Origin of the sequence: Rhodococcus sp. NPDC060086, assembly GCF_042730275.1 — a bacterium.
In the GTDB taxonomy this organism is placed as follows: domain Bacteria; phylum Actinomycetota; class Actinomycetes; order Mycobacteriales; family Mycobacteriaceae; genus Rhodococcus.
The window spans coordinates 15,653-73,323 of record NZ_JBHWWZ010000016.1; the positions used below are offsets into that span (position 1 = coordinate 15,653).

The window sequence follows — 57,671 nt, forward strand, 5'->3', positions numbered from 1 at the left end:
CGCGGGTATTTTTTTCCCCCGGCGACGGGGGGTCCACCGTGTTGAACAGCCACCCCCGCGGGGGCGGGGGCGAGCGGGGGTGGGGGGGGGGTGGCGGGCCCGCCACCAACGCCGGACGGTCCCCCGAGGCGCCGTCGCGGATCGCCACGGCCAGCGCCGCGACCGTCGGGTTCTCGAAGAGCGCACGTACCCCGAGCGACGAGTCGAGTCGCGCGATGACCCGCGTCGCCGACAGCGAGTTGCCGCCGAGCGCGAAGAAGTCGTCGTGCGCGCCCGCCCGGTCGATGCCGAGGACCTCGGTGAACACGTCGGCCACGCGTTGTTCGTCTGCACCACGAGGTGCGACGAATTCGGTTGTGGTGAAGACGGGTTCGGGGAGGGCGCGGGTGTCGATCTTGCCTGCGCCGGTGCGCGGGAAAACATCGACGACGGTGATCGACGACGGCACCATGTACGCGGGCAGCACCTGCGCGGCGTGCACGGACAGCTCGGCCGGATCGACCGCGCCGGTCGCTGTCACATAGGACACGAGGCTGCCGGTCGCCTCGTGCGACACGGTCACCGCCGCATCGACCCCCGGATGGGCGGCGAGCACCGCGTCGATCTCCGAGAGTTCGATCCGGTGACCGCGCACCTTGACCTGGAAGTCGGTGCGTCCCAGGTATTCGAGTTGGCCGTCGACCCACCGGACGAGGTCGCCGGTGCGGTACATGAGCCCGCCGTGCAGCGGATTCGCGACGAATCGGGATGCGGTGAGCGCCGCCTGACCGTGGTATCCGCGGGATAGGCCGGCGCCGTACACATACAGCTCACCCGGGACGCCGACGGGGACGGGATGCAGGCGCGCGTCGAGCACCACCGCGCCGGTGCCGATCACGGGCCGGCCGATCCGGACGGGTTCATCGGTCGCCATCGGTCCGAAGTGGGTGGCCATGATGGTCGACTCGGTCGGTCCGTAGGCGTTGAACATTGCGCGGCCGGGCGCCCACCGTTCGACGAGCGACGGCTCGCATGCCTCGCCGCCGACCACGACGACTCGAATATGTTCGAGCCGTTCGTGGTTCAGTGTCGCGAGGGCTGCGGGAGTGAGGAACAGGTGTGTCACCGATGCGAGGTACTCCTCGAGTTCGGTGCCGCCGTAGACGTCGGTCGGGACCAGCTCGAGGGCCGCTCCCCCGCCCGCGGCCATGAAGATCTCGAGCAGCGACGCATCGAAGCTCGGCGACGCGAAGGCCGCGACCCGGTCCCCCGGCTGCACCCGGTAGTGGCGCTGCTGCTCGGCAACGAAGGCCGCAAGCCCGCGATGGGTGACGACGACGCCCTTGGGCACACCCGTCGACCCGGAGGTGTAGATGAGGTAGGCGGCGTCCGGGCATCGCACGCGACCGACGATCGGCCTGTCGTCACCGCTGGCGTGCGGCGACACCCAGGTGATGTCGCCGGGCAGTGCCGAGTCGGCAACACCCAGGCGCGCACCGGAGTCGGTGAGCATGTGCTCGATACGCGCGGCGGGATAGCCGGGGTCGACAGGCAGGAACGTGGCACCGGTCTTGGCGACGGCCCACAGTGCGATCACCGATTCCACCGACCGCGGCACGGCCACCGCAACGACCGACCCCGGCGCAGCTCCGACGTCGATGAGGTTGCCGGCGAGGATGTTCGAGCGTCGATCCAGCTCGCCGTAGGTCATGGTCGCGGAGCCGGAGACGAGAGCGAGCGCGTCGGCGTCGCGTGCGGCGTCGGCGAACAGGTCGGGCAGCGACCGGTACGGAGCGTCCTCCGGTTCACGCACCAGCGCGACACGTTCGTCGTCGGACAACAGATCGACGTCGCCGACGACCGTCGACGGATCGGTTGCGGCACCGGACAGCAGTCGCACGTATCGCTCGAGCATCGCGGCGGCGGTGCCGTCGTCGAACAGGTCGCGTGCGAAGGTCAAGGCGATGGTCGCGTGGTCGTCGTGTTCGGTGACGGCGAATTCGAGATCGAACTTGGCGATACCGAAATCGACGGGGAGCACGTCGATTTCGAGTCCCGGCAGCGACACGGACGTCGGGCGGGGTACCTCGAGCGCGAGGACGGTCTGGAACACCGGGTTGTGCGAGGTGTCCCGCGACGTGCCGAGTGCGTCGACGAGCCGCTCGAACGGCAGGTCGGAATGCTCGTAGGCGGCCAGGTCGACGTCGCGTACCCGTGCCAGCACGTCGGCGAACGACTCGCCGGATGCCACCGGCACGCGCAGCGGAAGCGTGTTGACGAACATGCCGATGACGTCGTCGAGGTTCGAGTGCCCGCGACCCGCGACCGGTGTGCCGACGGTGACATCGTCGGTGCCGCTCAGCCGCGCCAGCAGCACCGCGAGGGCCGCGTGCAGGACCATGAACAGCGATGCCCCGCTCTGCCGGGCGAGTTCTTCGAGCCGCGAGTAGAGCTGCGGGTCGAGGGCGGTCTCGACGGTGCCGCCGCGGAACGACGGGACCGCGGGGCGTCGACGGTCGGTAGGTACGTCCGACACCTCGGGCGCACCGGCGAGGGTGTCGCGCCAGAATTCGAGCTGGCGGGCACCGAGCGAGTCGGGATCGTCGACGCTGCCGAGCAGATCGTGCTGCCACATCGCGAAGTCGGCGTACTGGACGGGCAGCGGCTCCCAGGTCGGGGCGTTCCCGAGGACGCGGGTGCCGTACGCGGCGACGAGGTCGCGGGCGAGGGCCTGCATCGACCAGCCGTCGATCGCGATGTGGTGCACCACCAGCACGAGGACATGGCTGTTGCCGCTTTCGCGCAGCACCGTCAACCTGACGGGTGGTTCGAGGGTGACGTCGAATCCGCGACCGACCACCTCGCTCAGCCGCTCCTCGAGCGGGCCGTCGAGCGATTCGATCGTGGGGGCGCGACCTGCCTCGACGACCGGAATTATCTGCTGGTGCGGGCCGTCACCGGAGTCGGGATAGCGGGTGCGCAGCGTCTCGTGGCGTCCGACGATGTCGACGACGGCTGCGCGCAGTGCCCCCTCGTCGAGCACACCGGTGAGTCGCAGTGCGACCGCGACGTTGTAGGCGCCGGACGTGGGGTCGAAGCGGTTGACGAACCACATGCGTGCCTGCGCGGGCGACAGCGGAATGCGCTCGGGGCGTGGGCGCGCGGTCAGCTGGGGGCGCTGCTCTCCGCGCCGACCGTCGATGATCCGGGCGAGTCCGGCGACGGTGGGATTGTCGAACAGATCGCGCACCTGCAGGCGGATGCCGAAGTGATCGTCGAGCCGGGCGAGGAGCCGGGTCGCGGTGAGCGAGTTGCCGCCGAGATCGAAGAAGCTCGTCGTCGCTCCGATGCGGTCGTGGCCGACGAGTTCGGCGATCGCCGCCGCGACGATGTGTTCGGTAGCCGAGGCCGGTGCGACGTGTTCGGCGGATCCGAATTCGGGGGCAGGCAGAGCTTTTCGGTCGAGCTTGCCGTTCGCGGTGACCGGCATCGCATCGAGGGTTACGGCGAGGGTCGGGACCATGTGCCGGGGTAGGCGCATCTCGGCGTCGGCGAGCGCACCATCGCCATCTCCGACCACGTACGCGACGAGGTGCTCGCCTGCGATGTCGTCGCGGTGCAACACCACGACCGCCTGCGTCACGGTGTCGTGTTCGAGCAGCACGGCTTCGATCTCGCCGAGTTCGATGCGCTGGCCGCGGAGCTTGACCTGGAAGTCGCTGCGGCCGACGTAGTCGAGCGCACCGTCGGCGCGCCACCGAACCAGGTCGCCCGTACGGTACAGACGTCCGTTGCCCGCGGGGTCGGCGACGAACCGTTCGGCGGTCAGCCGCGATGCACCGTAGTAGCCGCGCGCGAGCTGCACGCCGCCGAGGTAGAGCTCGCCCTCGATACCGATGGGCACGGGGCGCAGGCGCCCGTCGAGCACTCGCACCGACGTATTCCATACGGGCGTACCGATCGGCACCGGAGTCTCGCCGGGCACCGTCTCGTGCGCGGTGACATCGACGGCTGCCTCGGTCGGTCCGTACAGGTTGTGCACCGGCACGCCGAGTGCCTCGACCACCCGCGACACACTCGCCGCGGCCAGCGCCTCACCACTGGTGAACACCTGCCGCAGCGTCGCACACCGCGACACGTCACCTTCCGACAGGAAGACATCGAGCATCGACGGTACGAAATGCACTGTGGTGACGCGCTGTTCGCCGATCACCCGCGACAGGTAGCGGGGATCGCGGTGCCCGTCCGGGGTCGCGAGCACCATGGCGGCGCCCGTGAGCAGCGGCCAGAACAACTCCCACACCGACACGTCGAATGTCGCCGGAGTCTTCTGCAGGACGACGTCGTCGCCGGTCAGCGGGTACCGGCCCTGCATCCACTGCAACCGGTTGACGATGCTGCGGTGCGAGATCGCAACACCCTTGGGCCGCCCGGTGGAGCCGGAGGTGAACAGCACGTACGCGAGGCCGTCGGAGTGCAGGGGTGTACGACGATCGGCGTCGGTGACCGCACCGTCGGAGAACCGCACTGCGTCGGGAAGTTCCTCGAGCACGCGCGCGGGACGAGCCGTGTCGAGCACGTGCGCGGTGCGCTGTTCGGGCTGGTCGGGGTCGATCGGCACGTACGCGGCGCCTGCGGTGACGACGGCGTGGATCGCGACGAGTTGCTCGAGCGACCGCGGCATGGCGACGGCCACGAGGTCGCCGGGGCCGATTCCGTCGGCGATCAGCGACCGCGCGACGCGATTGACTCGGCCCGCGAACGTTCCGTAGCTCAGCGCGGCGCCGCCGTCGACGACCACCGCGGTGGCTTCGGGAGTGCGTGCCGACTGTTCGCCGAGCAGATCGGGGAGGGTCATGGCGGGCAGCGCCACGTTCTCTCCGCGCTCGAACTTCGCGATCACGTCGAGTTCGCCGGGCACGAACACCTCGACGTCACCGAGGTGCGTGTCGGGATGGGCGACAAAGGTTTCGAGCACACCGAGCAGCCGCTGCACGATCCGCTCCACCACGGCGCGGTCGAACAGGTCGGTGCGGAAACGCACGCTCAGCCGCAGAGTGGGCTCGAGGATCGCCATCACGGTGATCGGATAGTGCGTCGCATCGCGGCCGTCGATGCCCGTCACGTGCATCCCGGCGAGATCGGTGGTCTCGTCGAATCCGGCGCGGTCGACGGGGTACGACTCGAAGACGGTCAGCGTGTCGAACAGGGTTCCGACACCGACGCGGTCCTGGATTTCACCCAGTCCAATGTGGTGATGCCCGAGCATCGCGACCTGGTCGTCCTGCACGCGTCGTAGTAGGTCGACGACGGTGTCGGACTCGTCGATCCGTACCCGCACGGGCAGCGTGTTGATGAACAGCCCGAGCATGTTCTCGACACCGGGAAGTTCGGCCGGGCGCCCCGACACGGTGGCGCCGAACACGACGTCGTCGCGGCCCAGCATGCGTCCGAGCAGCAGTGCCCATGCCGTCTGCACCAGGGTGTTGAGGGTGACGTCGGTGTCGCGGCGGTCGACGAGTCCCGTGCGCAGCCACGCGGGCAGTTCGACGTCGATCTGCTCGGGATTGGCGTCGAGCACTTCGCCGGCGTGCGGGGCGACGAGGGTGGGTTCGGTGAGCCCCGACAATGCGTCGCCCCAGGCCTGCAGCGACCGGTCGCGGTTCTGGACGCTCCACCACTGCAGGTAGTCGCGGTAGGGCACGGGTTCGACGAGCGCGTCGGGTGAGACGTAGCAGGAGAGCACTTCCCGTACGAGAAGCGGCATCGACCAGCCGTCGAGGATGAGGTGGTGGTTGGTCAGGACCAGTACGGCACCTGCACCGGTACGGACGAGAACGGCCCGCAGCAGCGGCGGACGAGCAGGATCGAACGGCGCGACACGCTCCGAATCGAGCACTGCCGCAATACTGTCCGAGTCCACCGAGACCTCACGCCACGGAACTTCGACGCGGCCCTGCACGATCTGGGCGGGTATTCCGGTGTCGTCGTGGACGAACGCGGTGCGCAGGTTGGCGTGTCGCGCGACCACTGTCTCGATCGAGGCACGTAGCCGTGCCGCGTCGATGTTGCCGGTGAGGTTCAACGACAGCTGGGCAACGTAGACGTCGAGCGACCCGAGGGCGAGCTGCGAGTGGAACAGCAGCCCCGACTGCAGCGGCGGCAGGGGCCAGATGTCCTGCACGCCTGAGTATTCGGATTCCCACCGTTCGATCTGGCCCTGCCCGACCGACACCAGCGGCACGTCGGAGGGAGTGAGACCACCCGCGCCGGGGCGATCGACGTGTGAGGCAAGCGCTTCGAGCGCGGTGCGCCAGCGTGTCGCGAGGTCGGTGACGAAACCGGCCTGCACCACGCGCGGCACGTACGTGAAGGTCGCGGTCAGGTGAGGTCCGTCGGGGCCGTCCACCACCATGGCGTTGATGTCGACGGCCGCGGCCACCGCGAGCTGCGAGGTACGCGTCGGATCGAGGTCGACTTCCGCGGGCACCCATCCGATGTCGCGGATCTCCTCGGGAATGTGACCGGAGGTCAGGCGTCCGAGATAGTTGAACCCGATCTGCGGGACGGCCGACGCGGCGAGGACGGGCCGTGCCTCATCGTCGAGATGACGAAGGATGCCGTATCCCGCACCGTGATTCGGCACCGAGGCGAGCTGTTCTTTGACCGCCTTCAGGACCGCTCCCGCGGCGGGCCCACCTGCGAATGCGTCGTCGAGGTCGATGGTGTCGGGCACTGCGGGGCACACCGGATAGACGCTGGTGAACCACCCGACCGTGCGCGCGAGCTCGGCGCCTTCGTGGTCGCGGCCGTGGCCTTCGAGCATGATCGGCACCGCGCGGTCGTACTGCGCAAGGGCCAACGCCAGTGCGGCGATCAGCCCGTCGGCGGTACCCGCACGGAACACGTCGGGCAGCCGCGTGAGCACTGCCGCAGTGGTCTCGGGGTCGAGTTCCACCCGCACACGCTCGGCGGACGCGAGCGTGTCGATCCGAGGATCGAGATCCCCGATTCCGGGAAGCGGTGTCACCGCCCCGAGGGTGCGTTGCCAGAATCCGAGTTCGTCGGCGTGCGTACCGTCGCGGGCATCGGAATGCAGCGCGTGCGCCCACCGGCGATAGGACGTTCCGACATCGGCCAGGGTGGGTTCGGCATCTGCCGCGATCTGCAGCCACGCCTGCGCGAGGTCGGGCAGCAGCACCCGCCACGACACACCGTCGACGACGAGGTGATGCGCCACGAGCAGCAGGCGGCCGTGGCCCTGCGCTGCGTCGAACCACACGCATTGCAACATCACACCCGACGACGGATCGAGACGCTGTGCAGCCGAGTCACATTCGGCGTCCACCAGGTCGTCGATCGAGGCTGCGTCCGGAACGCTGACCCGCTCGATCGCCACCGCACCGTCGGGAATCTCCGGCGACACCTGCCACGTGTCGCCGGCGAATGTCGAGCGCAGCATGTCGTGCCGGGCCATGACCGCGCCGACCGTGGCGGTCAGCTGATCACGGGTCAGGTCGACCGGGGTCGTCACCAGCACTGCCTGCGCGAACGTCGAATAGTCGCCGCGGCCGAGCATCTCGTGCACGATCGGGGTGAGAGGCACAGTGCCCACACCACCACCGTCGAGTTCGCGCAGGACCGAGTCGCCCGGCACCGCGGACGCCACCCGCGCGAGCGCCGCAATCGTCTTGTGCTCGAAGATCTGTCGCGCCGTGATGTACAGACCGACGTCCTTCGCGCGGGCCGCGAACTGCATCGCGACGATGCTGTCGGCGCCGAGCGCGAACAGCGAATCGTCGACGCCCACGCGCTCGACGTCGAGCAGTCCCGACGCGACCTGGGCCAGCGAGCGTTCGGTGTCGGTGGCGGGAGCGCGGAACTCGGCCGACGCGAACCTCGGCGCAGGCAACGCTGCGCGGTCGAGTTTCCCGGCGAGAGTGACCGGCACGTCATCGAGTTCGACGACCGACGCGGGCACCATGTGCGACGGCAGGGTGCGTTCCACGCCGCCGATCAGCGCCTCGGCGTCGAATACGGCACCGGTCTCCATCACCACGTACGAGACGGGGACGACGGAATGACCCGTGTCGTGGACGACGGTGGCCGCGTAGTCCACACCATCGAGCGCGAGCAGCGCCGCATCGATCTCGCCGAGTTCGATGCGGAAACCGCGGATCTTGACCTGGAAGTCGGAGCGCCCCACGAAGTCGAGCTGATGATCGGCGGTCCAGCGCACCTCGTCGCCGGTGCGATACAGCCGGGTGCCGGGGTCGAACGGATTCGCCACGAACCGGTCGGCGGTCTGCCCGGGCCGCAGGTGGTAGCCCCGCGCGAGCCCGGCACCGCCGATGTAGAGCTCGCCGACGAACCCGACCGGCACGGGCCGCAGCCTCCGATCGAGCACCACGGCGGTGATCCCGTCGAGCGGGCGACCGATCGTGATCGGCGCGCCGGGAATCAGCGGATCACCGGCGGTGACGACGATGGTGGTCTCGGTGGGCCCGTAGCTGTTGACGAGCCGGCAGGTGTCGCCGAATCGCGCGACGAGGTCGGGGGTGCACACGTCGCCGCCCACCACGACGGCCTCGAGATCGGTGAGGCCGGCGGGGTCGACGGTGGTGAGCACCGTCGGCGCCGACACGATGTGTGTGACGCGGTGACGGCGCAGCACATCGGCGAGATCGTCTCCGCCGAGAACGTCGGCCGGAGCCACGACCATCGCGGCGCCCGAGCTGAACGCCTGCAGCATCTCGAAGATCGACGCATCGAAACTCGCCGACGAGAACCTCAGCATCCGCGACTGCGACGTCAACCCCAGCTCGGGTCGGGCGTCCGCCGCGAATGTCGCGAGCCCGGTGTGGCTGACGACGACGCCCTTCGGTGTTCCCGTCGACCCGGACGTGTAGATCATGTAGGCCGCGTGGTCGGGGCGCAGCGAAGCCGGAACGAAGGACGCGGCGGGACGATCGGCCTCGGAGATCGGATCGTCCACCGCGATCCAGTCCGGCCCGTCCGGAAGCTCGTCGATACGTGCCCGCACGGTGAGCCCGAGCCGGACGCCGGAATCGAGCACCATGTACGCGACACGTTCGCCGGGTAGCGCCGGATCGATCGGCACGAACGCGGCCCCGGTCTTCGCCACCGCCCACATCGCGATGATGGCCTCGGCACTGCGGTCCAAGCTCAACGCGACGAATGTTTCCGGCCCGGCGCCCGCGGCGCGAAGCACCCCGGCGAGCAGGTCGGCGCGCTCGTCGAGTTCGCGATACGTCAGGGTCCTGGCCCCGTCGATGATCGCGGGTCCGTCGGGATTGCACGCGACACCGTCGGCGAGCAGGTCGCGCAGCAGACGCACCGGCCGAGCGGCCGGCCCGTGCGCGGGGACGAGCTCGGCGCGCTCGTCGTCGTGCAGCACATCGAGTGCACCCACCGGCCCGGTGGTCGAGACGAAGCCGTCGAGGAACTCCACGAACCGCGCGTGATGCGAACGCAGCTCCGCCCGCGAATACAGGTTCGGGTTGGCCTCGAGATCGATGTGGGCGGGGTCGTCGGTGTCGCTCGGATAGATGTTGAGCGAGAGGTCCTCGACGGGACCGGTGCTGAGCACGTGCAGCTTGCCGACGGCGTCGCCGAGTCGGACCTGCCCCTGGAACATCATGATGTTCACGGCAGGCCCGAAGAATCCACGGTCGGCGCTGCCGTACCCCGTGTCGCGGCGCATGTCCTCGTGCCGGTACCGCTGGTGACGCAATGCCCCGGTCAGTTCGAGCTGGACCCGTCGCATGAGGTCGGCGGCGGTGTCATCGGGCCCCACCGTCACCCGGATCGGGACGACATTGGAAACCATGCCCCCGGAGCGGCGCAGTTTCGCGGTGGTGCGCGCGGAGACGGGCAGGCTCAGCACCACGTCGCGCTCGCCGGTCACCCGCGACAGGAACGCCCCGAACGCCGCGACGACCACGGTCGCGAACGTGGTGTGTTCATGTTCGATGAGCAGTCGGTCGACGGCGTCGGCCACATGGTCGGGCAGCGGTGCACTCCACCGCACGGGATGCGAGCCGACGGGGGCCGCACGCCCGGCGAGGCTGATGGGGTGCGGCAGGTCGCGGATGCGCTCGGCCCAGTGACTACGGTCGGAGTCGAACCGGGTGGACGAACGGTAGCGGGCTTCGTCCTCGACGATGTCGGGCAGCTCGCTCACCCCGAACGGCGTGGGGTCGCGGCCTTCCATCGCCGCGGTGTAGCGCTCGGCGGTGCGGTTGCTGAAGGTCATCGCACCGAAGCCGTCGAGCGCGATGTGGTGGATTCGGGTGTAGATGAAATGACGCCGCTCGGCGACGCGCAGGACCGCGCACACGATGAGCCGGTCGCGGAGCATGTCGAGGGGTGCGACCCACTCGGCGCGGATCCACGCGATCGCGGCCGCTTCGGGGTCGTCCTCACCTCGCAGGTCGACTATGGTGGCCCGGTCGTGGAGGGTGTCGTCGATGACCTGGAGCGGCTCGCCGTCGATCTCGTAGAGCCGCAGCATCCCGGTGCCGATCTCGCGAGCGGCCTCAGCGCCGGCATCGGCGAAGACCTCGGGGTCGAAGTCGCCTTCGACGTCGAGGTACTGGGCAATCGTCAGCGGCACATCGCCGAGTAGGTGCTGCGCGAACCAGATGCCACGTTGGGCAGTGGATAGAGGAAATCCTTCGAGCGAGGTGTTACCCCCCTGATTTCCATCAGACCCGAAATCCGCTGACACTAGCCTCCCACCCGCGCCTACCCCCGTGCTGCGACACGATCGTTATCGCAAACTCATCTTCTCGTTACAGGATTACCGCGTTGCCCGTACCTCGCAACCAGTGGATCCACTTTGTCCGGATCGATATTGATACGACTCAGATCGTAGTCGTAGTGCTCGAGAAGTTTCGGATCGATGACCCGACGCCACAGCGGGGGGAACAGCGACAACACGATGAGCACCGCATACCCGGCCGGAAGCTGCGGCGCGTCGTCCATCGACCGCAACGTCTGATAGCGGCGCAGCGGATTCGCGTGATGATCGCTGTGCCTCTGAAGGTTGTAGAGGAACAGGTTGGAACACACGTGATTGCTGTTCCAGCTGTGCTCGGGAGCCACACGCACGTATTTCCCGTCGTCACGCTTGCGTCGGAGCAATCCGTAGTGTTCGAGGTAGTTGGCGCCCTCGAGGAACATGATCGCCATGACCGCCTGCACCACGAGCCACGGCGCGATCTGCCACCCGAACGCAGCAATGAGCGCCGCGTACAGCACCACGCTCATCAGCCATGCGTTGAGGACGTTGTTGTGTTTCAGGTTCCACCCCGACACGCCCCGCCGGGCGAGGCGCGCCTGCTCGTAGTTCCACGCAGACTTCAGGCTTCCCCCGACGGACCGTGGCAGGAACTTCCAGTAGCTCTCACCGAACCGTGCGGTCGCGGGATCCTCCGGGGTCGCGACACGGATGTGGTGTCCGAAATTGTGTTCGACGTAGAAATGCCCGTAGAACGACTGGGCGAGGGCGACCTTCGCGAGCCGTCGTTCGATCTTGGTGCGCTTGTGGCCCATCTCGTGCGCCGCGTTGATCCCGACACCGCCGACGATGCCGAGCGTCGCGGCCAGCGCGAACCGTTCGGCCCAGCCCATCGGCTGCGACACCCACATCCAGCAGCCGAAGATCAGACCCGCGTACTGCAACGGTAGATACACGTACGTGCAGCGCCGGTAGTACTTGTCGTTTTCGAGGTCCTTCATGACCTCTTCGGGCGGATTGCTGGTGTCGAGCTTCGTGAAGCGGTCCACCAGCGGGCAGATGACGGCGATCATGATGGCGCCGGTCGCCCAGAAGACACCGAGATGCAGATAGTGGACCAGCGCCCAGGCCAGGAACGGGCTCAGTGGGATGGCCAGGCCGTACAGCCACAGATGCCTCTTGGGATCTCGCCACCGGCGCCGATAGTTCCCCCGCTGTTGATACTTCCCGACAGAGCTTCCGCTCCGGATTCTTGACACGATCAACCCGCTCCAAGCCGTCTGGGAGAACCCTCCCGAACACGATCCGCTTGTCACAGAAACTCTGATTCCTGTGACCCCCCGACGCAGGCAGATGCTACCGAAATTCACTTCACCTGCATCAACTCCGCTGCAGGTTTGTGCCCCAACGCACACCACGCCCCACCGCACACGACGGCGGCGCCGCATCCCAGGATGCAACGCCGCCGACAGAAAAGCTTCAGTGCAGATCAGATGACGCGAACGCCCTGAGCCTGCGGCCCCTTCTGCCCCTGTCCGATCTCGAACTCGACGCGTGCGCCCTCGTCGAGGCTCTTGAAGCCCGAACCCGAGATCTCGGAGTAATGCACGAAGACGTCAGCTCCGCCACCGTCCTGCTCGATGAAGCCGAACCCCTTCTCTGCGTTGAACCACTTGACTGTTCCCTGCGCCATTCCGAGTACTCCTAAATCGTCCCGCTTCATCACCCCGACGAAGCAGATCTTGCATGGAGCCCCAATCATTGCACTGATACGGACAAACGTCGCCCCTGAGTTTCGACTAATTTCGCGTGTCGCGAAAAACCGGGTGAAAATCGTTTGCTCGACAGTGGCACGATGGTGCCCGTGAACAACGAGGATCAGGGCCAACTTCATCATCGAATGACACGCACACTCGAGCAGTCGTCGAAGCTGCAGAACGTGCTGTACGAGATTCGCGGGCCGGTACACGCGCACGCCGCGCGGCTCGAAGCCGAAGGTCACCGCATCCTCAAGCTCAACATCGGCAACCCCGCGCCCTTCGGATTCGAAGCACCCGACACGATCGTGCAGGACATGATCGCGTCCCTTCCGCATGCGCAGGGTTACTCCGAGTCCCGCGGCATCGCCTCCGCGCGCCGCGCGATCGTCACTCGCTACGAACTGGTGCCGGGCTTCCCGAAGTTCGACATCAACGACGTCTACCTGGGCAACGGCGTCTCCGAACTCATCACCATGACGATGCAGGCGCTGCTCGACGACGGCGACGAGGTCCTCATCCCCGCGCCCGACTACCCGCTGTGGACGGCGATGACCTCCCTCGCCGGCGGCACCCCGGTCCACTACCTGTGTGACGAGAACAACGACTGGAACCCGGACATCGACGACATCGAGTCCAAGATCACGGAGAAGACCAAGGCGCTTCTGGTCATCAACCCGAACAATCCGACGGGCGCGGTGTACTCGACAGAAGTCCTCGCGCGGCTGGTCGCGCTCGCCCGCAAGCATCAGCTTCTGCTGCTCGCCGACGAGATCTACGACAAGATCCTCTACGACGACGCCAAGCACATCTCACTGGCGACGCTGGCCCCCGATCTGCTGTGCCTGACGTTCAACGGCCTGTCGAAGGCCTACCGTGTCGCCGGCTACCGGTCGGGCTGGATGGTCATCACCGGCCCCAAAGACCACGCGTCCGGATTCCTCGAGGGCATCGATCTGCTCGCCTCAACCCGCCTGTGCCCCAACGTTCCGGCACAGCACGCGATCCAGGTGGCGCTCGGTGGCTACCAGAGCATCGACGATCTGGTGCTTCCCGGCGGGCGCCTCCTCGAGCAGCGCGACGTCGCGTGGGAACGCCTCAATGCGATCCCCGGCGTCAGTTGCGTCAAGCCGCGCGGCGCGCTGTACGCGTTCCCGAGGCTCGATCCGGAGGTGTACGAGATCCACGACGACGAGAAACTCGTCCAGGATCTCCTGCTTCAGGAGAAGATCCTCATGGTGCAGGGCACGGGCTTCAACTGGCCGAACCACGACCACTTGCGTGTCGTCACGCTGCCGTGGGCACGCGACCTCGCGGTGGCGATCGAGCGGTTCGGGAACTTCCTGTCCAGCTACAAGCAGTAGGAATCGTTGCCAAACGGAGATCTTGGTAGATGTGGTTCGAAAATTAGCAGGTCGGAAGGGGTTGACCCTGAGTCGACATGGGGCATTTGTCCGAGCGTGATCAGACCCACATGCCCAGCTCCTTCCCGGATCGGTGAAAGTACAAGTAACTTGGGTTCTGGCACTTCGGTGCCGGGCTCCCTGGCTCACGCCATCCCCCCTGTGCGAAGCCAGGTGACGGTGGCGGGGACACCCCCTGCTCCCCGCCACCACCAGCCCTTTCCCTCCGTTTCGGATCCACGCGCTCCTATGACTAACCTGTTGCGGTGAGTCACGGACACGGGCACGGACACGGGCACTTCGAGGGCCCCGCTCCACTAGCTCCCCTCGCCGCCAGGATCGTCGTCGGCCTCCTCGTTGCGATCGGCGCGGTCACGCTCGTGGGCACAGCGATGCTGTGGCCGAGCGAGCAATCCGTCGACATCCCCGCGCCGTTCCAGACCTCCGACGGCGGCGCCGTCGTGACGGAAGCCGGAACCGTCGTCGAACAGGACACCGGGTGGTGTGGAAGCGCGTCGATGGGCCGGGTGTTCGAGGACCAGCCGGCACCTCCACCGACCCAGGCGTTCGAATGCGAGCGCAGCATCATCGAGATCGAGTCGGGTCCCAACGCCGGCACCCGCACCCTGCTCGAAGTGATTCCGGGGCCCGGCCAACCGGAACTGCACCTAGACGATTCGATCCGGCTGGTGCGTCAGACCGACCCGTCCGGGGCGACGATGTACTCCTTCTACGACTTCGCCCGCGGAATGCCGCTGGCGCTGATCGTCGCGGCGTTCGCGATCGTCATCGTCGCGGTCGCCCGGTGGCGTGGGCTGCGAGCCCTGATCGGGCTCGGTGTCGCGTTCGGTGTGCTCGTGATGTTCATGCTGCCTGCGTTGCTCGACGGGCAACCTGCCGTCCCGGTCGCGCTGGTGGGCGGGGCGCTGATCCTCTACGCGGTGTTGTATCTCGCGCACGGCGTCAATCTGCGGACGAGTTCTGCGCTCCTGGGCACCCTCGCCTCGATGGCGCTCGCTGCCCTGTTGTCGTATGTCGCGATCGAGATGACACATCTGACGGGTCTGTCCGAGGAACAGAACACCGATGTGCAGCTCTACATCGGACACGTGTCGATCACAGGTCTGCTGCTCGCCGGCTTCATCATCGGGTCGCTCGGTGTGCTCAACGACGTGACGATCACCCAGGCGTCGTCGGCGTTCGAGCTTGCAGCCCTCGACCCGCGGGCGTCGCGTCGGGATATCTTCGTATCGGCGATGCGTGTCGGCCGCGATCACATCGCCAGTACCGTCTACACCCTCGTCCTCGCCTACGCCGGTGGCGCCCTGCCACTGATGCTGTTGTTCTCCGTTGCGGGCCGGTCGGTGTCGGATGTGATCACCGGCGACGCCGTCGCCATCGAAGTGGTCCGCGCGTGTGTCGGCGGTATCGCACTGGCACTGTCGGTGCCGCTGACCACCGGGATCGCCGCGGTGCTCGCGCGCACCGGCGCCCCGGCCGCACCCGCCGGGCGTCACTCGCGCTGATGCAAAAGTTTCCGCCGGTTGCATGGGTTTCCGTGGGTCGTGAGGCAACGGGAAGCCGTGTAGGTGGGGGAAGGTTTCCGTCACGCACGCTTTCGACGGTTCCCGGCGCGCGCGATGCCTGCGGCGACGACGCCGAACCGGTCGAGGTCGTGCCACGTCCAGCGGACGACCTCGAATCCGAGGTCGCGCAATGCATCTTCGCGTCGCTTCTCCGCCACGAGGTCGCGGCGGTCGTCGTATTTGGTGAGTCCGTCGAACTCGCCGATGACCCCGTCGTCCTTCCAGAAGAAGTCGAGGCGGTAGGTGCGTCCGTTGCGGGCCTGGACGGCCTGTTGCAGTATCGGGGCGGGTAGGCCGCACTCGGCGATCCGCACCCGCGACCGAGATTCCCCGACACTCTCACTGCGCCCATCGATGAACGACGCGACCGCACGAGCTCCTGCCGCGCCGTGGCCCCACGACGCGGAGGCGACGGCATCGGGAAGTCGGTCACGCGCCGACGGGTCGTGTCTCAGCGCGGCGTCTCCCGCGACCACGGCCTGCTCGAACGGCAGCGACCGAGCGAGGTCGACGATGGTCCGCTCGATCGAGGTGACGGGAACACCGATGTCGACGACGTCCCCGCCGGAGAACCGAGTCTGGTGCCGATGCACGCTTTCGGTGATCCGCCCCTTGTTTCCCGACACGTGCACTCGACGAAGGTCGACGTTCCACACGTCGAAGCCGTGGACGAGCGCTGCCGAGACATGACTCAGTGCGTGCCCCTGCTCGAGGCAGGCCCCTTCGTGTCGGGCGCGGACGCGATGGTGGCCGGCGGCGTCGAGTGCGTCGTACTCGGTTCGACGGAGATACAGCCCGCGCGCGACCGGTGCGAGACTTCCGCTCCGAATCGCGTGGGTGATGCGGTCGTCGGAGACGCCGCGCGAACGTAGCAGGGCTCGGGTGAGCGGTGTGGGATCCGGCATGCACTGAGCCTGCCCGAAGCGCCGCTACAAAACCCGGGCAAATACGGCATTGTGGATAACTTCGATGCCCTGTGGATAAAATCTCCCCCCACCTACACGACTTCCCGTTGCCTCACGACCCACGGAAACCCGCACAAACGGAGGAAAGTTCTCAGAGCCCGGGCAGCGGGATCTGCGGGAGGGTCGGCAGCTGGATCGTGGGCAGCTGGATGACCGGAAGGTCGACACCCGGGATCAGCTGCGGTGGCGGCGGCGGTTCCGGCTCCGGGGCGGGAGGAACCGGGCGCGGCGCCTCCTGCGTCACCGTCGTGGTGACGGGAGGTGTGGTGGTCACGGTCGCCGGTGCGACGGCAGGCTGCGGGCGCGGCACGGTGCGCGACGTCGTCGGCGTCACGAACGTCTCGGTGGGACTGGTTCCGTTGTTGCCGGATGAGCCGGAGAACAGGCCGTTACCGGCGCCGAGGCCCACACCGATCACCGCAATCACGGCCAGCGCGGTGCCCGCGATACCGGCCCCGGAGATCTGCTTGCCGCTCACCTCCGGTTCCTTGTTCGACGTGTTGCCGAACCGCGACTTCTTCGTTCCGGACGCAGCGACAGCAGTTTCCGACCGGACCGACGACTTCATCGACGCGGTGACCACCGGGATCTGCTCGGTGACCGCCGTCATATCCGCCGAGGCAGGAACGATACGAGTCAGGGAGCTCACCGGCTGCGAGGTCGGTGGCTTCCCGGCGAGGATCGCGCCGCCCTTGGCGAGCACGAGTTCAGGCTCGTGCGGCACGACCAGTGGAAGCCCGATCCACGAGCGCAGCACTTCCTGCACGAGAGGGATGTGCGCGCCGCCGCCCAGGAGCACCACCGCTTCGGGATTGCGACCCGACCGCGCGATGACGTGGTGCACGAACTGCGCCGACGACTCGACGCACTGCCCAATGAGGGGGTCGAAGGTGTCGCGCGACATCAGCACGACACCGGCCGCGCCGGGCACGGCGACGCTGTCGGTCGCCGACAGCTTCTCCTTCGCCTCACGGCACTGCGCCGACAGTTCGCTGTCGGTCGCCGGGTCGTCGGGGCGCCACACTCCGTTGGTGTCGAGCTGGTGATCGCGGATCACCTGGTCGAAGATGCGACCGCCGATGATGTCGGTACGTTCGGCGAGGACCTCGCGGAGGCCGAGGTCGACGACGGTGACCGTGAGGCCGGAGTCGCCGAGGTCGTAGAACACGGCGGTGTCGCTGCCGAGCTCACCGGTCGACTGCAGGTACGCGAGTGCTGCCTCCGGCTCGGAGACCAGCGTGAAATTGTCGAGGTCCTCGACGGCCATCGCCGCACGGATGCGGTCGGCCTGAGCCTTGTCGCGGTAGACGATGCCCACCGCGTCGATCTGCTCACCGGCGATACCGGTCTGGCTCAGCACACCCAGCGTGCGCGCAGCGAGCTGGGCGGGCTCGTCCTTGCCCGTCTCCATCACTTGGAACTGGAACCCCGCAGATGGCGCAGTCCGATCGATCGGACGCACGATCCGGACGGCGCTCTCCCCCACGGTCACACCGAGAACCGAACTCATCAGCCGCCTTCGACAGTCGTTGTCGCGCCGGCTGTCAGCCACCCCCGGCACTTCGCACCGGATCGATGGTACCCAACCGGATTTTCGATACCATTCGGGTCGGCATCCTACAGCGTTCGCCACGCCGAACTACCTGTGACGTTATGTTCCGTCACCACTATGCGGCGACACCGAGTCTCGAATAGGTCCATCCGGAGCTTTCCCACTCGCTGCGGTCGAGGCAGGCCCGGCCATCGAGCACCGCACGGGTGTTGACGACCGAGGCGATCGCCGTCGCATCCAGATCCCGGAATTCGGGCCATTCGGTGAGCACGAGCACCGCGTCCGCTCGGGTGCAGGCCTCGAGCGCGCTCGTCGCATATCCGAGGGTCGGGAAGACCCGCCGGGCGTTGTCCATCGCCTGCGGGTCGAACACCGTCACCGCGGCACCCTCGAGCTGCAGTTGGCCGGCGACGTTGAGTGCCGGTGAGTCGCGGACGTCGTCGGAACCCGGCTTGAATGCGGCACCGAGCACTGCGATGCGCGCGCCGAGTACCGAACCGCCGCACGCGTGCCGCGTCAGTTCCACCATCCGGGTTCGACGACGCATATTGATGCTGTCGACTTCGCGCAGGAAGTGCAGTGCCTGGTTGGCACCCAGCTCACCGGCGCGGGCCATGAGCGCGCGGATGTCCTTCGGCAGGCAGCCGCCCCCGAATCCGAGGCCGCTGCCCAGGAACCTCCGGCCGATCCTGTCGTCGTGGCCCAGGATGTCGGCGAGTTCGACGGCGTCGGCGCCCGCGACCTCACATACCTCGGCGATCGCGTTGATGAACGAGATCTTCGTGGCGAGAAAGGCATTCGCCGACGACTTCGCGAGCTCCGCGGTCGCGAGTTCGGTGACGAGGAAGGGCACGCCGCGGTCGATCAGTGTCGCGTACACGTCGCGCAGGATCGCTTCGCCGCGTCCCGCTCCCTTGCGCTCCACCCCGCACACCAAACGGTCCGGCGACAGGGTGTCCTGTACCGCGAAACCTTCGCGCAGGAACTCGGGATTCCACACGAGTTCGACGTCGACCGGCGCCGCGGCACGGGCCCGCTCGACGAGTTCGACCGCCGTTCCGACCGGCACTGTCGACTTGCCGACGATCAGCGCGGGCTCGGTCAGGAGTGGACTCAGTGCATCGACGACGGCGTTGACGTGCGACAGATCCGCCGCGTACTCGCCCTGTTTCTGTGGGGTGCCGACACAGATGAAGTGGACGTCGGCGAAGGCTGCGGCGTCCTCGTAGGAGGTGGTGAAGGCGAGGCGACCTGCGTCGAGATTCCGGCGGAGTATCTCGGCAAGGCCCGGTTCGTAGAACGGCACTTCGCCCGATTCGAGCTTTGCGATCTTGCCGGCATCGACGTCGACCCCGAGCACGTCGTGCCCGAGTTCGGCCATGCAGGCCGCGTGCGTGGCTCCCAAGTACCCTGTTCCGAACACTGTGCAGTGCATACCCGATTTACTACGCGGGAGATGTGAGCGACGGGCAAACCGCGGGAAGCACGGAGCCAACTGCCGATGTACATCCTGGCGCGAGCGTCCGTTGTTGTCCGAAGGGGGGTGTAATTTGATTCGTCTGAGCCTCCGTGGCCGGGGTGCCGTTGATCGTTCCGGACGACCGCCTTGCTTGCGGTGGCCGAAATGAGGCAGACGGTGAGGGACAGCACGTGACCGAGACGAATCAACACACCCAGGCCAGGCCGTGGCCGGCGCTGTGGGCGCTGTGCCTGGGCTTCTTCATGATCCTCGTCGACACCACCATCGTTGCGGTGGCGAACCCGGCAATCCTGGAAGCCTTCTCTGCCGACATCAACAGCGTCGTCTGGGTGACCAGCGCCTATCTCCTGGCGTACGCGGTGCCCCTGCTGATCACCGGCCGCCTCGGCGACCGCTACGGCCCGAAGAAGCTGTATCTGACCGGTCTGGCGCTGTTCACGGTGGCGTCGCTGTGGTGTGGTCTGTCCGGCAGCATCGACATGCTGATCATCGCCCGGGTGTTCCAGGGCTTCGGCGCAGCCATGATGACGCCTCAGACGATGGCCGTCATCACCCGCACCTTCCCGCCCGACAAGCGCGGCACCGCGATGGGCCTGTGGGGCGCGACCGCCGGTGTCGCGACACTGGTCGGCCCGCTGGCCGGCGGCATCCTCGTCGATGGTCTCGGCTGGGAGTGGATCTTCATCGTGAACGTGCCGGTCGGTGTCATCGCGTTCCTCGCCGCGATGCGGTACGTCCCCGCCCTCGAAACACACCCGCACAAGTTCGACATTCCCGGCGTCGTGCTCAGCGCCACAGGCATGTTCCTGCTGGTGTTCGGTCTGCAGGAGGGCAACACTTATGAGTGGTCGCTGCGGATCTGGCTGATGATCGGGGCCGGACTGGTGCTGCTCGCGCTGTTCGTCCGGAATCAGTCGCGCAACAAGGACGAGCCGCTCCTTCCCCTCGTGCTCTTCCGCGACCGCAACTTCTCGATGGCCAACATCGCGATCACCTCGATGGGTTTCTCGATCACCTCGATGATGTTGCCCCTGATGTTCTACGCGCAGGGTGTGCGCGGGTTGTCCCCGACCGGTTCTGCGCTGCTGATGGTGCCGATGGCCGTGTTCTCCGGTGTGCTCGCCCCGTTCGTCGGCAAGTTGGTCGACCGCACCCATCCTCGCTACATCGCGGCACCCGGGTTCCTGATGCTCGCGATCTCACTGGCGTGGCTGGCGCTGGTGATGACACCGCACGTAGAGATCTGGGAGTTGCTCCTGCCGATCACGTTGATGGGTATCGCCAACGCCTTCATCTGGTCGCCGCTCGCCGCGACGGCGACGCGAAACCTGCCGCCGCATCAGGCGGGCGCGGGTTCCGGCATCTACAACACCACGCGCCAGGTCGGTGCGGTCCTCGGTAGCGCGGCCATCGGGGCACTCATCACTGCGCGTCTGTCTGCCAACGGCTTGTCCGGCGCGGGCGGCGGCATGGAGGGCATGACCGGCGAGATGCCCGAGCCCGTCCGGGAGGGGTTCAGCTCGGCAATGGCGGAGTCGACACTGCTGCCCGCCGTGGTGTTGGTCGTCGGTTTCATTGCGTCGCTGTGTTTCTCACGTCCCACTGCGACGGTTGATGTTCCCGCGCGCTCTTCAGCTTCCGACACCCCCGACAGCACGCGCGGATAGCTGACACGCGCGCGGGAAGCCGGCTCCTCAGATCCCCGGCCTGGCGGCGATTCGCCCCTGCTCGATGGCGTCGACGAGCAGCGCATGATCCTTGATGTTGCGCGCTGCGTACGTCTTCGCGAAGGCCGTCATCGATTCGTCGAATTCGGTGTCCGACCCGAGGTACGCGGCGATGGCGATGCGGTCACCGCTGCGGGCATGCGCGTAGGCCAGTGTCCGTCCGCACAACCGCCCGTACAGCGTCAGCCCGGCCGGCGACATCACCTCGACCGCTGCCGAGCCTTTGCCGTCGCGCAACTGCCGTAGATAGAAATCGCGCCGCACGCCGTCGACGCCGGGTCCTTGTTCCCAGCCGAGGAAGATGTCGCTCGTCGCCTGCATCAGCCGCTGACCGTTGACGACCCGCTCCCCTTCGTTCCGGAACGTGGGCCCCTCGACGTACCCGGACAGCACCGACGCCTGCGCTTCCTTCGCCTGGAGGAACAGCGGGTCTCCGTCGTCGGCACCGCGCAGCAGAAAGATGAACGCCCGGGTGCCGACACTGCCGACACCGACCACCTTGCGTGCTGCCTGGACGAACTCGAACTCCTCGAGCAGGACACGGCGGTCCCACTGCAGTGTCGCCCGATAGGAGCGCATCCGCTGATGCAATTCCTCGTACAGCGCCGCGGTGTCGCCCACCGCCAGTGCTTCCTCGAGCGGGACGATCAGCGGCGGATTGTGGATGATCTTCCGCTCCCCGTCCACGACCTCGGTGAGTTTGCCCAACGCCTGCACGCTGTCGCGGGTCATCGACTTCTCGAGCATCTTCCGGGTGCGCTTCTTCATCGTGGCGTCGAGTTCGTCTCGCAGCTCGATGAGTTCGGTGGTCGGCTCGATGTGCGAGTACCACACCGCGAGAGTGCCGCGGCCGGCCTGGAGGAGCATCGTCTCCCGGTACTCGGCGGCGCACGCCCGTGTGATCCGTTTGATCTGTTTACCGCTGTACCCGTTCTCCAGACCGGCCACGGCCAGGCTCGCCACCAGCCGTTTGACGTCCCATTCGAACGGGCCGGGATAGGTCTCGTCGAAATCGTTGACATCGAACGCCAGCTTGCGTTCGGGGGTCGCGAAGATTCCGAAATTGCTCAGATGCGCGTCGCCGCACAGCTGTGTGTACAGACCCGAATTCGGGGTGCGCGACAGATCGTCGGCCATCACCAGGGCTGCGCCCCGATAGAACGGGAAGGGCGACGCCGACATCCGTCCGTACCGAACCGGCACGAGCTCCCGAAGCCGCGACCGGGCCTGGTGTTCGAGCAACCCGAGCGGGTCGCGCGGGGAGCTCGTGTCGACTTCGGCGAGCGCTTCCAACGGGGTCACACTCCGAGCAGCCCGACCACGCTCCGCTCGTTCTTCACGGGTCGGGTGCGCAGCGACCCCGGCAGAAATCGACATCCTTCTCCTACACCCGGTCGGGATTCCACGTCGCGATCGCCCAGATGACGACGATGTCGAGCGCGATGATCAGGATCGACCACCACGGGTAGTACGGCAGCCACAGGAAGTTGGCGACGATCGAGAGCGCGAGGATGCAGATCGCCGCGAACCGCGCCCAGATGGCACCCGTGAACAGGACCAGACCTGTCAAGGTGACGAGGATGCCGAGGACGAGGTGGATCCAACCCCATGTGGTGAAGTCGAACTTGTAGATGTATTCGATGCCGGTGACGAACACTTCGTCCTCGGCGATGGCCGCGATGCCCTGGAATATCTGCAGGACGCCGACGGTCACGAGAAGGATCGCTGCGCCCATCGAGGTTCCCTTGGCGACAGCCTGCTTGGTACTCGGATCGGACATGACTGTTCCCGTCTCTGATCGGATAGGACGTGATATCGGATGGGACGTGATTCAGTGTGCGCCGATCGTGGCCTGCTCGATGGGTTAACGGCACAATTGCGACGTAGCCGGGAATGCGGGTAACTACCGTGGAATCACCAGTGTTCGAGAGGTGGACCGGTCATGACCGAATCTATGATCGTCGAGGACGCGACACCCGGCCGACGCTGGTGGGCGCGCGCTGCGTTCGCCTTCGCATTCCTCGCCGTCATCGTCCCGTTGGTCTCTGCCGGCGTACTGAGCACGATGGGTGTCCTCCTCATCGGGGTCGGCGGCACGGTGGTGTGCGTGGCCGCTCTGTACTGGTTCCTCGCCGGCCGAGGTCCGCTGCGCTGGACAGCGCTCGCCGTGGCGGCGCTGGTGCCGCTCTCGGTGTTCGTGATGTTCGTGCGGGCGCACCTGCTCGCAGTGGTGATCGCGTCACTGGTCTTCGCCGCACTCGCGACGACCTGTGGCCGTGCGGCGTTGCGACGCAGGAAATCTACCGAAGTGATGCTGGAAATCCCTGCGACACCGCCGAATCGCCCGGTCCTCTTCATGAACCCTCGGTCAGGAAACGGGAAGGTCGCGAGGTTCGATCTTCGGCACAAAGCCGAGAAGCTCGGTGCCGAAGTCGTTCTGCTCGACGAGACGAACTTCGCCGACGTCGACGAGCTCGCTCGCCGCGCGGTCATGGACGGCGCCGACCTGCTCGGTGTGGCCGGTGGTGACGGAACCCAGGCGCGTATCGCTGCGATCGCCGCCGAAACTCGGGTGCCGTTCATGGTGATCAGTGCCGGGACACGCAATCATTTCGCGATGGATCTCGGACTCGATCGCGACGATCCCGCACGGTGTCTCGATGCGCTCCACGACGGCGTCGACATCCGCATCGACCTCGGGCGGATCAACGGCCGGGCATTCGTCAACAACGTGTCGTTCGGTGTGTACGCCGAGGTGGTGCGCAGCCCCGCCTACCGGGACGACAAGACCCGGACGGTGCTGAAGATGCTTCCGGACCTTCTTGCCGGACAGTCCGGTCCGAATCTGGTCGCGCAGATCGGCGACGTCACCGTCCGATCACCACAGGCGGTGCTGGTGAGCAACAACCGGTACGGCGGAAGCGACCTCGCGGGCATGAGCAGGCGGGATCGGCTCGACCGGGGTCTGCTGGGCGTCGTGACCGTGTCGGTCGCGGGCACCGCCCAGGCGGTCTCGCTGCTGCGCCGGGCCCATGCGCGCGGCCTGACTCAGCACGAGACGTCCGAAGTGATCGTCGATGCCGACGCCCCCGAGATCTCGGTGGGGGTGGACGGCGAATCGTTCCTGCTGACCACTCCGGTGCGGTGCGGGATCGAGGCAGGCGCGCTGCGGGTGCGGGTGCCGCGGGAGCGTCCGGGCACACGCCCCGCCGAGCCTTCCGTCGACTGGGTGCGGTTGCGTGCGCTGGCGAGGTTCGGTGCGGTGCGTCGCGCTTCGTCGTGACCGTCAGGCCGTGTGTCTGCCCGATTTCTCTGCGCCCATTCCCGAGAAGCCGACCGAGTAGCCGCCGTCGGCGGGCATCAGGACACCGGTGATGTACGACGAGGCGTCGCTCGCGAAGAACAACGCGGCCGACGCGATCTCGTCGGGCACACCCCAGCGGTCCATCGGGATACCGGGCACCCGGTTGACGCCCGGCGGTGGCGTCGGGTGGTCTTTCGACAGGGCCACGAGACCGGTCCACACGGTTCCCGGGCATACTGCATTGACCCGGATGTTCTCGTCCGCGTAGTCGAGCGCCGCGGTCTTCGTCAGCTGGTTGACTCCCGCCTTCGCTGCGCCGTACACGCCGTGGTGTTTGAAGCCGACCATCGCGGTCATCGAGGAGATGTTGACGATGGAGCCGCCGCCGGTGTTCAGCATCGAGCGGATCCCGTACTTCATGCACAGGAAGACCCCGCGCAGGTTCACGTCGTGGACCTGGTCCCAATCATCGAGCGCCTGTTCGTGCAACGGTTTCATCGGCCCGCCGAACCCGGCATTGTTCACCAGCACATCGACCCGCCCGAACACGTCCTCGGTGGTGGTGATCATGCGTACGACGTCGGGTTCGCTGCTGATGTCGGCTTTGATTCCGATGGCGTTCTCGCCGATCTCGTCGGCGACGTCGATGGCGCGTCCGGTGACACTCACGCACACCACGTTCGCTCCCTCTGCAGCGAACTTGCGCGCGATGGCCTTGCCGATACCGGACCCCGCACCGGTAACCACGACGACTTTTCCGTCGAGCTGCATCTCAGGCACCGACCGTGATCGAGCGGGCACTGGTGATGGGCTCGTCGCCGGCCAGGGTGGTGCGGTGCATGCGGCGCGCTTCGGTGCGGTCGAACGGGCACGCGCGGTGCAGCAGTCCGAGGTTGTCCCAGATGACGAGGTCGCCCACCTGCCATTCGTGTCGCAGCACCCGGTCGGGAGCGGTGGCCCGTCGGCTCAGGTCGTCGAGCAGTGCGCGGCCCTCGTCGAAACCCATCCCCAGGATGTGAGAAGCGCTGTGCCCGAACACCAGCGACCGTCGGCCCGAGCGGTGCTCCCAGACGAGGGGGTGCTCACGTTGCGGCCAGCTCGCCCAGTCCTCGAGCTGCTCCGGCGTCGGGTTCGGGTAGCTGCGGCGTTGAATCGCCTCGAAGGTATGCAGCACCCGCAGCTCCGCGAAGCTTTCCTTCTCGTCGTCGGAGAGGGCGTCGTAGGCGGCGTAGGTACTCGCGAATTCGGTCTCACCCCCGTCGCTCGCGAGGACGCGCGCACTCAGGGTGACGGCCTTGGCAGGAATGTCGTCCATGGACCCGTCGAAATGCCAGTGATCGTTGCTCGGGAAGTAGCTCACGTTGGGGTTCGTCGGGTCGAAGCTGATCTCCATGACGTTCGGGTTCTCGTACTTGGGGAACTGCACCACCTCCCCGAGTCTGCGACAGAACTCGACCTGCAGGTCGTCGTCGATGGGCAGCCCGCGCAGGAGCAGCACGCCGTACCGCTCGAGAGCCTCCATGCACTCGTGCGGAAGGTCGTCGTCGTGGAGGAGCCGGTGAGCGTCGACATCGACGAGCTCGGCTCCCACAGTGTCGGTCAATCGGCGCGCGGTCAGCGTGGCCATTGGGGAACTCACCTTCCATTGCACAGCTCAGATACCAGCATCATGAAGGGAACTTCATGCAATATAAGACTTTTCATCCATGTATGCAATCCTTGCGAGGATAGCACTCGGGCGTGTATGCAGGAATGGGCGGCGCGTGCGGCAGTCGCCCCTTCGACTACATACGGGAGACCTGGATGACCGACGCATTGGGCTTCAGACTCAAACTCGGAGTGGTCACCCCCTCGGTGAACACCATCGTCCAACCCGAATACGACGACATGCGACCCCACGGCGTCACCAACCACATCGGACGTATCCACATCCCCGACCGCGTCACCACCACCGACGACGACTTCGAACATCTCGTCCGCGACATCGACCGCGGGGTCGACGACGCCGTCGAACGGGTCCTGACCTGCAGGCCCGACTGCGTCGTCCTCGGCGTGTCGATCGAATCGGTCTACGGCGACCCGAAGGCAGGCGAGGCGATCCAGCAGCGCCTCCGCGACAAGTTCGGCGACGATCTGCGCCTCGTCCACGCCGGGGAAGCAATCCCCACCGCGTTGCGCGCCGTCGGGGTCGACGACGGGCCGATCGCACTGCTCACCCCCTATCAACCGGTGTCCGAAGCCCACCTGAAGACCTTCGTCGAAGCCTGCGGATACCAGCTGCACGACGCCATCCACCTGCGCGCGCCCAGCGCGGTGGGGATCGCGCACATCACTCGGGACACCGTCGAACGCGGATTCGCCGACCTCGCCGCGACCCGCCCCCGCGCGATCGTCCAGTTCGGTGCCAACATGTGTGCCGGGCGCATCGCCGCCGAGGCCGAGCAGCGACTCGGCCTCCCCGTCATCGCAGTGAACACCGCGACGTACTGGCATGCGCTGCGCAGCAACGGGATCACGGATCGTGTCGAGGGGTACGGGCAGTTACTGGAGCGGCACTGACCATGCACGCCTACCCCACGCTGTTCTCACCGATCGCGCTCGGGCCACGCACGGCCCGCAACCGCATCTGGATGACGGCCCACGCCACCGAGTTCTCCACCGACGGCACCTTCGCCGACGCGAGCGCCGACTACTACGCCGCCCGCGCCCGCGGCGGTGTCGGTGTGATCACCATGGAAGCGATGGCGGTGCACCCGACCACCCAGCCGCGACGCGGGGTGATCCACGCCTACGACGAGGCCGTCGTCGACAGTTACCGGAAGGTGGCCGATGCGGTCCGGCCGCACGGAACACTGCTGCTGGCGCAACTCTGGCATCGGGGACGGCAGACCGACGGCATCATCTCGCGGCTCCCGACGTGGGCGCCGAGCGCGCTACCCGACACCGTCTACCGCGAGATCCCACACGAGATGACCCACCGCGAGATCGATGAACTGGTGGAGCATTACGCGCGGTCCGCGCGTTATGCGATCGACGGCGGCGTCGACGGGATCGAAGTGCACGGCCTCGCCCACGGTTACCTACTGGGCCAATTCCTCTCGCCGGCAACCAATCACCGCGTCGACGAGTACGGGGGTTCGTTCGAGAACCGCATCCGGATCGTGCGACGGATCGTCGAGCAGGTCCGTCAGGTTGTTCCGCAGGATCGGATTCTCGGAGTCCGGCTGAACAGCGACGACGGCACTTTGCCGGGCGGTCTGACCAATGCCGATTGGGTCCGGATCGCAGAAGTGATCGACCGTGACGGCATCGACTACATCTCGACCAGCCAGGGCACCTATCTGGATCGGATGCAGATCTACGGGACGTCGACGGCGCGCCCCGCCGGATACGAACTCGCCGACACCGCCGCGATCACCCGGGCGGTCTCCGTGCCGGTGATGGCCGTCGGGCGCATCACCACCCCCGAGATGGCCGAAGACGTTCTCGTCTCCGGCAAGGCACAGTTCGTCGGCATGGCACGTCAACTCATCGCCGACCCGATGTGGCCGGAGAAGGCGCAGCGGGGCGAACCCGATTCGATCCGTCCGTGTATCGGATCGAACTGGTGCGTCGCGTCGTTCGCACGCGGTCCGCTCTCGTGTATCCACAATCCGAAGGTGGGTCGCGAGAAGGAGTTCGACGGCGACGACACCAGGACGCGAGTGCGCCGCACCGTCGCGGTCGTGGGCGGTGGCCCAGCAGGATTGCGCGCCGTCCTGACGGCCCACGAATTGGGCCATGTGGTCACACTTTTCGAACAGGATTCGACGCTGGGCGGGCAGGTTCGCTGGATCACCGCGGCCGAGCCGTATCGCGAATGGTCGGGCGTCACCGACTGGCTTGCCACACAACTCGCCGAGGCCGGCGTCAAGATCGAGCTCGGCCACCGCGTCACGGCGGAGGAGCTCGCGGGCAGGTTCGAGGCCGCGGTGATCGCAACCGGCTCGACACCGCTGCGGCACGGGTGGACCGCTCGCCGACCCGATCTGTGGGGCGGCGGTTCCCTGCCCGGCACCGACCAGTGGAACGTGTACACGCCGGAGGAGGTGCTCAGTGGTCGCGCCGAGCTACCCCACCGCATCCTCATCGTCGACGACACCGGCGACCGGCAGGCCTTCATCACCGCCGAGTACCTACTGGCGCGGCGACACCCGGTGCACATCGTGTCGCAGTATCCGCAGCTCGGACACGCATTCGCCGACGCCCACGACCTCCCCTTCGCCTTCGGCCGGTTGCGGCGCGCCGGGGCGACGTTCACACCCCACGTGGAGGTCGCGGCGATCGACGGCGACACCGTCACTCTCACCGACGTGTTCACCTCCGAGACCTCGACGCTCACCGACGTCGACGCGGTCGTGCTGGTCCTCGGCAATGCCGCCGACGATCAGTTGGCCCGCGATCTCGAGGGCAGCGGCATCGACGTTCATCTTGTCGGCGACGCGCACGCACCGCGGCGGATCTTCAACGCGATCTGGGAGGGAGAGAACGCCGCCCGGAGACTCTGATCGTCTTGCTACATCACTGGATTCACACGAGAACTTAGCGAAGGTTGGAACATGACTGCTTCACAGAAACCCCGCACAGCCATCGTCACCGGCGGAGGCTCCGGCATCGGCCTCGCCATCGGTCGCCGACTCGCCGCCGACGGCAACGCGGTGGCGCTGTTCGACCGCGATGGAGACAGCGCGAAAGCCGCTGCCGCGCAGATCGAATCCGAGGGCGGCACCGCCATCGGTGTCCCGGTCGACGTGACCGACCGCGCCGCCATCGACGCCGGCATCGACGAGGTGAAGACCCGGCTGGGGATCCCGCAGATTCTCGTCAACAGTGCCGGTGTCACCATCGCAGGCCCGGCCCTCGAGGTCACCCGCCAGGTGTGGGACACCGTGCACGCCGTCAACCTCACCGGTACTTTCGACTGCTGCCAGGCCGTCCTGCCGCACATGATCCACTCCGGGTGGGGCCGGATCGTGAACATCTCCTCGTCGAGCGCACACAGCGGTGTCGCGGGGATGTCGGCGTACGTGTCGTCGAAGTCGGCAGTGATCGGACTGACGAAGTCGCTGGCACTCGAGTTCTCGAAGCACGGCATCACCGTCAACACGATTCCCCCGGGATTCATCGACACCCCGATGATGCGCGACCACGCGAGTCAAGGCCTGATCTCGATCGAAGACCAGATCGCGCGCACCCCGGTGGGGCGTGTCGGGACGGCGGACGACATCGCGGCCACCACCTCGTTCCTCGTGAGCGACGGCGCGAGCTACATCACCGGGCAGGTCATCGGCGTCAACGGTGGCCGCAACACGTAGTGGGCGTAGCCCCCTCCCCGTGGAGTGAGCGAATGTATCATTCATCCTCGTGATCGAGCCGAATGTGCCATTCGCTCAGTTCAAGTGGGGTGAGCAGGCTCAAATCCACCCGTTCTGCTGAGCACGCCGTGCCGCCTCGACCCTCGTCGTCGTCCCCGTCTTCCCGATCGCCGACGACAGATAGTTGCGTACCGTCCCCTGCGACAGGTGCACTGCGCTCGCGATGGCGGCGACGGGCACACCGTCCAATGCCGCGCGCAGCACGTCGCGTTCCCGGTCGGTGAGGGGATTGTTGCCGCCTGCGATGGATTCTGCTGCCAGGGCCGGATCCACGACACGTTCGCCTCGCCGAACTCGCCTCACCGCTTCGGCGAGTTCGGTGGCGGGAGTGTCTTTGACGACGAACCCCGACGCGCCCGCTTCGAGCGCGGAGCGCAGGTAGCCGGGTCGACCGAAGGTGGTGACGATCAGCGACCGCACGCCGGGGAGTTCGCGGGCGAGTTGCCCGGCGACGGCGATACCGTCGAGTCCGGGCATTTCGATGTCGAGCAGGCACACCTCGGCGTTGCTCGACCGTGCCGCGTCGAGCACCTCGTCTCCCCTGCCCACTTCGGCGACGACGTCGATGTCGCCTTCGAGGCCGAGCAATGCCACCAACGCACCGCGGACGAGTGCCTGGTCGTCGGCCAGCAACACGCGAATCATCCGAACACCACTTTCAGTTCTGTGCCCGTCCCGTCGGGTCCTGCGCCGACCGCGAATTTTCCTCCGGCCGACCGGACGCGGTCTCGCAGACCTCGCAGGCCGTTGCCGTCACGGTTGCCCTCGGTGCCCACGCCTTCGGTGCCCACGCTTTCGATGCCCACGCCGTCGTCGACGACGCTCAACGATGTTCCGCCGAGGTCGATCACGCAGGTGCGGGCGTTGCTGTGCCTGACCACGTTGGTGACCGCTTCCCGCAGCACCCAGCCGAGGACGAGCCGGTATCGGGGGTCGACGATCGATGCGTCGCCGCGCTGGTCGACGTCGATTCCGGCGTCGTCGAGGGCAGTGTGGGCGCGGTCGAGTTCGTCGGCAAGCCGCGCGACACGCAGCCCGGTGACGGTGGCCCGCACTTCACCGAGCGCCTCACGGGTGAGCGAGCGGATCGCGGCGAGTTCGGCCTTCGCGCGCTCCGGGTCGACGTCGATGAGACGTTCGGCGAGTTCGGCTTTGACGGTGACCGCGGTGAGGCTGTGTCCGAGGACGTCGTGGACGTCGCGGGCGACACGGTCGCGTTCGTCGGCGATCACGAGTTCGTTGCGCAGTGCGGTGTATTCGTCGTCGCGGTCGCCCACGGCGCGGATCACCGCGGTGATCGCCCCGACCATCACCACGATCAGGATGTAGAAGAAGTCGTCCCGGAGGGTGCCGTTCAGCCACGGGACCAGCAGACATGCGCCGGCGGCCACGACGAAAACCACCATTCTGGGCACCAACGTCAGGGTGAACATCGCGAACGACACCACGAACGCGCCCATGCCCAGTACGTCGGGCCCGATGTGCAGGCCCACCAAGCAGACCAGGAGAACCAGCAGCGGCAGGTGGATCACGGCGATCCGCGACGGGGTGGCCCGCCCCTTGTAGAGCCAACGGAACCCGTGGATGTAGACGACAGCGAACACGACGATGCCCACCGCCCCGAAGGTCTTGCCGAGCGCCGAGCCCGTGGTCAGGACCTCTACCAGCGGGTAAACCAGAAAGACGAGCCAGACGGCTGCCATGAACCATCCGAATCGGCTCCACGGGTCTTCCGCTCTCTGGTCTATCACCGCCATCCCCCTGTTCCTGCCGGCCCCGGCACCCCTGTCACTGCCGACCCCGTCCTCGCTTCACGAGGTATGTCGAGAGAACTACGAAGATCACTGCCCACACCGACAAGTTGAGCACAGGAACCCACAGCGGTTCGGCAGGTAGAGCGTTGCCGTTGCTGTCGATCAGGACACCTTCGGTGAGCGGATACCGCGCCAGCGACACGTAGCCGTAGAGCGGGGTGAACTTCGCGATGGTGAGCATGACGCCCGACAACGGGATGAAGATGTTGCCCAGGAACGCGAGGACGACGAGGCTGCCGCTCGCGGCACCGACAGCGGCCTCGGACCGGAATGCGAGTCCGAACATGAGCCCGTACACGGAGAACACTGCCGCACCGACGAGCACTGCGATCGAACTCAGAATCCACGCGCTCCACTCCCCCGAGGCGCCCGTGAGCACACCCAGGATGAAGATCAGTGCAATGGGGATCGCGGCGAACACGAGCGCGACGGTGGCCTTCATCGCGACGAACCCGGCGTCGGTCAGGGGTGTCAGGCCGAGTTGACGTCCCCATCCCTGCATACGTTCGACGGCTGCCATCCCGCCGATGCCGGTGGTTGCGGTGACGGCGCCGTACGCGGCCATCGAGATCATGATGTACATCGCGACGTTGCCGTGACCGGCCGATTCCAACTTGTACGACTGTGACGCGCCGAAGATGAGGTAGAAGAAGGCGGGAAGAATCGCGATGAAGAAGACGCTCACATAGTCGCGGAAGTGGCGGCGCAGTTCGAGGCGGATGAATGTGGTGGTCATGCCGGCACCTTCTCGGTGAGTGCGAGGAACGCGGTTTCCAATGATCCACTGGCGATTTCGAGGTTGGTGGCGCCGAGATCGACGAGGAGCGTGCGGGCCACGTCGTCGGAGGCGGTTGCCCGGATCTCGATCCGGTTGCCCATCACGGAGATGTCGGCGACACCGGGGTGCGACGCCAGTACCGCGCGCACGTCGTCTTCGCGTCCGTGGGTGATGTCGGCGGAGACGATGCGGCCGGTGGCGAGCGCGCGGATCTCGGAGGTGGGGCCGTCGGCGACGACGCGTCCCTGCGCGACCATGACGATGCGGTCGGCGAACGAATCGGCTTCTTCGAGGTAGTGGGTGGCGAAGACGACGGTGCGCCCTTCGTCGGCTTCGGCGTGCATCGTCGTCCAGAAGTCGCGGCGGGCGCCGACGTCCATCCCCGCGGTCGGTTCGTCGAGGATGATCAGGTCGGGATCGGGAAGCAGGGCGAGAGCGAAGCGCAGTCGCTGCTGTTCGCCACCAGAGCATTTCGACACCATCCGACCCGCGATGTCGGTGATTCCGGCCCGTTCGAGGACCTCGTCGAGGTCGCGGTGTTCGGGGAAGGTCGATGCGATCATCTGCACGGTCTCGCGGACGGTGAGGTCGCGCAGCAGACCACCGGTCTGCAGCACCGCAGACACCTGGCCTGCGGCGATGGCGTACCTTGGCGGCTTGCCGAATATCGACACCACCCCGGCGGTGGGTTCGGTGAAGCCCAGCACCATATCGAGGGTGGTGGTCTTGCCTGCGCCGTTGGGGCCGAGCAGCGCGACGACTTCGCCGCGCTGCACGGTCAGGTCGAGGTGGTCGACGGCGCGCACTTCGTCGCTGCCTCGGGGCCGGAAAGTCTTGACGACGTCGTGCAGCTCGATGGCTGCGACCTCTGTGTGTTCCATGATGGGAAGTCTTGTGGTTCACGAGGCGCGCCGCGATCCCCGGCTGTCACAAGATCACCATGACAAATGTCAGACGGAGACGGCGCGGTACTTCTCCAGCACGTCGTCGGTGTGCTCGCCGTGCGCCGGTGGCGCCGAGCGCAGCCTGGGTCGCACTCCGCCGAAGTTGACGGGGAACGCAATCTGCTCGAGCGGACCTGACGCGTGGTCGACGGTGCCGATCATGCCGATCGCGGCGGTGTGCGGGTCGTCGTAGATCTCGTCGAGGTTCCGGATCGGCGACACGGGCACGGCATGCTCCTCGAGCACCCGGCACCAGTATTCGACGGTGTTCGCGGCGAATACCTCGGTGAGCACCTGCTCGAGATCGTCACGGTGCTCGATGCGGTCGCGGTTGCGGAGGAACCGCGGGTCGGTCGCGAGTTCGGCGCGACCCATCGCCGTGCACAGGTCGTCCCACAGAGAATCGTTCCCGACTGCGACGACGAAGTAGCCGTCGCTCGCGGGATAAGCCTGGTACGGCGCGAGATTCGGGTGTGCGGACCCCATCGCATGCGGGCGTTGACGCGTCGCGAAAAAATTGGTCGCCCAGTTCACGTGCATCGCGAGCTGGCATTCGAACAGCGACGTGGTGACGTACTGGCCGCGACCGGTACGGCCGCGTTCGACCAGCGCCGCGAGCACACCGATCACACCGAACAGCGCCGCACCGAGGTCACCCATCGCGTAACCGGACTTCATGGGCGCGCCGCCGGGTTCACCGGTCAGCGACATCAACCCGCCCGCAGCCTGGGCCACCATGTCGTAGCCCGGCTGGTCGGACAGGGGTCCCTCGTCGCCGAACGCGGAGATGTGCAGGACGACGAGGTGCGGGTGCCGTTCCGACAGTGCGCGGTAGTCGAAGATCTTCTGCAGTCCGCTGCCCGGCTTGAAGTTCTCGACGACGACGTCGGCGTCCTCGAGCATGCGGTGGACGATCCGCTGACCTTCCTCGGATTTCAGGTCGAGGGTAACCGACTTCTTGCCGCGGTTGACGGCGAGATAGTAGGTGGCGTCGTCGCCGACGAAGGGCGGGCCCCACATCCGCGTCGGGTCGCCGCCTTCGGGGTGCTCGACCTTGGTGACGTCGGCCCCGAGGTCGGCGAACGACATCGTCGCGTACGGCCCGGCGAGGATCTTCGACAGATCCACCACCTTGACGCCGGCGAGCGGGGCCGGTCCGGTGGTCGGGTTCTCGGTCATTGCAGGACTCCTGCCAGTGCGTCCGGTGCCGCAGCGCGCGCGACGGACGGGTCGATGTCGGTGCCGTCGACGACGGCACCGAGATATGCGAGCGCAACGGCGTTCGGTTCGCCGCGGAGCCCGGTGAGATAGGCGTTGGCGACGAGCAGCGACCGGTGCCCCCGACCGTGCTCGGCGCTGTGCGACGCGAGGTCGACGAGCAGCGTGGCCATCACGGTCCGCGCCAGATCATCAGCGTAAGTGGCACACAAGGTTTGGGCGCGCACGTCGTCGCCGGCGAGAAGTTCCTCACCCCGCGCTTCGAGCGCATCCCAGCGATCGCGCAGCGCTGCGACGGCCGGCGCGCACTCCGACGACGCCGCGTCGAGCAGCGCGCGCTGCGCCGCGGCAAGGGCACGATGCGCGCCGCTCTTGCGCATGGACCGCAGGACGTCGAGAGCAATGACGTTGCTCGAGCCCTCCCAGATGGAACCGAGGTGCGAGTCGCGGACGAGACGTGCGAACGCCCAGTCCTCGATGTAGCCGCACCCACCGCGCACTTCCATCGCCTCGCCGGTGACGGTTCGCGCTCGCTTGCAGATGTAATGCTTTGCGACGGGGGTGAGGATCCGGACGACGGCCTTGGCCTGCTCGTCGCCGTGGTCGGCGAGGTCGAGGGTGGCGCCGGCGTAGGCGACGACGGCGAGGGCGCCCTCGGCGTCGAGCAGCAGCGGCAGCAGGGTGGCACGCATGAGTGGCTGGTCGAACAGAGGCGTGCCGAACACCTCTCGATCGCGGGTGTGCGCGACCGCGTCGCGGACGGCGCGGCGCATCAGGGCGCTCGAGCGCATTGCGTTGGACAGACGGGACGTGTTGAGCATCTCGGTCATCTGCCGGAACCCGCGGTCGAGGTCGCCTACCTGCAGCGCGTACGCGCCGTCGAGGGTGACCTCGCCGCTGGGCATCGAGCGGGTGCCGAGCTTGTCCTTGAGCCGGTCGATCGTGTACGAGTTGCGGCTACCGTCGGGAAGGTGCTTGGGCAGCATGAACATTCCGACTCCGCGCGTGGAGTTCTCCGGGCCGTCGGGGAATCGGGCGAGGGTGACGATGACGTCGGCGTCCGGGTTGGAGGTGAACCATTTGTGTCCGGTCAACCGCCATGCGGTGCCGTCGAATTCGGCTCGGGTCTCGGTCTTGGCGATGTCGGTGCCGGCCTGGGTCTCCGTCATGAACATCGCGCCGGTCAGCGACGTGTCGACGTCGGTGGACGTCAGTCCGTCGACGAACGGGCCGAACACATCGGGGTCGCCGAACATGCGCAGCGTGCGGGCAGCGGCGTCGGTCATCGACACCGGGCATGCGAGCCCGAACTCCGCCTGCACGAACAGGTATGACGCGAGGTACTTGACGAGATGCGGCGGTACGTCGGTCCAGCCGTGGACCGGGCGGTGCGACAGGGCGGAGAGTCCGTATTCGGAGTATGCGGCGCGGCACAGTTCCACATAGGCGGGGTGGTAGTCGATGGTGTCGATGCGATTGCCGTCGCGGTCGTACTGGCGCAGCGTCGGCGGGTTCGCGTTCGCCGTGGCGGCGAGTGCGTCGAGTCTTTGTGCGGCGTCGGCGCCGAGGCGGTCGAGCAGACGGTCGGTCAGTGCCCGGTCGGAGTCGTCGATCCACCGATCGACCACCGACCGGAGGGCGGGATCCTCGTGTGCGTAGTTCATCAGCGTCCTTTCGAAGGTGGTTCTCAGTGCGCGACAGCGGAGGTGCGCGATGGCGCAGGGTCGGCCTCGGTATCGGAGCGGGTGGCCGACCGGCGCAACAGCGCCGTCATGCAGATCATCGAGAGCAGGACGTATCCGAGTCCGAGTCCGACGACCGGCCAGATCGAGCCGGTGCGGCTGAGCAGGAACTGACTGACCATCGGAGCGGTACCCGCGAAGAGCGCCGTCGACAGCTGGTACGACAGTGAGATGCCCGTGTAACGGATGTGGGTGGGGAACACCTGCGCGAGGATGCCTGCCAGCGCCGCGTAGTACATCGCGTGCGGAGCCGTCGCGAGGACCATGCCGATGATCGCCCAGGTGAGCGAACCGGTTTGGATGAGCACGAACATCAGCGGCAGGACGACCAGTTCGGGGATCAGCATCCACAGCACTGCCCGACGCACGTCGATCCTGGTTGCGAGGATCGCACCGAACGGCTGCACGATCACCTGCGCAACGAGCGCGATGGTGATGACGAGCAGGAAGTCGCCCCGGTCGAATCCGAGATCCGTCGTGGCCCAGGAGAGTGCGAAGGTCGTCTTGACGTAGGTGATGGCGACACCCGCGACGACCGCGCCCACTCCGAGGATCATCGGAAGCTTGTGGAACCGGAACACTTCCGCGAGCGGGACGCGCTTCTTCTCCTGAGATGCCGCTGCCACCTGCATCTCGGGCGTCTCCTCGATCCGCAGCCGAATGTAGAGGGCCACGATGACCAGCGCGGCGGACGCCACGAACGGGATGCGCCAGCCCCATCCTTCGAAGGCCGCGTCGGACATCGCGGTCAACCCCAGGAACGCCACCGTCGCAAGGAGGTTCCCGACCGGCGACCCTTGCTGCGCAAAGGCTCCGTAGAGAATCTTCTTACGCGGCGGGGCGAATTCCGTGGCGATGAGGACGGCGCCTCCCCACTCGCCGCCCATCGCGATACCCTGCAGCACTCGCAGCAGGACGAGAAGGATGGGCGCCCAGATACCGATCTGGCTGTAGGTCGGCAGCAGGCCCACACCGACGGTTCCGATGCCCATGATCGCGAGGGTGGTGATGACCGCGTTCTTACGCCCGAACTTGTCGCCGAAGTGACCGAAGATGACGCCGCCGAGCGGTCGGGCGATGAACCCGACTGCGAAGGTCGCGAAGGCGGCGAGTGTGCCGACCGCGGGAGAAACCTGAGGGAAGAACAGGGCGCCCAGCACCAGCGCGGAGGCCGTGCCGTAGATGTAGAAGTCGAACCACTCGATGGTGGTGCCGACGAAGGCGGTGACACCGGCGCGGCGCGCGGCCTTGGTGTCGTGCGCGACGGGCTCTGGGGGTGGGTTCACGATGCACTCCGGGGGCGTGTCGTGCGGGCCGAGTCCGCAGATGAATGAGGCATGTATCACTATCGCGGTCACTACCGTGTAATGTCCAAGACCTAATCAGACATGATTATGTGGATAATTCACTGAGTTGGGGCGATATGGAATTTCGTCAGATACAGGCATTCCTCGCGGTGGCCGAGGAACTGCATTTCGGCCGCGCTGCGGAACGTCTGCACATCGCACAGTCGCCGCTCAGCCAGATGATCCGCGCCCTCGAACGAGAACTGGGCGCACAGTTGTTCGCGCGCACCACCAGATCAGTGCAGCTCACCGCAGCAGGGACGGCACTACTCGCTCCCGCACGGGTGATCGCAGCGCAGATCGATGTCGCGCGCACTGTGGTGCGCTCGACCGCTGCCGGTGAAACCGGCGTGGTCAGCGTCGGCTTCGGAGGCGCGAGCGGCTACGCCGTCCTGTCCGAACTGACCCGCGCGCTCGCCGATCGCCATCCCGGGATCGAATTGGACCTGCGGCCACAGACGTATTCGGGCAGGGTCCGCGACTCCGTCTCACGCGGGCTGCTCGACATGGGCATCGTGGGTCTCCCCGTCACCGACGAGTTCGACACCGAGACGGTGCGTCACGAGTCGCTCCTGGTCGCGGTGCCGGCAGGGCATCGCTTTGCACACCGTGATTCGCTCGATCCCGCAGATCTCGCAGGCGAACGCCTGGTCATCTACCCCGCTGCGCACGGCTCGATCGTGCGCGACGCAACCTTCACCGTGTGCGCATCGGCAGGGTTCGCGCCGGTGATCGCGCGTGAAGCCCCCGACCCCTACAGCCTCCTCGCCCTCGTCGGCGCGGGTGTCGGAATAGCGGTGGTTGTCGCGTCGACCGCGCACATCACCGTGGACGGCGTGCAGTACATCCCGCTCGACGGCGGCCCGGTCCTCCCGATCGCCCTCGCGTGGCGACGCGACAACCCCGCACCCGCAGTCCACCGGGTACTGGAGGTGCTCCGCGAGCTGCCCGGCCCCGATGGCGCCGCACGCCGCGAGTCGGGTAGACAGAGTGCGGACCACACCGGAGAACACACTCCGACCCGAGAACACTGAGGAGAATTCGTGACGGAATCGATCCTGCTCGTCGAACAGCGTGGACCCGTCCGGATTCTCACGTTCAACCGCCCGCAGCAGCGCAACGCACTCAGCTCGGCCCTCATCGACACACTTCGCACCGAGCTCGCCGCTGCGGACGCCGACGAGCAGACCAGCGTCGTGATCCTCACCGGCTCCGACCCGGCCTTCTGCGCGGGCCTCGATCTGCAGGAACTCGGATCGGGTGGCAACACCCTCCTGAAGGTCGAGGACGAGAGCATTCCCGCCGGACATCCGTGGCTGCCGCTGTCGAAACCGATCATCGGCGCGATCAACGGCGCCGCGATCACCGGCGGCCTCGAACTCGCACTCGCGTGCGACATCCTCATCGCCTCGGAGCGAGCACGATTCGCCGACACTCACGCCCGTGTCGGTGTACTCCCCGGGTGGGGCCTCACGTCGCGCCTGCCCGCAGCGGTGGGACGCGGGTTCGCGCGACGGATGAGCTTGTCGGGGAACTTCGTCGATGCCGAAGAGGCACTGCGGACCGGGCTGGTCACCGAGGTCGTCGAGCACGACGCCCTCATGAACGCTGCACTCGCGCTTGCGGAGACGATCGCCGGCAACGATCAACCCGGTGTGCGCACACTGCTCGCGTCGTACCGTCGGGCGGAGGAGCACGTCGTCGACCCGGCCCTGCAGGCCGAGAAGCAGACGTCGCGGGCGTGGCTGGAGACGTTCACACCCGACCGGGTCGCGGATCGGCGTGCGGACGTGATCGGGCGGGGCCGCGCACAGAACGCGTAGGTTGCCGGTCGATGACCGCGCATCCGGAAACGATGATTTCCACCCGTTCCTGAAGTCGATACTGGCACAAGGTCCACTCGACGAAGGAGAACCATGGCCAAGGTGTTGTACTCGGCGACGATGTCGCTGGACGGTTTCATCGCCGGACCGGGCGGCGACATGTCGTGGATGAAACCGTTCTTCGAACCCGACGAGGAGACCGACGAACTCGCGGCCGATATCGGTGCGCTGCTGGTCGGCAATCGCACCCACCGAGGGGACGACCCCAACCGCGGAACCCAGAACGAGGGCGCCTTCGGCGGGACGTGGGACGGCCCCTATTTCCTGCTCACCCACCATCCGGCCCCGAGCACGCCGGAGCCGGGAGTGACCGTCGTCCACGATCTCGAGTCCGGACTCGCAGCCGCCAAGGCCGCGGCCGGCGACAAGTACGTCGGCATACTCGGCGCCGACGTCGCACGCCAATGTCTCGAGATCGGCGCACTCGACGAGGTGATGGCGAACATCGTGCCGATCTTCCTCGGCGACGGCACACCCCTGTTCTCCTATCCCGGCGGCAAGCAGGTGCGGCTCGAGCAGACGAAGGTGTCGCACGCTCGGACGTGGACGAGCATCTGGGCGAGGGTCGTCCGCTAGCTCTGTTCGTCGAACCGGCGCCAATCCGCTACGCCGTCGGCAACCAGGTTCGTGCTGCGGTGACCAATGCCGTGACCCCGATCGTCATCGTCGGTTCGATGACCGGCGCATAGTGCGGCGAGTGATTCGAAGGCACCTTCAGCAGCGCAGGATCCGTCATGTCGCCCGTGGTGAACACCGAAGGATCCGCGCCTCCGAGCAGCCAATATGCCAGGGGCGCACCAGCACTCGTGGCGAGGACTCCGACGTCCTCACTGCCTGCACCCGCTCCGGGATCGAGGATCTTGTCCTCCCCCAACCACGTGGCGAACGCCTCCAGAGTCTTGCCCAACGCGGAGGGATCGTTCGTGACCACCGGGAAACGTTCGATCGAGGTGATTTCGGGTTCTTCCGGGGCGCCTGCCGTCGCAGCCTCACCTCGAACAATGCGATCGACGCTGTCGAGGATCTTCTGCCGTATCTTCGCGTCGTAGCTGCGGATGTTCAGCTGCAGCACGACCTCACCGGGAATGACGTTGGCCGCATCACCCGCGTGAATGGAACCGACCGTGAGCACCGCGGTCGCCGTGCTCGGGATCTCGCGCGAGATGATCGTCTGCAGACGCAATACGACCTCGGCCGCAATGACGATCGGGTCGATGGATGCTTCCGGCATCGACCCGTGCGCACCTCGGCCGATCACACGCACGCGCAGCGAGTCCGACCCCGCATACGAGAGACCGGGATGTCCGGCGATCTTGCCTGCCGGAAGCGGCGCCACATGCTGACCGAGCACCACATCCGGTTTGGGGAACCTGTCGAACAGCCCGTCGTCGACCATGGCTTGGGCTCCCGCACCCAACTCTTCGGCCGGTTGGAAGACGAGGAGCAGTGTGCCCGACCAACTCGCAGTATCAGTGGAGAGAATCTGCGCTGCGCCGAGCAGGCACGTCATGTGCATGTCGTGACCGCACGCGTGCGCCACCGGCTTCGTCTCGCCGTGTTCGTCCACGGCGGTAGCGGTACTGGCGTAGTCGAGGCCGGTGTCCTCCTTGACAGGGAGGGCATCCATGTCGGCGCGAAGCAATGCGGTCGGTCCGGCGCCATTCTTCAACACCCCGACCACTCCGGTCTTCCCGACACCGGTGGTGACCTCGAACCCGAGAGCATTCAATCGCTCGGCCACGATGGCAGAGGTGCGATGTTCCTGGAATCCGAGTTCCGGATGTCTGTGAAGGTCCTTGTACAGATCGATCAGCGCCGGATCGATTTCCACCTTGGCGGATCTGGTCACAAGCTCGTCCCTTCCGATGCGGAACACTGGGGGTCCTTGTCGAGTATCTACGGGATCGGCCATCGGCGGGCCGATACCCGCGATCGGGCAATCTCGGACCTGACCGATGAGTTCTGTCGTCGACCCCGGTCTGTCACGGCATGACCACAATCGATCGCCCCGTCACCACCGCCACCCTGGACGTTCCCGGCGCCACCCTCACCTACGACATCCGCGGCTCCCTGAAGTCCGGCACCCCACTGCTGATCGTGGGGTCGCCGATGGATGCGGGAGGATTCGCAGCGCTCGCGGCGCAGTTCGTCGACCGCCCCGTCGTCACCTACGACCCTCGCGGCGTGATGCGCAGCCCCCGCGACACCCCCGGCCTTTCGACGCCCGACCTCCACGCCGACGACCTGCACCGCCTCATCGAGGCACTCGGCGTCGGCCCGGTCGACCTGTTCGGCAGCAGCGGCGGCGCGGTGAACAGCCTCGCGTTGGTCGCGAAACATCCCGAGCAGGTCCGGACACTGATCGCGCACGAACCGCCCACCTGCCCGCTGCTGCCCGACTCCGCAGTCATCAAGGCGGTGGTCGACGACATCGACGCCACCTACCAGCGCAGCGGCATGGGTCCAGCGATGGCGAAGTTCATCATGATGCTGACGCAGACGGAGCCGCTGGAGCCCTCCTACCTCGCCGTGCCCGCGCCCGACCCGTCGATGTTCGGGATGCCCACCGAGGACGACGGCACCCGCGACGACGCCCTGCTCAGCCAGAACCTGCAGTCCTGTACCGGATACGAACCCGACTTCGACGCCCTCGCAAAGGCGTCGACCCGCGTCGTGATCGGGGCGGGCACGGAGTCGACGGGTGAGGTCTCCGCTCGCGCGGCAGCGGAGGTCGCGAAGCGACTCGGCGTCGAACTCACGATGTTCCCCGGCGGGCACGCCGGGTTCACCGGCGACGGATACGGCGTGCCCGGCGACCCGGAGGGCTTCGCGGCGGTGCTGCGCACAGTGTTGGCTCGCTGAGGTCTGCACACCTGATGTGAGGTTCGCACACCCGTTTGCCGACCACAGGGTGTGCGAACCTCACATTTGTGTTGCTTACTTCCCGGCGGATTCGAGATCCGCCAACGCCTGCTTCCCCATCGCAAAGGCGCGGTTGCTGTTGGGCACGCCCGCATAGACAGCGGTGTGGAGGAAGACCTCGATGAGTTCGTCGGGATCCACGCCCGCTCGCAGTGCCGCACGGATGTGCATGTCGAGTTCGTGCTCGTTGCCGACTGCGGTGAGGATCGCGAGGGTGAGCAGCCGTCGGGTGTGATGGTCGAGTCCGGGGCGCGCCCAGATGTCGCCCCACGCCGTGCGGGTGATGAAGTCCTGGAACGGCTCCGTGAACGCCGTGGCCTGCGACATCGCACGGTCCACGTGCGCGTCACCGAGCACCGAACGTCGCATTCGCATACCCACCTCGACAGCTGCAGAACGATACGCACCCACCTGCTCCGAACTCGTGATGTGCGCGCGGATCAGAGCTGTCACACGGCCCGCCTGCTCGACGTTCACCAGATGGGCGCCCGGGTCGAGGACGTGGAAGTCGGCATCGGCGATACCGTCGGCGAGTTCACGCATGACGTCCGGCGGGGTCGCCGGATCCTGCGCACCCGCGATCACGAGCGTGGGGGCGACGATTCGCGCGAGGTCGGCGCGTCCGTCGAACCCGGCCAGGGCGTGGCAGCAGCCGGCGTACCCGTCGTCCGACGTCGCCGACACCATCGCGACGTGCCGCTGGACCAGCTCGGGGTCGCGTTCCGCCAGATCGGCCGTGAACCAGCGTCCGACGATCTGCTCGGCAATCGAACCCGCCCCGTCGGCGAGCACCGTCTCCGCGCGGTCACGCCACTGCTGAGCCGGCTCGAACACCGCGGCCGTGCACAGCAAGGTCAGCGACCGCACCCGCTCCGGGCGATGGGCGGCAAGCCACTGCCCGACCGCACCACCTAGTGACAGGCCGACGACGTGCACCGCGTCGACCCCCAGCTCGTCGAGCAGTGTCAGAACATCTCCGGCGAGTTCGGCCACCGTGTAGGCACCCGCAGCAGAATCAGATTCACCGTGCCCACGATGGTCGACCGCGATGACGTCGGCGATCGGCGACAATGCCACGATCTGTGGCGACCACATCCTCCGGTCGGAACCGAGCGACCCCAGTAGCAGTACCGACGGGGCGGCGGGATCACCGTGTCGTTCGTAGGCGAGTGATGTCATCACAGTCCTCCGTGTCGGGCGAGGGCACGGTCGACCAGATCAGCGGCGTGCCCGAGATAGCGGGTGGGATCGAGGAGTTCGGCCAAGTCATCGGCCGACAGGTGCGCGGTGATGCGCGGGTCTGCGTCGAGCGGGATTCCGGAGACAGCGGCGTCGGTGACGACGGCTCGCGCATCGTCGACGTGTCGCGACAGTGCGCTCGCCACCTTCTCGGCCAGCACCGCGCCCCCGGTGAGCCCGAGGTTGCGGTCGAGAGCATCGACGTGCACGTGCAGTCCACTGAGACTCACGGAAAGCCGTTGTGCAGCACCACCGGTGAGACGAAGCAGATCCGCAACGACCTCCCACTCCGCATGCCACGACCCCGCGGCGCGGGCGAATTCGTGGTCGGCCGACGACAACACGGTCGCGACGAGCCCCGGCACCCGACGCGCGGCAGCCCTCGCCGCGATGGCAGCCACTGGATTTCGCTTGTGCGGCATGGCCGATGAACCGCCCGGTGAGTCTTCGGAGACTTCACCTATCTCGGTCATGGCCATGAGCACCACGTCCGTCGCGGGTTTCGACACTGCGCCTGCCGCGACACCGAGCGCTGCGGCGAGCCGCGTCATCGGCGTGCGCACGGTGTGCCACGGGATGGTGGCGCGCGCAAGTCCGAGGCGGTCGGCGAGGTCGTCGGCGAAGTACATCCCGTCGGGTGCGACGGCGGCGAGGGTGCCGGCGGCACCTCCGTACTGCACGGGCAGCGCCGAGAGGGCGCGGTCGAGTTCGATGCGGGCGTCGTCGAGTCCGGTGAGCCACCCGGCGGCGAGAGCGCCGAACGTGGTGGGAAGGGCTTGCTGGCCGAGGGTGCGCGCGATCATCGGTGTCGCGCGATGTGCTCGGGCGAGATCTGCAGCAGCGTCGGCGGCCGCGGCGAGGTGGTCGAGGATGCGTCGTCCGGCACGACGCGCGAGGAGCACCAGCGCGGTGTCCATGACGTCCTGGCTGGTTGCGCCGACGTGCACAGTGGTTGCGGGGGCGGCGGCGCGATCGCGGAGCAGCTTCACGAGCGGGATGACGGGATTCCCACCTGCCACGGCAAGGGCACCGAGTTCGGCAGGGTCGAGGTCGCGGGCGAGTTCGGTGGCGGCAACGGCCACGGCAGCGGCGTCCGCTTCGGTCGCACGCCCGATCCCGACGGCGCCCGCGGTGATCGCGGCCTCGACTTCGAGGAGGGCGCCGATCCACGCGCGGTCGGAGAGCGCGGAAGCCATGTCGTCGGCCCCGAAGATGGGATCGAACAACGGACCGCGGGTGGATTCCTCTGGAGAGTGTGGCATTCGAGACCTCGGGATCGGATCGGGGGTGCTCGGGAAACCTGTGCGCGAGCGTGGTTTCACGTACTCACTGTTCCATGACCGGCTCGGCGCAGCAGCGCAGCAACGTCGTCGACGATAGCGGACGCCGCCGCAGCCGAGCGGATGACGCCGATCGTTTCGGCCGTCCCGACGGTGTCGACGGGCAGCCGATACAGCCTGCCGTCGACGATGTCCCCCTCGGGGACGCGCTCGGGAACGACCCACACGGCATCGGCTTCGCGCACGTACGCGGCGGCGACCGCGACGTCGATGGTCTCGACGGTGCCCGAGGGCAATTCGAGGCCGTGCCGGCGCAGGAGCACGTCGGTGTGGTGCCGTGGCACGGTGCCGGCAGCCGAGACGACCAGTGGGTATTCGCACATCTCGGGAAACGTCGCCCGTGTGCTCACCAGCGGATGTCCGGGTCGGACGACGAACGCGAGTGCCTCGGCGTAGAGCAGTTCGAACGAGAGTCCCTGCATGGTCGCGGGGTCGCTCATCCGGCCGATCATCACGTCCACGTCGCCCGCTCGCAGCGCCGCGAGCAGCTCGGTGTTCGCGCCGGTGCGAAGGCGGATGTCGAGTTCGGGGTGTCGCTCGCGCAACTCGCCGAGCACGGCAGGGAGCAGCACGGATGCTGCCGACGGCAACGCTCCGATGCGCACGGCCGCGTGTTCGGATTCACCGGCGCCCGCCAGTCCTGCGACGGCGGTGTCGAAAGCGTGGACGACGCGTTCGGCGTGGTCGAGGAAGCGTTCACCGGCGGCGGTGGGGATGGCGCCGTGCCTGCCTCTGTCGAGCAGTTTCGTTCCCGCCAGCAGCTCGAGTTCGTTGAGCGTCTTGGTGACGGCGGGTTGGGTCAGGTGCAGCCGTTCGGCGGCGCGCCCGACGTGGCGTTCGTGCGCGACCGCGACGAAGCAGGTCAGATGCCGGAGCCGGATTCGCCCGTGGAGATCCATTACCAGAAGTTATGCAATTGGACTCGAATGGTCAATTTACATAAGCGAATGCTCCCTTTAGCGTGGGTGCAAGCCCCACAGCCCACGACAGGAGCGGCTTCATGAGCATCGCTGGCCCCAGCGCATACGGCGAGTTCGTCGAGCGCGACCACACGCAGCACCCACCGGCACTCACGCCGGGTTACCGCACGTCGGTCCTGCGTTCGCCACGTAATGCGCTGATCTCGCCGCGGAACACGGTGTCGGAGAAGACCGGGCCGCTGTTCACCGCACGTGAGCTGGGCGAGCTCGACAACGACATGATCCGCAACTTCGCGCACGGCGGCCTGCCGATCGGCGAGCGGATCATCATGCACGGCTATGTCCGCGACGAGTTCGGGAATCCGGTGAAGGGCGCACTGGTCGAGGCGTGGCAGGCCAACGCCGGTGGCCGCTACCGGCACAAGAAGGACTCGTACCATCTCGCGCCGATCGACCCGAACTTCGGCGGCTGCGGACGAATGCTCACCGACGACAACGGCTACTACTTCTTCCGCACCATCAAGCCGGGCCCGTACCCGTGGGGCAACAGCGCCAATGCGTGGCGTCCCGCGCACATCCACTTCTCGATCATCGGCGACGGCTGGGCGCAGCGTCTGATCACGCAGTCGTACTTCGAGGGCGACCCGCTGATCGAGCAGTGCCCCATCGCCGCGACCATCCCCTCCCGCGACCAGGTGCGCAGCCTGATCGCCCAGGCCGACACCGCGAACGACGCACCGTTCGACGCCCGCGCCTACCGATTCGACATCACGCTGCGGGGCCGCCGCGCCACCTTCTTCGAGAACGCATAGGGAGCACACCGATGACTCAGCCGCTCACACCGCTGCCCATGGTGCAGCGTCACCCCGAGACTCCGTCGCAGACGGGTGGGCCGTACGTGCACATCGGTCTTGCCCCGCAGCAGGCCGGCTTCGACATCTTCGACAACAACTTCGGCAACGTGCTCGCCACCGACGACACCCGTGGTGAGCGAATCACCCTCGAGGGACGCGTGTTCGACGGCTCCGGCACGCCGGTCCGCGACGTTCTCATCGAGATCTGGCAGGCCGACGCCGACGGCAAGTACGCCCACCCCGGCGACCCCCAGTACAGGGCCGGCGACCCGTCGTTCCGCGGGTGGGGTCGTACCGGAGGCGACTTCGACACGGGCGTTTACAGTTTCGAGACCGTCAAGCCCGGCTCGGTGCCCGGGAACAACGGCGCCGTCCAGGCTCCGCACGTGCTGATGGTGCTGTTCGCCCGCGGCATCAACGTCGGCCTGCACACACGGCTCTACTTCGACGACGAGTCCGCCGCCAACGCCGCCGACCCCCTGCTCACGTCGATCGAGTGGGAGGTCCGCCGCAACACGCTGATCGCCACACGCAGCGAGCGTGACGGAAAACCCGTCTACACGTTCGATATCCGTCTTCAGGACACCCCCGACGGCGGACGCGAAACCGTCTTCCTCGATATCTGAACGCGGAACGGCCGAAGTAAGCAGCACAAACAAGAACCTCGCAGGGCCAGTGGTAAGCCACCAGCCCTGCGAGGTTTACATTTGCCCTGCTTACTTCGATTCGATGAGCGTCGTCGCGGGCTTGCGGATGAAGAACGACGCCGCCACAGCCACCAGCGACACGATGCCGCCGCAGAGGAACGCGGCGTGGATGCCGTCCTGGCTCGCGACGAGCGCGGTCGCACCGTCGGATGCGCTCGACGTGGCGGTCACGGTCATCACGGTGATGAACAGCGCCGTACCGGCCGCACCCGCCAACTGCTGGACGGTGTTGAAGATCGCGCTGCCGTGCGAGTACAGCTCGGACGGCACCGCACCGAGCGACGACGTCATCAGCGGGGTCATCACGGTCGCGAGGCCGAGCATCAACAGCACGTGGGAGCCCACGATCTGCGCAATCGACGATTCGGCGTCGAGCAGCGTCATCGTCCACAACGCCGCACTGACGACCATGGCGCCGGGGATGACGAGCGGTCGCGCCCCGATGCGGTCGTAGACACGTCCGACGAACGGCGACAGCAGACCCATGGCCAGGCCGCCCGGGAGCAGCAGCAGACCGGTTTCGAGAGTGTCGAGGCCTCGCACATTCTGCAGATACAGCGGCAGCAGAATCAGCGCGCCGAACAGCGACATCATGCTGACGACGACCATGCCGAGCCCGATGCTGAACACCGGGTAGCTGAACGGGCGCATGTCGAGCAGGGCACGTCCGTCCTTCTGGCGCGAGAGCTGACGCAGCACGAACACGGCGAGAGCGACGACACCGACAACGAGCGGGACCCACACCGGGAAGCTCGACTCCTCGGCCGAATGACCGATGCTGCTCAGTCCGTACACGATGCCGCCGAACGCGAAGACGGACAGGATGACCGACAGGACGTCGAGCGGGACCTTCATGGTGTCGGTGACGTTCTTGACGAGTGTGGCGCCGATACCGAACGCGATCAGCGCGATCGGCAGGACGATCCAGAACATCCAGCGCCAGTCGAGGGCGTCGAGGATGATGCCCGAAATGGTGGGCCCGATGGCCGGTGCCACCGAGATGACGATGGAGATGATGCCCATCATGCCGCCGCGCTTGTGCGCGGGGACCACGCGCAGCACCGTCGTCATCAGCAGCGGAAGCATGATGGCGGTGCCCACGGCCTGCGTCACTCGTCCGGCGAGGAGCACTTCGAAGCCCGGCGCGATTGCGGCGAGCAGAGTGCCGAGGCTGAACACTCCCATCGACGCGAAGAACACCTGGCGGAGCGTGAATCGCTGGAAGAGGTAGCCGGTGATCGGAATGACCACGGCCATGGTGAGCATGAAGCCGGTGGTGAGCCACTGGGCGGTGCTCGCGGTGATGTCGAGATCGACCATCAGCGGCGGCAACGCCACGCTCATGATTGTCTCGTTGAGGATCATGACGAATGCCGCGACGACGAGGACACCGATCAGCACCTTGCTGCCCGGCTCCATGTCCGACTCGTGACCGGCTGTCGGTTGGTCTTCCAACTGGGGTGACTGCATATCCGAGTACTTCCTGAATGGGTATATCGATCGCGACTGCGACAACCAGGAAAGTCTCGCCCCACCTGGAAGTGACTGTCAACTTGATTTTCACTGTTAGATTGACGCGGACTCCCAACGTCGTGGTCCGAGGTGAAAGGAACCACCGATGACCCTGAAGACCCAAGCACGCGTCCCCGACCTGCGGGAACGACGCAAGATGGAGACCCGCATCGAGATGTCGAGGTCTGCACTGGAGCTGTTCGAACTCCAAGGATTCGCCGCGACGACCGTCGAAGAGATCGCCCGTGCGGCCGGTGTGTCCTCGAGCACCTTCTTTCGATGCTTCGCCACCAAAGAGGAATCGGTGTGGGGACCGGACCGCGAGCTCGAGACCGAAATCGTCGAATGGCTCGAGACGGTTCCGCAGAAAGACATCAACCTCTCGGGCATCGAAGCCTTCTACGAGCGCTCCCTGCAGCGACTCGTGACGAGCTCCGAGGACACCCGCGATCGCATCCTCCGCACCCACCGGCTCATCACGTCCGACGATCACCTTCGCGCCGCCGCCTTCGCCGCCGACGCCCTGGCCATGTGCCGTATCACCGCGAGCGTCGCCGAGCGCCTGCGCGGACTCCGCTCCGAATCGTTCGCGCGACTGCTCGTCGAATCGGCCGGGGTGGTGTCGCGGATCGCGTTCGACACGTGGGTCCGGCGCATCGAACGCGGCGAGGACGCAGACCTCGTCGAGATCTACCGCACCACCCGAACCGACCTTCGCGACGTCGTGCTCACCTGATAGATCGACGGAGCGACCCGTCGCGTGCAAGAGTGACGTAATGCCTGATAGGTTGCGAGCCCGGTTCAGCCGGTCCGATCAGCTCACGGAGCGTCCCGACTTCGCTCTCGTCGGTGTCCTGAAAGTTCCCCAGATGTCGACGAGCCCGGCGCGCGCGATCGTGCGTCGCATCGGCTACGCCCTCGGCGCCCTGTTCGTGGCGGTGGTGCTCGTCTACCTCGACCGCGACGGTTACAAGGACGCCCAAGGCGACGAATTGTCGTTGCTCGACTGCATCTACTACGCCACCGTGTCGCTCTCGACCACCGGCTACGGCGACATCACCCCGATCACCCCGTCCGCACGACTGATGAACGTCCTCGTCATCACGCCGCTGCGCGTCTTCTTCCTCATCGTGTTGGTCGGCACGACACTGGGCGCACTGACCGAGACGTCACGTCAGACATTCCGCATCCAGAGCTGGCGACGACGGGTGCACGACCACACCGTCGTGCTCGGTTACGGCACCAAGGGCCGGTCGGCCGTCGACGCTTTGCTGGGCGACGAGGTCCCCCCGTCGCAGATCGTGGTGGTCGACACCGATCCCATCGTCCTCGAAAGTGCAGCCGGGCAAGGTCTGGTGACCGTGCACGGCTCCGCGACCAAACAGGACGTGCTGCGTGTCGCGGGGGTGCAGCGCGCGGCGTCGGTGATCGTGGCCGCGAATCGCGACGACACCGCCGTGCTCATCACCCTCGCCGCCCGCGAGATCAACCCGAACGCGAAGATCGTCGTCGCGATCCGCGAATCGGAGAATGCGCATCTGCTGCGTCGCTCCGGCGCCGACACGGTGGTGGTGTCGTCGGAGACCGCCGGGCGGTTGCTCGGTGCCGCGCGGAGTTCGCCGCGCGTGGTCGACATGATCGAGGACATTCTCACCCCGGAGGAGGGGTTCACCATCGCCGAGCGCGCTGTCGACCTCGAGGAGGTCGGGCAGGATCCGCGTCATCTGGGGCAGATCGTGCTCGGCGTCGAGCGCAACGGAAGCCTGTTCCGGGTGGGATCGCCCGAGGTCAGCGCCCTTGCCGCGCGCGACAAGCTGCTCTACATCCGGTTGGCGGTGGACGGGCCGGGGCACCGCGGCTGAACGTGGCTCTCCCACTCCGCCCAATTTTATGGAAGAGTCATTTCCATGATTGAGAACGACATTTCCGCTCAGGGAGGCATGACCGTGTCCGCAGACAACACTTTCACCTCGGATTTCGGCATCACGTCGCTGCAGGTCTCGAGAGAACGCGCAATCATGGGCGCGACCGTCACCGAGAAACTGTGCACCCCCGCGGGCACGGCGTCGCTCGGGTTTCTCACGACGCTCGTCGACATCGTCGCGTCGTCCCCGGCCCTCGTCGTGGGCTCCCCCGACTGGACCGCCACGCAGGACCTGTCGATCCACTCCGCCGGCTGGCTGCGACCGGGCCCGGTCGCGATCGATGCCGAACTGATCCGCGTCGGCAAGAAGACGATCCTGGTGGAGACCGACGTGTACGACACGCACGGCGTCACCGATCTCCGCGAGATCGCGAACTCGATCGACACCCCCGGCGCGGGCCGCCTCACCCTCGCCGCGCGCGGTCTCGTGACGTTCGTGCGTCTCCCCCGCGCCGCCGCGACCCACGGCGACGTCGCGTCGTACACCCCGGAGGAGTGGGTCGGCTCGATCCGCGAATACCCGATCACCCCCATCGACGACGACGTCTTCTCCCGCCTGAACCTTCGCGAGATCGACGCGTCTCACGGCGAATTCGAGCTCGATCTCACCGGTTTCGTCGCCAATTCCATCGGCACCATCCAGGGCGGCGCGCAGGCCCTGCTCGCAGAGGCTGCCGCGCATGCAATGCGGCCCGGCCTCGTCGCGACCGACATCCAGGTCCACTACCTGGCGCAGGTGAAGAAGGGTCCGGCACGCTCGTACGGAACGGTGATCCGCGATGCCGACGACCACTCGGTGATCAAGGTGGCCCTCGTCGATTCCGGTGCGGACGACAAGCTGCTCACGTTGCTGACCATCACCCTCCAGCGTCCTCCGCGGTAGCCGATACGCCGCGCCCCTTCCCGCGCGCCTGCCAGTCTCGGACAACGACAATCGCCGAAGCGGGAAGCTGGGATGCGCGCGGGAAGGGGGAATGATCGCTATCGACGCCTCGCTCGCTCGATTGCCCGCTCGAAGCGGGCACGAACGACGTCGAATCGGGACAGTTCCGCCCACGTCCAGCGGATCACGTGGAAACCCAGATCGCGTAACGCGTCCTCCCGCAGCTTCTCCCGACGAATGACGTCGGGGCCGTCGTATTTGCCCATGCCGTCGAATTCGCCGATGATCCGATGCTCCTTCCAGTAGAAGTCGGTGCGGGCAACGAACTCGCCCTCCGGGGTGTGCACAACCTCCTGCAGCGAAGGGGCAGGCAGCCCGATCTGTTCCATCCGCAACCGGCTCAGCGACTCACCGGGGCTTTCGCTACGTCCGTCGAGAAACGCGATGATCCGTCGCGCTGCGGCGATACCTTGCCGTCGCCCGAGGGACTCGAGGGTCTCCGCTAGTGCCGCGCGCAGCGACGGGTTTCCCGCCAATGCCGAATCCCCGGCAATGACGACCTCGTCGACCGGTGCCGTGCAGGCAAGGTCCGCGACTGTCCGCGCGATGGATGTACACGGCACTCCGTCGACCTCGACGACATCGTCGGCACCGAACTGCACCACATGCAGATGACGCCCTGTGCCGCGACGGCCTCCGGATGTCCCGGCACGGGTCACGTGGACACGGCTCAGATCGGGACGCCACAATGCCAGTCCGTGCAGAACTGCGGCAGACACGTGGCTGATCGCGCTCCCGTCAGGCAGTCCTGTGCCCGTGGTCCGCGCCCGGATTCGATGTCGTTGGATCGCGTCGAGGCCCTCGGCAGTCGGGCCATCCAGATAGATTCCGGGAGCGAGGCGCTCCAGTTCGCCGGTGCGGAGCGCACGACGGATCTCGGAATCGCTCAGACCTGAGCTGAGGGCGTCGGTGCGGCGGAAGGGTTTCGGTGAGGTCATGCCGCCGAGCGTGTCATCGCGATACATCCGAATCCTGCCCAGTGCAGGAATTTTCGCAGATCTGTGGATGGTTCCGGCAGTTGTGGATAACTCCCGCGACGCTATTCGCTTCCCACACCGCTCTTCGCGGGTGTGGGAAGCGAATTTCCGCGCGGGAAGGGACTACCGGGTAGTGAGGGAGCTCAAGAAGCTCCGCGTCCGGTGGACCGAGCCGCGCGCGTCGTCGCCGACAGGGAAGATCGCGGCCCAGATGTCGGTGGCACCTGCGTCGAGCAGGCCCTGCAGTTGGGCGCGCACGGATTCCTCGGTGCCGACGATCGCGACGTCGGCGGGGCTGCTCGCTCCCCCGACTTCGAGGACACGCTGATAGTTCGGCATTCCCGCGTACATGGTGGCGGTGGCAGCGACCGCGGCGCGCGCTTCGTCGGCGTCGTCGTGGACGGCGACCGGCAGCCCCGCGACAATGCGCGGCGACGGCCTGCCCGCCTTCTCTGCAGCGGTACGGATGGCGGGTGAGATGACCGATTCGACGACCTTCCCCGACGCCATCCACAGCACCGTGCCGTCGGCGTACTGCCCCGCGACACGCAGCATTCGAGGCGACATCGCCGACAGCAACACGGGCACCGGATGCGCAACCGGTGTCATCCGCCCTTCGCTGCGGGTACTCCACTCGCCGCCCTGGAAATCGACGTCCTCGCCGTGCAGAAGCCCGGTGACGATGCGCATGTATTCCTCGGTGTTTCGACCGGGCCGGTCGTACGACATGCCGTAGACGTCGCGCACCAGACTCTCGTGCGACGGCCCGAGCCCTAGAGTGAAACCGGGACGGCCCATGGCTTCTGCCACTGCCGCCACACGATTCGCTTGCAGCAGAGGATGAATCGGGTATGTCTGCAGCACCGCGGTACCGAGTTCGATGGACGAGGTTTCGCGACCGGTCACGGCAAGCGCCGCGAGCGGGTCGCCTGCAACCGTGCTCGCGTACCAGAGCGAGGTGAAGCCGTCGACCTCCGCTTTCTGCGCCTGTCGAACGATCTTGTCGGTGGTCGATCCGCCACCCGTCAACCCGATCCGCACCACGAACCTCCAATGAGAACCTTACTTAGGTTCAGAGAGAATAGTACTCTCATAAAAACGGTATCTACTTCTCGCTCTCGGAGGGCCGCACCGTATGTTTCCCGACCTCACTCCCATCGCCGAAGAAATCGGCGCCGAGATCACCGGCGTCGCGGGGCACGCACTCAACGACCCGAAGGCCGCCGCGCGCTGCCAGGAGCTCGTCGACGAATACGGCGTCGTCGTCTTCCGCGAAGCGAAGATCAGCGACAGCGACCTGGTCGACCTGAGCCGCATGCTCGGGGAGGTCGTCGTTCCGCGGATGGGAGGCCAGGACGACCATCCCGAGGTGTCCGCGATCAGCCTCGACCCCAAGAAGACGGTGCTCGCGTCGTACAACGCCGGCACCTTCCACTGGCACATCGACGGCGCCACCGACGAGGTCCCCCAGAAGGGCACGTTGCTGACCGCACTGCAGGTGTCCGACGAGGGCGGCGACACCGAGTTCGCGAACACGTACGCGTCGTACGAGGCCCTCTCCGACCAGGACAAGGCCGAGTTCGAGACCCTCCGCGTGGTGCACAGCTTCGCCGCGGCCCAGCGTCTTGCCAACCCCGAGCCGACGTCCGAGCAGGAGGCCGCGTGGGCTCGGGTGCCCGAGCGCGAGCACCCGCTGGTGTGGACGCGGCGCAGCGGCCGCAAGTCGCTGCTGATCGGGGCCACCGCATCGCACGTCGTCGGGTGGCCCGAGGAGCAGAGCAAAGGCCTGATCGGACGTCTCCTCGTGTGGTCGACGCAGCCGCGGTTCTCGCTGCGTCACCACTGGCAGCCCGGCGACCTCGTGCTGTGGGACAACACCGGCATGCTGCACCGCGCGGTGCCCTATTCGGTCACGTCACCGCGGTTGCTGCACCGCACCACCCTCGTGGGCGAGGAGGCCGTCGCATGACCGACCTGACAGCCCTCGAACGCAACGTGCAGTACCTGATGGACAGGACGGCGATTCTCGACTGCATCGCGAACCATGCGCGCGGATGTGACCGACACGACACCGACCTACTCGGTGGCACCTATCACGACGACGGCGTCGACGAACACGGCGCGACGATCAACAGCGGGCAGGACTACGCGAGCTGGGCCAACTCCACGCATGCCGCCACTGCGGACGCCCACACCCACAACATCACCACCCACACATGCGAGATCGTCGGCGACACCGCCCACGCCGAGAGTTACGTCATCGTCGGGTTGCTCGGAAAGGGCTCGTCCACAGTGCAATTGATGAGCGGTCGGTACATCGACCGCCTCGAGAAGCGCGACGGCACGTGGCGGATCGCGGTGCGCAGGTCGACGGTGGAGTGGAGCGCATCGGCCGACGCATCGCTTCTGCAGTCCCCCTTCTTCACGAAACAGACGTTCCTGAAGGGAACCCGCGACACCACCGACCTGTCGTACCAGCGCCCTCTCTCGGCCGACTCTCCAGCACCCGCGCGCTGGTCGTAACGGTCCCGATCAGCGGCTACTCACGTTGACAAGGACCCGTGTCGCTTGTTCGGATGACAGATGCCCGACTGCACGAAACATGGAGAACCCCGACGATGATGGATTCGCTCGACGCCTATCGGCTGTACGTCAACGACGGGTTGTCCGACAAGGAAATCGCAGCTCAGACCGCGCGTTACCAGCCGCTGGCCCAGGATCTGCGCGAGCTCATCGTGCTGTCCATCCAGTCGCGGGGCAATGACGACGAGATCCTCGAAGCTCGCAATCATCTTGCCGCGGCCAAGACGATCCTCGAACGCGATCGGGACCCCGGTCCGTACGGCACGCGTTTCAACGATTCCGGCAGCTTCCGGACGTGGGGCAACGCCGCGATGGGGTTGCGCAACCCGATCGCACCGCCGCTCGAATTCCAGGTCGACGACGACGGCCGCGTGTGGTCCGATTTCCATCTCCACGCCGGCTACGAGGGTCCCGCCGGATTCGCCCACGGCGGGGTGTCCGCCCTGGTGCTCGATCAGCTCCTCGGCGACACGGCCCGTTTCTCGGGTGCTCCGGGAATGACCGGCACGCTGACGGTGAAATATCGGCGTCCCACTCCGCTCGGCGATCTGCACTGCGAGGCCAGACTCGACCGGATCGAGGGTTCCAAGGCCTTCGCGACGGGGTTCATCTCCGGGCCCGACGGGGTGTGCGTGGAGGCCGAAGGAATTTTCATCGCACCGAAGTGGATGCGTGAGCAGCGCGAGCACACCGGGGTACAGGCCTGATAGTTACCCAGAACACCCTCGCAGGAACGGCAGGCGCAGCGTCGCGCTGAGTACAGTGGTCGGGTACGCAGCGTGAAGGATGGTGATGCCCCATGGAGAACGTCGAGTTCTATTCGCTCGTCGCCATGTGCTCGCTCTTCGCGGCGTCGACGTGGTGCCTCGCCCGCCCGCATCTACTGTCGAGCCTCGCTGCCGCTGTCGCTTCCGGTTTGTGGGTTCTCCTCAACGGCCCGATCGAAGGCCGTGTCCTCTATGTGGTGACTCCCGATCACGGGCTCACCGAATCTGATCTGCTGTCGGCTGTGGGACTGTGCATCGCCGCGTGGGGGTGCTGGTACACCCTCCGGAATCGGCGTCGGCGTCGGCGTCGGCGACCCACGCCCGGGTCGACCCAGCGCCATCCCGACGACACTCGCGCGGTACCCGTCCGCGTCGGCGATTAGACTATAAGTTTCCCTATGTCTCACCGTTACATCACTATTCGGTCTCGGTTCTGGACGAATCGATCATGGTCACTTAGACTCGACAACGGCCACTTCGGGTGGCCGTATCTCCCTGAAGTCCTCCCCGACACAGGAGATGCAGCGCAGAGCCCCGCTGGCTCCTCCCCCCTCAATTCGCCGGCGGGGCTTTCCTGCGCCCGCCGGTCGTCAGTCCCGCGACCACGCCGTCGAGGATTCTCCCGAGCAGAGCGTCCGACGTTGCGAAGTTGATACGCACATGATCTCGGTAGTCGCGGCCGAATCGCGCACCGCCCTCGACGAGGACGCCGCCGCGCTCACGCACCTCGGCCACCGGATCATCGAGGCCGAGAGGTCCGGCGTCGACCCACGACAGGTACGTCGCCTCGGGAAGGTGGTGTCGCGCGGTGGGAACCTCGGCCCGCAGCACCTCGTGCACGTGTCGACGATTGCGCTCGAGCACCCGCAGCAGATCCGCCTGCCACGCGTCGCCGTGCTGCCACGCAGCCAGAGTCGCCACCACTCCGGGCACCGACACCGCGCCGTACAGATCGAACGGTTCGGCATCACGCCGAGACAGCAAACCGGACGGTCCGTAATGTACTACGGCGCAGCGTAGTCCGGCCAGATTGAACGCCTTGCTCGCCGACGTGATCGTCACCGTCCGTGCCGCGGTATCTGTCCCGAGCGATGCGAACGGAATGTGCCGGTGCGGCTCGTAGATCAGCTCGGCGTGGATTTCGTCGCTGACGACGAGAATGTCGAATCGCTCGGCGATATCGGCGATGCGGTCGAGTTCGTCGCGCGTGTGCACCCGTCCGGTCGGGTTGTGCGGGTTCACCAGGATCAGGACGCGGGGACGGTACCGCGCGACCGACTGCTCGAAGGTGTCGAAGTCGAGTTCCCACCCGTCGCCGGTTCCTACGAA

45 protein-coding genes (1 of these 45 cut by a window edge) are annotated in these 57,671 nt (G+C 66.8%); 20 read left to right on the plus strand and 25 right to left on the minus strand.

Annotated features, from left to right (window positions below):
- The 3 genes from ACFWB0_RS11860 to ACFWB0_RS11870 form a co-directional block, all read right to left on the minus strand.
- Window positions 1-10,615, minus strand: a 10,615-nt coding sequence (locus ACFWB0_RS11860) for an amino acid adenylation domain-containing protein (protein WP_378490636.1), incomplete at its 3' end; no start/stop codon positions are given.
- 167 nt (window positions 10,616-10,782) lie between these two features.
- A complete protein-coding gene (locus tag ACFWB0_RS11865; protein ID WP_378490681.1) occupies window positions 10,783-11,991 on the minus strand; it encodes an alkane 1-monooxygenase in 1,209 nt (402 codons plus the stop codon).
- A gap of 239 nt (window positions 11,992-12,230) precedes the next feature.
- Window positions 12,231-12,434: a cold-shock protein gene (locus ACFWB0_RS11870; protein ID WP_054807297.1), complete on the minus strand. Its 204-nt coding sequence runs from the start codon at window positions 12,432-12,434 to the stop codon at window positions 12,231-12,233.
- 162 nt (window positions 12,435-12,596) lie between these two features.
- Here ACFWB0_RS11870 and ACFWB0_RS11875 point away from each other — a divergent pair, with 162 nt between their 5' ends.
- The gene (locus ACFWB0_RS11875) at window positions 12,597-13,862 is read left to right on the plus strand and encodes a pyridoxal phosphate-dependent aminotransferase (RefSeq protein ID WP_378490637.1); all 1,266 of its coding nucleotides are present in this window, start codon (window positions 12,597-12,599) and stop codon (window positions 13,860-13,862) included.
- A gap of 305 nt (window positions 13,863-14,167) precedes the next feature.
- Entirely contained in the window at window positions 14,168-15,427 is a 1,260-nt protein-coding gene (locus ACFWB0_RS11880) for a YibE/F family protein (protein ID WP_378490638.1), read from the plus strand.
- A gap of 80 nt (window positions 15,428-15,507) precedes the next feature.
- On the opposite strand, the gene ACFWB0_RS11885 is transcribed toward ACFWB0_RS11880, so the two are convergent.
- From ACFWB0_RS11885 to ACFWB0_RS11895, 3 genes are all read right to left on the minus strand, one after another.
- Window positions 15,508-16,392 carry a hypothetical protein gene (locus ACFWB0_RS11885; RefSeq protein WP_378490639.1) on the minus strand — a complete coding sequence of 295 codons (885 nt, stop codon included), beginning with the start codon at window positions 16,390-16,392 and terminating at the stop codon, window positions 15,508-15,510.
- A 151-nt stretch (window positions 16,393-16,543) separates the two neighbouring features.
- Window positions 16,544-17,962, minus strand: a complete 1,419-nt coding sequence (locus tag ACFWB0_RS11890) for an Hsp70 family protein (RefSeq protein ID WP_378490640.1) — start codon at window positions 17,960-17,962, stop codon at window positions 16,544-16,546.
- 157 nt (window positions 17,963-18,119) lie between these two features.
- On the minus strand, window positions 18,120-19,439 hold the full coding sequence (locus ACFWB0_RS11895; protein WP_378490641.1) for a UDP-glucose dehydrogenase family protein: 1,320 nt from the start codon (window positions 19,437-19,439) through the stop codon (window positions 18,120-18,122).
- Window positions 19,440-19,726: 287 nt separating this feature from the next.
- Between ACFWB0_RS11895 and ACFWB0_RS11900 the strand changes: the two genes are divergently transcribed.
- On the plus strand, window positions 19,727-21,151 hold the full coding sequence (locus ACFWB0_RS11900) for an MFS transporter (protein WP_378490682.1): 1,425 nt from the start codon (window positions 19,727-19,729) through the stop codon (window positions 21,149-21,151).
- 27 nt (window positions 21,152-21,178) lie between these two features.
- Here the strand turns inward: ACFWB0_RS11900 and ACFWB0_RS11905 are convergent, their stop codons facing one another.
- Window positions 21,179-22,588, minus strand: coding sequence for a DUF2252 domain-containing protein (locus ACFWB0_RS11905; protein ID WP_378490642.1), 1,410 nt, complete (start codon window positions 22,586-22,588; stop codon window positions 21,179-21,181).
- 7 nt (window positions 22,589-22,595) lie between these two features.
- A complete protein-coding gene (locus ACFWB0_RS11910) occupies window positions 22,596-22,991 on the minus strand; it encodes a hypothetical protein (RefSeq protein ID WP_378490643.1) in 396 nt (131 codons plus the stop codon).
- Window positions 22,992-23,153: 162 nt separating this feature from the next.
- On the opposite strand from ACFWB0_RS11910, the gene ACFWB0_RS11915 reads away from it, so the two are divergent.
- Window positions 23,154-24,494 (plus strand): diacylglycerol/lipid kinase family protein, encoded by a 1,341-nt coding sequence (locus ACFWB0_RS11915; protein ID WP_378490644.1) that lies wholly within the window; start codon window positions 23,154-23,156, stop codon window positions 24,492-24,494.
- 3 nt (window positions 24,495-24,497) lie between these two features.
- Here ACFWB0_RS11915 and ACFWB0_RS11920 read toward each other — a convergent pair whose 3' ends face one another.
- Together ACFWB0_RS11920 and ACFWB0_RS11925 are read right to left on the minus strand one after the other, a co-directional pair.
- On the minus strand, window positions 24,498-25,286 hold the full coding sequence (locus ACFWB0_RS11920; RefSeq protein ID WP_378490683.1) for an SDR family NAD(P)-dependent oxidoreductase: 789 nt from the start codon (window positions 25,284-25,286) through the stop codon (window positions 24,498-24,500).
- Between the two features lies 1 nt (window position 25,287).
- Window positions 25,288-26,142: a TauD/TfdA dioxygenase family protein gene (locus ACFWB0_RS11925; RefSeq protein ID WP_378490645.1), complete on the minus strand. Its 855-nt coding sequence runs from the start codon at window positions 26,140-26,142 to the stop codon at window positions 25,288-25,290.
- Between the two features lie 176 nt (window positions 26,143-26,318).
- Here ACFWB0_RS11925 and ACFWB0_RS11930 point away from each other — a divergent pair, with 176 nt between their 5' ends.
- From ACFWB0_RS11930 to ACFWB0_RS11940, 3 genes are read left to right on the plus strand one after another with little or no spacing between them, the layout of a single operon-like run.
- A complete protein-coding gene (locus tag ACFWB0_RS11930; RefSeq protein ID WP_378490646.1) occupies window positions 26,319-27,074 on the plus strand; it encodes an IgiC in 756 nt (251 codons plus the stop codon).
- A 2-nt stretch (window positions 27,075-27,076) separates the two neighbouring features.
- Window positions 27,077-29,062 (plus strand): FAD-dependent oxidoreductase, encoded by a 1,986-nt coding sequence (locus tag ACFWB0_RS11935; RefSeq protein ID WP_378490647.1) that lies wholly within the window; start codon window positions 27,077-27,079, stop codon window positions 29,060-29,062.
- Window positions 29,063-29,113: 51 nt separating this feature from the next.
- Entirely contained in the window at window positions 29,114-29,869 is a 756-nt protein-coding gene (locus tag ACFWB0_RS11940) for an SDR family NAD(P)-dependent oxidoreductase (protein WP_378490648.1), read from the plus strand.
- A gap of 99 nt (window positions 29,870-29,968) precedes the next feature.
- On the opposite strand, the gene ACFWB0_RS11945 is transcribed toward ACFWB0_RS11940, so the two are convergent.
- From ACFWB0_RS11945 to ACFWB0_RS11975, 7 genes are all read right to left on the minus strand, one after another.
- Window positions 29,969-30,574, minus strand: a complete 606-nt coding sequence (locus ACFWB0_RS11945; RefSeq protein WP_378490649.1) for a response regulator — start codon at window positions 30,572-30,574, stop codon at window positions 29,969-29,971.
- Window positions 30,571-31,632, minus strand: a complete 1,062-nt coding sequence (locus ACFWB0_RS11950; protein WP_378490650.1) for a sensor histidine kinase — start codon at window positions 31,630-31,632, stop codon at window positions 30,571-30,573. The genes ACFWB0_RS11945 and ACFWB0_RS11950 overlap by 4 nt, the downstream gene beginning before the upstream one ends.
- Before the next feature lie 85 nt (window positions 31,633-31,717).
- On the minus strand, window positions 31,718-32,479 hold the full coding sequence (locus ACFWB0_RS11955; RefSeq protein ID WP_378490651.1) for an ABC transporter permease: 762 nt from the start codon (window positions 32,477-32,479) through the stop codon (window positions 31,718-31,720).
- Entirely contained in the window at window positions 32,476-33,402 is a 927-nt protein-coding gene (locus ACFWB0_RS11960) for an ABC transporter ATP-binding protein (protein ID WP_378490652.1), read from the minus strand. The genes ACFWB0_RS11955 and ACFWB0_RS11960 overlap by 4 nt, the downstream gene beginning before the upstream one ends.
- A 69-nt stretch (window positions 33,403-33,471) precedes the next feature.
- On the minus strand, window positions 33,472-34,644 hold the full coding sequence (locus tag ACFWB0_RS11965; protein ID WP_378490653.1) for a CaiB/BaiF CoA transferase family protein: 1,173 nt from the start codon (window positions 34,642-34,644) through the stop codon (window positions 33,472-33,474).
- Entirely contained in the window at window positions 34,641-36,347 is a 1,707-nt protein-coding gene (locus ACFWB0_RS11970) for an acyl-CoA dehydrogenase family protein (protein ID WP_378490654.1), read from the minus strand. Before ACFWB0_RS11970 ends, ACFWB0_RS11965 begins: the two co-directional genes overlap by 4 nt.
- A gap of 23 nt (window positions 36,348-36,370) precedes the next feature.
- On the minus strand, window positions 36,371-37,711 hold the full coding sequence (locus ACFWB0_RS11975; RefSeq protein WP_378490655.1) for an MFS transporter: 1,341 nt from the start codon (window positions 37,709-37,711) through the stop codon (window positions 36,371-36,373).
- Window positions 37,712-37,848: 137 nt separating this feature from the next.
- On the opposite strand from ACFWB0_RS11975, the gene ACFWB0_RS11980 reads away from it, so the two are divergent.
- The 3 genes from ACFWB0_RS11980 (at window position 37,849) to ACFWB0_RS11990 (ending at window position 40,230) form a co-directional block, all read left to right on the plus strand.
- On the plus strand, window positions 37,849-38,805 hold the full coding sequence (locus ACFWB0_RS11980) for a LysR substrate-binding domain-containing protein (RefSeq protein WP_378490656.1): 957 nt from the start codon (window positions 37,849-37,851) through the stop codon (window positions 38,803-38,805).
- 9 nt (window positions 38,806-38,814) lie between these two features.
- Window positions 38,815-39,594: an enoyl-CoA hydratase gene (locus ACFWB0_RS11985; protein ID WP_378490657.1), complete on the plus strand. Its 780-nt coding sequence runs from the start codon at window positions 38,815-38,817 to the stop codon at window positions 39,592-39,594.
- A gap of 93 nt (window positions 39,595-39,687) precedes the next feature.
- Complete coding sequence (locus ACFWB0_RS11990) at window positions 39,688-40,230, plus strand: dihydrofolate reductase family protein (protein WP_378490658.1); 543 nt, start codon at window positions 39,688-39,690, stop codon at window positions 40,228-40,230.
- A gap of 28 nt (window positions 40,231-40,258) precedes the next feature.
- Here the strand turns inward: ACFWB0_RS11990 and ACFWB0_RS11995 are convergent, their stop codons facing one another.
- Window positions 40,259-41,503: an amidohydrolase gene (locus ACFWB0_RS11995; protein ID WP_378490659.1), complete on the minus strand. Its 1,245-nt coding sequence runs from the start codon at window positions 41,501-41,503 to the stop codon at window positions 40,259-40,261.
- A 140-nt stretch (window positions 41,504-41,643) separates the two neighbouring features.
- Between ACFWB0_RS11995 and ACFWB0_RS12000 the strand changes: the two genes are divergently transcribed.
- Window positions 41,644-42,516, plus strand: a complete 873-nt coding sequence (locus ACFWB0_RS12000; protein ID WP_378490660.1) for an alpha/beta fold hydrolase — start codon at window positions 41,644-41,646, stop codon at window positions 42,514-42,516.
- Between the two features lie 75 nt (window positions 42,517-42,591).
- Here ACFWB0_RS12000 and pcaD read toward each other — a convergent pair whose 3' ends face one another.
- Genes pcaD through ACFWB0_RS12015 form a run of 3 tightly spaced genes read right to left on the minus strand, consistent with a single transcriptional unit; the run spans window position 42,592 to window position 46,054 of the window.
- Entirely contained in the window at window positions 42,592-43,755 is a 1,164-nt protein-coding gene (gene pcaD / locus ACFWB0_RS12005; protein WP_378490661.1) for a 3-oxoadipate enol-lactonase, read from the minus strand.
- A complete protein-coding gene (locus ACFWB0_RS12010) occupies window positions 43,755-45,077 on the minus strand; it encodes a lyase family protein (protein ID WP_378490662.1) in 1,323 nt (440 codons plus the stop codon). The genes pcaD and ACFWB0_RS12010 overlap by 1 nt, the downstream gene beginning before the upstream one ends.
- A 56-nt stretch (window positions 45,078-45,133) precedes the next feature.
- Entirely contained in the window at window positions 45,134-46,054 is a 921-nt protein-coding gene (locus tag ACFWB0_RS12015; protein WP_378490663.1) for a LysR substrate-binding domain-containing protein, read from the minus strand.
- A 101-nt stretch (window positions 46,055-46,155) separates the two neighbouring features.
- On the opposite strand from ACFWB0_RS12015, the gene pcaH reads away from it, so the two are divergent.
- Window positions 46,156-46,887, plus strand: coding sequence for a protocatechuate 3,4-dioxygenase subunit beta (gene pcaH, locus ACFWB0_RS12020; RefSeq protein ID WP_378490664.1), 732 nt, complete (start codon window positions 46,156-46,158; stop codon window positions 46,885-46,887).
- 11 nt (window positions 46,888-46,898) lie between these two features.
- Window positions 46,899-47,555: a protocatechuate 3,4-dioxygenase subunit alpha gene (gene pcaG, locus ACFWB0_RS12025; RefSeq protein WP_378490665.1), complete on the plus strand. Its 657-nt coding sequence runs from the start codon at window positions 46,899-46,901 to the stop codon at window positions 47,553-47,555.
- Window positions 47,556-47,645: 90 nt separating this feature from the next.
- Here pcaG and ACFWB0_RS12030 read toward each other — a convergent pair whose 3' ends face one another.
- The gene (locus ACFWB0_RS12030) at window positions 47,646-49,106 is read right to left on the minus strand and encodes a DHA2 family efflux MFS transporter permease subunit (protein ID WP_378490666.1); all 1,461 of its coding nucleotides are present in this window, start codon (window positions 49,104-49,106) and stop codon (window positions 47,646-47,648) included.
- Window positions 49,107-49,254: 148 nt separating this feature from the next.
- Here ACFWB0_RS12030 and ACFWB0_RS12035 point away from each other — a divergent pair, with 148 nt between their 5' ends.
- From ACFWB0_RS12035 to ACFWB0_RS12045, 3 genes are all read left to right on the plus strand, one after another.
- A complete protein-coding gene (locus ACFWB0_RS12035) occupies window positions 49,255-49,884 on the plus strand; it encodes a TetR family transcriptional regulator (RefSeq protein ID WP_378490667.1) in 630 nt (209 codons plus the stop codon).
- A 40-nt stretch (window positions 49,885-49,924) separates the two neighbouring features.
- Window positions 49,925-51,010, plus strand: coding sequence for a potassium channel family protein (locus ACFWB0_RS12040; protein ID WP_378490668.1), 1,086 nt, complete (start codon window positions 49,925-49,927; stop codon window positions 51,008-51,010).
- Window positions 51,011-51,088: 78 nt separating this feature from the next.
- Window positions 51,089-51,955, plus strand: coding sequence for a PaaI family thioesterase (locus ACFWB0_RS12045; protein WP_378490669.1), 867 nt, complete (start codon window positions 51,089-51,091; stop codon window positions 51,953-51,955).
- Between the two features lie 98 nt (window positions 51,956-52,053).
- Here the strand turns inward: ACFWB0_RS12045 and ACFWB0_RS12050 are convergent, their stop codons facing one another.
- Both ACFWB0_RS12050 and ACFWB0_RS12055 read right to left on the minus strand, forming a co-directional pair.
- On the minus strand, window positions 52,054-52,953 hold the full coding sequence (locus ACFWB0_RS12050) for a type IV toxin-antitoxin system AbiEi family antitoxin domain-containing protein (protein WP_378490670.1): 900 nt from the start codon (window positions 52,951-52,953) through the stop codon (window positions 52,054-52,056).
- Window positions 52,954-53,115: 162 nt separating this feature from the next.
- Window positions 53,116-54,033 carry a TIGR03564 family F420-dependent LLM class oxidoreductase gene (locus ACFWB0_RS12055; protein ID WP_378490684.1) on the minus strand — a complete coding sequence of 306 codons (918 nt, stop codon included), beginning with the start codon at window positions 54,031-54,033 and terminating at the stop codon, window positions 53,116-53,118.
- 94 nt (window positions 54,034-54,127) lie between these two features.
- On the opposite strand from ACFWB0_RS12055, the gene ACFWB0_RS12060 reads away from it, so the two are divergent.
- From ACFWB0_RS12060 to ACFWB0_RS12075, 4 genes are all read left to right on the plus strand, one after another.
- Window positions 54,128-54,961, plus strand: coding sequence for a TauD/TfdA dioxygenase family protein (locus ACFWB0_RS12060; protein WP_378490671.1), 834 nt, complete (start codon window positions 54,128-54,130; stop codon window positions 54,959-54,961).
- Window positions 54,958-55,515: a nuclear transport factor 2 family protein gene (locus ACFWB0_RS12065; protein ID WP_378490672.1), complete on the plus strand. Its 558-nt coding sequence runs from the start codon at window positions 54,958-54,960 to the stop codon at window positions 55,513-55,515. Before ACFWB0_RS12060 ends, ACFWB0_RS12065 begins: the two co-directional genes overlap by 4 nt.
- A 95-nt stretch (window positions 55,516-55,610) precedes the next feature.
- Window positions 55,611-56,282 carry a hotdog domain-containing protein gene (locus ACFWB0_RS12070; protein WP_378490673.1) on the plus strand — a complete coding sequence of 224 codons (672 nt, stop codon included), beginning with the start codon at window positions 55,611-55,613 and terminating at the stop codon, window positions 56,280-56,282.
- A 92-nt stretch (window positions 56,283-56,374) separates the two neighbouring features.
- Window positions 56,375-56,725: a hypothetical protein gene (locus ACFWB0_RS12075; protein WP_378490674.1), complete on the plus strand. Its 351-nt coding sequence runs from the start codon at window positions 56,375-56,377 to the stop codon at window positions 56,723-56,725.
- Window positions 56,726-56,894: 169 nt separating this feature from the next.
- Here the strand turns inward: ACFWB0_RS12075 and ACFWB0_RS12080 are convergent, their stop codons facing one another.
- Window positions 56,895-57,671, minus strand: partial view of a MalY/PatB family protein gene (locus ACFWB0_RS12080; RefSeq protein WP_378490675.1) — the 3' portion only. The gene runs 423 nt beyond the window's last position; 777 of the gene's 1,200 nt are visible here — the last part of the coding sequence; the start codon falls outside the window, past its right edge; it ends in the stop codon at window positions 56,895-56,897.

Bases quoted from the DNA above. Each gene is read 5' to 3' on its own strand.
- ACFWB0_RS11870 (WP_054807297.1), bottom strand. From the start codon at position 12,434: ATGGCGCAGGGAACAGTCAAGTGGTTCAACGCAGAGAAGGGGTTCGGC.
- ACFWB0_RS11875 (WP_378490637.1), top strand. From the start codon at position 12,597: ATGGTGCCCGTGAACAACGAGGATCAGGGCCAACTTCATCATCGAATG.
- ACFWB0_RS11885 (WP_378490639.1), bottom strand. From the start codon at position 16,392: ATGCCGGATCCCACACCGCTCACCCGAGCCCTGCTACGTTCGCGCGGC.
- ACFWB0_RS11890 (WP_378490640.1), bottom strand. From the start codon at position 17,962: ATGAGTTCGGTTCTCGGTGTGACCGTGGGGGAGAGCGCCGTCCGGATC.
- ACFWB0_RS11895 (WP_378490641.1), bottom strand. From the start codon at position 19,439: ATGCACTGCACAGTGTTCGGAACAGGGTACTTGGGAGCCACGCACGCG.
- ACFWB0_RS11900 (WP_378490682.1), top strand. From the start codon at position 19,727: ATGATCCTCGTCGACACCACCATCGTTGCGGTGGCGAACCCGGCAATC.
- ACFWB0_RS11905 (WP_378490642.1), bottom strand. From the start codon at position 22,588: ATGTCGATTTCTGCCGGGGTCGCTGCGCACCCGACCCGTGAAGAACGA.
- ACFWB0_RS11910 (WP_378490643.1), bottom strand. From the start codon at position 22,991: ATGTCCGATCCGAGTACCAAGCAGGCTGTCGCCAAGGGAACCTCGATG.
- ACFWB0_RS11915 (WP_378490644.1), top strand. From the start codon at position 23,154: ATGACCGAATCTATGATCGTCGAGGACGCGACACCCGGCCGACGCTGG.
- ACFWB0_RS11920 (WP_378490683.1), bottom strand. From the start codon at position 25,286: ATGCAGCTCGACGGAAAAGTCGTCGTGGTTACCGGTGCGGGGTCCGGT.
- ACFWB0_RS11925 (WP_378490645.1), bottom strand. From the start codon at position 26,142: ATGGCCACGCTGACCGCGCGCCGATTGACCGACACTGTGGGAGCCGAG.
- ACFWB0_RS11930 (WP_378490646.1), top strand. From the start codon at position 26,319: ATGACCGACGCATTGGGCTTCAGACTCAAACTCGGAGTGGTCACCCCC.
- ACFWB0_RS11935 (WP_378490647.1), top strand. From the start codon at position 27,077: ATGCACGCCTACCCCACGCTGTTCTCACCGATCGCGCTCGGGCCACGC.
- ACFWB0_RS11940 (WP_378490648.1), top strand. From the start codon at position 29,114: ATGACTGCTTCACAGAAACCCCGCACAGCCATCGTCACCGGCGGAGGC.
- ACFWB0_RS11945 (WP_378490649.1), bottom strand. From the start codon at position 30,574: ATGATTCGCGTGTTGCTGGCCGACGACCAGGCACTCGTCCGCGGTGCG.
- ACFWB0_RS11950 (WP_378490650.1), bottom strand. From the start codon at position 31,632: ATGGCAGCCGTCTGGCTCGTCTTTCTGGTTTACCCGCTGGTAGAGGTC.
- ACFWB0_RS11955 (WP_378490651.1), bottom strand. From the start codon at position 32,479: ATGACCACCACATTCATCCGCCTCGAACTGCGCCGCCACTTCCGCGAC.
- ACFWB0_RS11960 (WP_378490652.1), bottom strand. From the start codon at position 33,402: ATGGAACACACAGAGGTCGCAGCCATCGAGCTGCACGACGTCGTCAAG.
- ACFWB0_RS11965 (WP_378490653.1), bottom strand. From the start codon at position 34,644: ATGACCGAGAACCCGACCACCGGACCGGCCCCGCTCGCCGGCGTCAAG.
- ACFWB0_RS11970 (WP_378490654.1), bottom strand. From the start codon at position 36,347: ATGAACTACGCACACGAGGATCCCGCCCTCCGGTCGGTGGTCGATCGG.
- ACFWB0_RS11980 (WP_378490656.1), top strand. From the start codon at position 37,849: ATGGAATTTCGTCAGATACAGGCATTCCTCGCGGTGGCCGAGGAACTG.
- ACFWB0_RS11990 (WP_378490658.1), top strand. From the start codon at position 39,688: ATGGCCAAGGTGTTGTACTCGGCGACGATGTCGCTGGACGGTTTCATC.
- ACFWB0_RS12000 (WP_378490660.1), top strand. From the start codon at position 41,644: ATGACCACAATCGATCGCCCCGTCACCACCGCCACCCTGGACGTTCCC.
- pcaD (WP_378490661.1), bottom strand. From the start codon at position 43,755: ATGACATCACTCGCCTACGAACGACACGGTGATCCCGCCGCCCCGTCG.
- ACFWB0_RS12010 (WP_378490662.1), bottom strand. From the start codon at position 45,077: ATGCCACACTCTCCAGAGGAATCCACCCGCGGTCCGTTGTTCGATCCC.
- ACFWB0_RS12015 (WP_378490663.1), bottom strand. From the start codon at position 46,054: ATGGATCTCCACGGGCGAATCCGGCTCCGGCATCTGACCTGCTTCGTC.
- pcaH (WP_378490664.1), top strand. From the start codon at position 46,156: ATGAGCATCGCTGGCCCCAGCGCATACGGCGAGTTCGTCGAGCGCGAC.
- pcaG (WP_378490665.1), top strand. From the start codon at position 46,899: ATGACTCAGCCGCTCACACCGCTGCCCATGGTGCAGCGTCACCCCGAG.
- ACFWB0_RS12030 (WP_378490666.1), bottom strand. From the start codon at position 49,106: ATGCAGTCACCCCAGTTGGAAGACCAACCGACAGCCGGTCACGAGTCG.
- ACFWB0_RS12035 (WP_378490667.1), top strand. From the start codon at position 49,255: ATGACCCTGAAGACCCAAGCACGCGTCCCCGACCTGCGGGAACGACGC.
- ACFWB0_RS12040 (WP_378490668.1), top strand. From the start codon at position 49,925: ATGCCTGATAGGTTGCGAGCCCGGTTCAGCCGGTCCGATCAGCTCACG.
- ACFWB0_RS12045 (WP_378490669.1), top strand. From the start codon at position 51,089: ATGACCGTGTCCGCAGACAACACTTTCACCTCGGATTTCGGCATCACG.
- ACFWB0_RS12050 (WP_378490670.1), bottom strand. From the start codon at position 52,953: ATGACCTCACCGAAACCCTTCCGCCGCACCGACGCCCTCAGCTCAGGT.
- ACFWB0_RS12060 (WP_378490671.1), top strand. From the start codon at position 54,128: ATGTTTCCCGACCTCACTCCCATCGCCGAAGAAATCGGCGCCGAGATC.
- ACFWB0_RS12065 (WP_378490672.1), top strand. From the start codon at position 54,958: ATGACCGACCTGACAGCCCTCGAACGCAACGTGCAGTACCTGATGGAC.
- ACFWB0_RS12070 (WP_378490673.1), top strand. From the start codon at position 55,611: ATGATGGATTCGCTCGACGCCTATCGGCTGTACGTCAACGACGGGTTG.
- ACFWB0_RS12075 (WP_378490674.1), top strand. From the start codon at position 56,375: ATGGAGAACGTCGAGTTCTATTCGCTCGTCGCCATGTGCTCGCTCTTC.